The 55,002-nt window shown below is 71.6% G+C and carries 54 protein-coding genes and 1 riboswitch (2 of these 55 only partly in view); of the genes, 22 read left to right on the top strand and 32 right to left on the bottom strand.

Annotation, left to right across the window (positions count from 1 at the left end):
* A protein-coding gene (locus tag LUZ64_RS15460) for a hypothetical protein (protein ID WP_095582372.1) crosses the window boundary here: on the top strand, positions 1-328 show its 3' portion. 320 nt of this gene lie to the left of the window's left edge; only the last 328 of its 648 coding nucleotides appear in the window; the start codon falls outside the window, past its left edge; the stop codon is at positions 326-328.
* A 67-nt stretch (positions 329-395) separates the two neighbouring features.
* Here LUZ64_RS15460 and LUZ64_RS15455 read toward each other — a convergent pair whose 3' ends face one another.
* The 7 genes from LUZ64_RS15455 to LUZ64_RS15430 form a co-directional block, all read right to left on the bottom strand.
* Positions 396-1,412, bottom strand: coding sequence for a ribonucleotide-diphosphate reductase subunit beta (locus tag LUZ64_RS15455; RefSeq protein WP_095582373.1), 1,017 nt, complete (start codon positions 1,410-1,412; stop codon positions 396-398).
* Entirely contained in the window at positions 1,413-3,791 is a 2,379-nt protein-coding gene (locus LUZ64_RS15450; RefSeq protein WP_095582374.1) for a ribonucleoside-diphosphate reductase subunit alpha, read from the bottom strand.
* Between the two features lie 168 nt (positions 3,792-3,959).
* A riboswitch (adenosylcobalamin-variant (AdoCbl-variant) riboswitch) is annotated at positions 3,960-4,058 on the bottom strand.
* Positions 4,059-4,283: 225 nt separating this feature from the next.
* Positions 4,284-5,909: a monocarboxylate uptake permease MctP gene (gene mctP / locus LUZ64_RS15445; protein ID WP_095582375.1), complete on the bottom strand. Its 1,626-nt coding sequence runs from the start codon at positions 5,907-5,909 to the stop codon at positions 4,284-4,286.
* Positions 5,906-6,223 carry a DUF3311 domain-containing protein gene (locus LUZ64_RS15440; RefSeq protein WP_095582376.1) on the bottom strand — a complete coding sequence of 106 codons (318 nt, stop codon included), beginning with the start codon at positions 6,221-6,223 and terminating at the stop codon, positions 5,906-5,908. The genes mctP and LUZ64_RS15440 overlap by 4 nt, the downstream gene beginning before the upstream one ends.
* 153 nt (positions 6,224-6,376) lie before the next feature.
* Positions 6,377-7,363 carry a hypothetical protein gene (locus LUZ64_RS15435; protein WP_232390244.1) on the bottom strand — a complete coding sequence of 329 codons (987 nt, stop codon included), beginning with the start codon at positions 7,361-7,363 and terminating at the stop codon, positions 6,377-6,379.
* Between the two features lie 879 nt (positions 7,364-8,242).
* Positions 8,243-8,377 (bottom strand): hypothetical protein, encoded by a 135-nt coding sequence (locus LUZ64_RS37150; protein ID WP_267897152.1) that lies wholly within the window; start codon positions 8,375-8,377, stop codon positions 8,243-8,245.
* 382 nt (positions 8,378-8,759) lie between these two features.
* Positions 8,760-9,074 (bottom strand): hypothetical protein, encoded by a 315-nt coding sequence (locus tag LUZ64_RS15430; RefSeq protein WP_143593001.1) that lies wholly within the window; start codon positions 9,072-9,074, stop codon positions 8,760-8,762.
* Positions 9,075-9,288: 214 nt separating this feature from the next.
* Here LUZ64_RS15430 and LUZ64_RS15425 point away from each other — a divergent pair, with 214 nt between their 5' ends.
* Together LUZ64_RS15425 and LUZ64_RS15420 are read left to right on the top strand one after the other, a co-directional pair.
* Positions 9,289-10,644 carry an NsdA family TPR-like regulatory protein gene (locus tag LUZ64_RS15425; protein WP_095578675.1) on the top strand — a complete coding sequence of 452 codons (1,356 nt, stop codon included), beginning with the start codon at positions 9,289-9,291 and terminating at the stop codon, positions 10,642-10,644.
* Positions 10,645-10,770: 126 nt separating this feature from the next.
* Positions 10,771-11,367, top strand: coding sequence for an HD domain-containing protein (locus tag LUZ64_RS15420; protein ID WP_095578674.1), 597 nt, complete (start codon positions 10,771-10,773; stop codon positions 11,365-11,367).
* Positions 11,368-11,636: 269 nt separating this feature from the next.
* Here the strand turns inward: LUZ64_RS15420 and LUZ64_RS15415 are convergent, their stop codons facing one another.
* Positions 11,637-12,146 (bottom strand): PH domain-containing protein, encoded by a 510-nt coding sequence (locus LUZ64_RS15415; RefSeq protein ID WP_232390265.1) that lies wholly within the window; start codon positions 12,144-12,146, stop codon positions 11,637-11,639.
* Between the two features lie 253 nt (positions 12,147-12,399).
* Between LUZ64_RS15415 and LUZ64_RS15410 the strand changes: the two genes are divergently transcribed.
* Positions 12,400-13,551: a serine hydrolase domain-containing protein gene (locus LUZ64_RS15410; protein WP_095578672.1), complete on the top strand. Its 1,152-nt coding sequence runs from the start codon at positions 12,400-12,402 to the stop codon at positions 13,549-13,551.
* Between the two features lie 137 nt (positions 13,552-13,688).
* Positions 13,689-14,123, top strand: coding sequence for a hypothetical protein (locus LUZ64_RS15405; protein ID WP_143593000.1), 435 nt, complete (start codon positions 13,689-13,691; stop codon positions 14,121-14,123).
* A 19-nt stretch (positions 14,124-14,142) separates the two neighbouring features.
* Here LUZ64_RS15405 and LUZ64_RS15400 read toward each other — a convergent pair whose 3' ends face one another.
* Positions 14,143-14,718, bottom strand: a complete 576-nt coding sequence (locus LUZ64_RS15400; RefSeq protein WP_372472007.1) for a GNAT family N-acetyltransferase — start codon at positions 14,716-14,718, stop codon at positions 14,143-14,145.
* A 102-nt stretch (positions 14,719-14,820) separates the two neighbouring features.
* Positions 14,821-15,588, bottom strand: a complete 768-nt coding sequence (locus tag LUZ64_RS15395; RefSeq protein ID WP_087926329.1) for a GntR family transcriptional regulator — start codon at positions 15,586-15,588, stop codon at positions 14,821-14,823.
* A 241-nt stretch (positions 15,589-15,829) separates the two neighbouring features.
* Between LUZ64_RS15395 and LUZ64_RS15390 the strand changes: the two genes are divergently transcribed.
* From LUZ64_RS15390 to LUZ64_RS15375, 4 genes are all read left to right on the top strand, one after another.
* Positions 15,830-17,101, top strand: a complete 1,272-nt coding sequence (locus tag LUZ64_RS15390; RefSeq protein ID WP_095578670.1) for an extracellular solute-binding protein — start codon at positions 15,830-15,832, stop codon at positions 17,099-17,101.
* A gap of 139 nt (positions 17,102-17,240) precedes the next feature.
* Positions 17,241-18,218: a carbohydrate ABC transporter permease gene (locus tag LUZ64_RS15385; protein WP_095578669.1), complete on the top strand. Its 978-nt coding sequence runs from the start codon at positions 17,241-17,243 to the stop codon at positions 18,216-18,218.
* Entirely contained in the window at positions 18,215-19,045 is an 831-nt protein-coding gene (locus LUZ64_RS15380; protein ID WP_095578668.1) for a carbohydrate ABC transporter permease, read from the top strand. The genes LUZ64_RS15385 and LUZ64_RS15380 overlap by 4 nt, the downstream gene beginning before the upstream one ends.
* A gap of 6 nt (positions 19,046-19,051) precedes the next feature.
* Positions 19,052-20,536, top strand: coding sequence for a glycoside hydrolase family 3 protein (locus tag LUZ64_RS15375; protein WP_095578667.1), 1,485 nt, complete (start codon positions 19,052-19,054; stop codon positions 20,534-20,536).
* A 126-nt stretch (positions 20,537-20,662) separates the two neighbouring features.
* Here the strand turns inward: LUZ64_RS15375 and nagB are convergent, their stop codons facing one another.
* Positions 20,663-21,448, bottom strand: coding sequence for a glucosamine-6-phosphate deaminase (gene nagB / locus LUZ64_RS15370; protein ID WP_087926324.1), 786 nt, complete (start codon positions 21,446-21,448; stop codon positions 20,663-20,665).
* 201 nt (positions 21,449-21,649) lie between these two features.
* Here nagB and LUZ64_RS15365 point away from each other — a divergent pair, with 201 nt between their 5' ends.
* A complete protein-coding gene (locus tag LUZ64_RS15365; protein WP_095578666.1) occupies positions 21,650-22,699 on the top strand; it encodes an SIS domain-containing protein in 1,050 nt (349 codons plus the stop codon).
* 610 nt (positions 22,700-23,309) lie between these two features.
* Complete coding sequence (locus LUZ64_RS15360; RefSeq protein WP_095578665.1) at positions 23,310-24,779, top strand: sensor histidine kinase; 1,470 nt, start codon at positions 23,310-23,312, stop codon at positions 24,777-24,779.
* A 349-nt stretch (positions 24,780-25,128) separates the two neighbouring features.
* On the opposite strand, the gene LUZ64_RS15355 is transcribed toward LUZ64_RS15360, so the two are convergent.
* Together LUZ64_RS15355 and LUZ64_RS15350 are read right to left on the bottom strand one after the other, a co-directional pair.
* Positions 25,129-25,386, bottom strand: a complete 258-nt coding sequence (locus LUZ64_RS15355) for a WhiB family transcriptional regulator (RefSeq protein WP_003953983.1) — start codon at positions 25,384-25,386, stop codon at positions 25,129-25,131.
* 321 nt (positions 25,387-25,707) lie between these two features.
* On the bottom strand, positions 25,708-26,676 hold the full coding sequence (locus LUZ64_RS15350; RefSeq protein ID WP_095579467.1) for a diacylglycerol/lipid kinase family protein: 969 nt from the start codon (positions 26,674-26,676) through the stop codon (positions 25,708-25,710).
* 137 nt (positions 26,677-26,813) lie between these two features.
* Between LUZ64_RS15350 and LUZ64_RS15345 the strand changes: the two genes are divergently transcribed.
* The gene (locus tag LUZ64_RS15345; protein ID WP_095579468.1) at positions 26,814-27,329 is read left to right on the top strand and encodes a hypothetical protein; all 516 of its coding nucleotides are present in this window, start codon (positions 26,814-26,816) and stop codon (positions 27,327-27,329) included.
* A gap of 261 nt (positions 27,330-27,590) precedes the next feature.
* Here LUZ64_RS15345 and LUZ64_RS15340 read toward each other — a convergent pair whose 3' ends face one another.
* The 4 genes from LUZ64_RS15340 to LUZ64_RS15325 all read right to left on the bottom strand — a co-directional run bounded on the left by LUZ64_RS15340 (position 27,591) and on the right by LUZ64_RS15325 (position 30,040).
* On the bottom strand, positions 27,591-28,499 hold the full coding sequence (locus LUZ64_RS15340) for an RNA polymerase sigma factor SigF (RefSeq protein ID WP_095579469.1): 909 nt from the start codon (positions 28,497-28,499) through the stop codon (positions 27,591-27,593).
* Positions 28,500-28,539: 40 nt separating this feature from the next.
* Positions 28,540-28,953, bottom strand: a complete 414-nt coding sequence (locus tag LUZ64_RS15335) for an ATP-binding protein (protein WP_030366270.1) — start codon at positions 28,951-28,953, stop codon at positions 28,540-28,542.
* 208 nt (positions 28,954-29,161) lie between these two features.
* Complete coding sequence (locus LUZ64_RS15330; protein WP_095579470.1) at positions 29,162-29,707, bottom strand: GNAT family N-acetyltransferase; 546 nt, start codon at positions 29,705-29,707, stop codon at positions 29,162-29,164.
* Positions 29,708-29,779: 72 nt separating this feature from the next.
* Complete coding sequence (locus LUZ64_RS15325) at positions 29,780-30,040, bottom strand: UBP-type zinc finger domain-containing protein (RefSeq protein ID WP_095579471.1); 261 nt, start codon at positions 30,038-30,040, stop codon at positions 29,780-29,782.
* A 40-nt stretch (positions 30,041-30,080) separates the two neighbouring features.
* Between LUZ64_RS15325 and LUZ64_RS15320 the strand changes: the two genes are divergently transcribed.
* Complete coding sequence (locus tag LUZ64_RS15320) at positions 30,081-31,679, top strand: Na+/H+ antiporter (protein ID WP_095579472.1); 1,599 nt, start codon at positions 30,081-30,083, stop codon at positions 31,677-31,679.
* Between the two features lie 446 nt (positions 31,680-32,125).
* Here LUZ64_RS15320 and LUZ64_RS15315 read toward each other — a convergent pair whose 3' ends face one another.
* On the bottom strand, positions 32,126-33,091 hold the full coding sequence (locus LUZ64_RS15315) for a 1-aminocyclopropane-1-carboxylate deaminase/D-cysteine desulfhydrase (protein ID WP_095582577.1): 966 nt from the start codon (positions 33,089-33,091) through the stop codon (positions 32,126-32,128).
* A gap of 22 nt (positions 33,092-33,113) precedes the next feature.
* Complete coding sequence (locus LUZ64_RS15310) at positions 33,114-33,704, bottom strand: N-acetylmuramoyl-L-alanine amidase (RefSeq protein ID WP_095582576.1); 591 nt, start codon at positions 33,702-33,704, stop codon at positions 33,114-33,116.
* Between the two features lie 164 nt (positions 33,705-33,868).
* Between LUZ64_RS15310 and LUZ64_RS15305 the strand changes: the two genes are divergently transcribed.
* Positions 33,869-34,780 (top strand): glutaminase, encoded by a 912-nt coding sequence (locus LUZ64_RS15305; protein WP_095582575.1) that lies wholly within the window; start codon positions 33,869-33,871, stop codon positions 34,778-34,780.
* Positions 34,781-34,841: 61 nt separating this feature from the next.
* Complete coding sequence (locus tag LUZ64_RS15300) at positions 34,842-35,063, top strand: hypothetical protein (protein ID WP_095582574.1); 222 nt, start codon at positions 34,842-34,844, stop codon at positions 35,061-35,063.
* A gap of 101 nt (positions 35,064-35,164) precedes the next feature.
* Here the strand turns inward: LUZ64_RS15300 and LUZ64_RS15295 are convergent, their stop codons facing one another.
* The 3 genes from LUZ64_RS15295 to tatA form a co-directional block, all read right to left on the bottom strand.
* On the bottom strand, positions 35,165-36,103 hold the full coding sequence (locus LUZ64_RS15295; protein WP_095582573.1) for a beta-ketoacyl-ACP synthase III: 939 nt from the start codon (positions 36,101-36,103) through the stop codon (positions 35,165-35,167).
* A 214-nt stretch (positions 36,104-36,317) separates the two neighbouring features.
* Entirely contained in the window at positions 36,318-37,697 is a 1,380-nt protein-coding gene (locus tag LUZ64_RS15290; RefSeq protein WP_095582572.1) for an alkaline phosphatase, read from the bottom strand.
* A gap of 94 nt (positions 37,698-37,791) precedes the next feature.
* The gene (tatA, locus tag LUZ64_RS15285) at positions 37,792-38,052 is read right to left on the bottom strand and encodes a Sec-independent protein translocase subunit TatA (protein WP_232390242.1); all 261 of its coding nucleotides are present in this window, start codon (positions 38,050-38,052) and stop codon (positions 37,792-37,794) included.
* A gap of 191 nt (positions 38,053-38,243) precedes the next feature.
* Here tatA and LUZ64_RS15280 point away from each other — a divergent pair, with 191 nt between their 5' ends.
* Positions 38,244-39,812, top strand: coding sequence for an LCP family protein (locus tag LUZ64_RS15280; RefSeq protein WP_095581124.1), 1,569 nt, complete (start codon positions 38,244-38,246; stop codon positions 39,810-39,812).
* Between the two features lie 177 nt (positions 39,813-39,989).
* A complete protein-coding gene (locus LUZ64_RS15275; RefSeq protein WP_232390241.1) occupies positions 39,990-41,351 on the top strand; it encodes a hypothetical protein in 1,362 nt (453 codons plus the stop codon).
* A gap of 661 nt (positions 41,352-42,012) precedes the next feature.
* On the opposite strand, the gene LUZ64_RS15270 is transcribed toward LUZ64_RS15275, so the two are convergent.
* Together LUZ64_RS15270 and LUZ64_RS15265 are read right to left on the bottom strand one after the other, a co-directional pair.
* Positions 42,013-45,123, bottom strand: coding sequence for an HAD-IC family P-type ATPase (locus LUZ64_RS15270; protein WP_232390240.1), 3,111 nt, complete (start codon positions 45,121-45,123; stop codon positions 42,013-42,015).
* Entirely contained in the window at positions 45,107-45,514 is a 408-nt protein-coding gene (locus LUZ64_RS15265) for an ArsR/SmtB family transcription factor (RefSeq protein ID WP_372472006.1), read from the bottom strand. Before LUZ64_RS15265 ends, LUZ64_RS15270 begins: the two co-directional genes overlap by 17 nt.
* 172 nt (positions 45,515-45,686) lie before the next feature.
* Here LUZ64_RS15265 and LUZ64_RS15260 point away from each other — a divergent pair, with 172 nt between their 5' ends.
* On the top strand, positions 45,687-45,956 hold the full coding sequence (locus LUZ64_RS15260) for a GlsB/YeaQ/YmgE family stress response membrane protein (RefSeq protein WP_095583433.1): 270 nt from the start codon (positions 45,687-45,689) through the stop codon (positions 45,954-45,956).
* A gap of 138 nt (positions 45,957-46,094) precedes the next feature.
* Here the strand turns inward: LUZ64_RS15260 and LUZ64_RS15255 are convergent, their stop codons facing one another.
* Entirely contained in the window at positions 46,095-46,760 is a 666-nt protein-coding gene (locus tag LUZ64_RS15255; protein ID WP_095583434.1) for an HAD family acid phosphatase, read from the bottom strand.
* A gap of 185 nt (positions 46,761-46,945) precedes the next feature.
* Here LUZ64_RS15255 and LUZ64_RS15250 point away from each other — a divergent pair, with 185 nt between their 5' ends.
* A complete protein-coding gene (locus LUZ64_RS15250) occupies positions 46,946-47,818 on the top strand; it encodes an RNA polymerase sigma factor SigF (protein WP_232390263.1) in 873 nt (290 codons plus the stop codon).
* A gap of 316 nt (positions 47,819-48,134) precedes the next feature.
* Here the strand turns inward: LUZ64_RS15250 and LUZ64_RS15245 are convergent, their stop codons facing one another.
* Positions 48,135-48,518 (bottom strand): ATP-binding protein, encoded by a 384-nt coding sequence (locus LUZ64_RS15245; RefSeq protein ID WP_232390239.1) that lies wholly within the window; start codon positions 48,516-48,518, stop codon positions 48,135-48,137.
* Positions 48,519-48,707: 189 nt separating this feature from the next.
* Positions 48,708-49,901, bottom strand: coding sequence for an MFS transporter (locus LUZ64_RS15240; RefSeq protein WP_232390238.1), 1,194 nt, complete (start codon positions 49,899-49,901; stop codon positions 48,708-48,710).
* A 125-nt stretch (positions 49,902-50,026) separates the two neighbouring features.
* On the opposite strand from LUZ64_RS15240, the gene LUZ64_RS15235 reads away from it, so the two are divergent.
* Positions 50,027-50,908, top strand: coding sequence for a LysR family transcriptional regulator (locus LUZ64_RS15235; protein WP_211305109.1), 882 nt, complete (start codon positions 50,027-50,029; stop codon positions 50,906-50,908).
* Here LUZ64_RS15235 and LUZ64_RS15230 read toward each other — a convergent pair.
* Both LUZ64_RS15230 and sodN read right to left on the bottom strand, forming a co-directional pair.
* Complete coding sequence (locus tag LUZ64_RS15230; RefSeq protein WP_170116857.1) at positions 50,901-51,050, bottom strand: hypothetical protein; 150 nt, start codon at positions 51,048-51,050, stop codon at positions 50,901-50,903. The genes LUZ64_RS15235 and LUZ64_RS15230 overlap by 8 nt on opposite strands.
* Before the next feature lie 136 nt (positions 51,051-51,186).
* Entirely contained in the window at positions 51,187-51,582 is a 396-nt protein-coding gene (gene sodN, locus LUZ64_RS15225; RefSeq protein WP_095583269.1) for a superoxide dismutase, Ni, read from the bottom strand.
* 166 nt (positions 51,583-51,748) lie between these two features.
* Between sodN and sodX the strand changes: the two genes are divergently transcribed.
* Complete coding sequence (gene sodX, locus LUZ64_RS15220; RefSeq protein ID WP_211305108.1) at positions 51,749-52,216, top strand: nickel-type superoxide dismutase maturation protease; 468 nt, start codon at positions 51,749-51,751, stop codon at positions 52,214-52,216.
* Here sodX and LUZ64_RS15215 read toward each other — a convergent pair.
* The 3 genes from LUZ64_RS15215 to LUZ64_RS15205 all read right to left on the bottom strand — a co-directional run bounded on the left by LUZ64_RS15215 (position 52,105) and on the right by LUZ64_RS15205 (position 54,761).
* On the bottom strand, positions 52,105-52,749 hold the full coding sequence (locus LUZ64_RS15215; RefSeq protein ID WP_095583268.1) for a CGNR zinc finger domain-containing protein: 645 nt from the start codon (positions 52,747-52,749) through the stop codon (positions 52,105-52,107). The two genes, sodX and LUZ64_RS15215, sit on opposite strands and share 112 nt — an antisense overlap.
* A 303-nt stretch (positions 52,750-53,052) precedes the next feature.
* Positions 53,053-53,814 carry an amino acid ABC transporter ATP-binding protein gene (locus LUZ64_RS15210; RefSeq protein WP_095581434.1) on the bottom strand — a complete coding sequence of 254 codons (762 nt, stop codon included), beginning with the start codon at positions 53,812-53,814 and terminating at the stop codon, positions 53,053-53,055.
* A complete protein-coding gene (locus LUZ64_RS15205; RefSeq protein WP_095581433.1) occupies positions 53,811-54,761 on the bottom strand; it encodes an amino acid ABC transporter permease in 951 nt (316 codons plus the stop codon). Before LUZ64_RS15205 ends, LUZ64_RS15210 begins: the two co-directional genes overlap by 4 nt.
* Positions 54,762-54,899: 138 nt before the next feature.
* Here LUZ64_RS15205 and LUZ64_RS15200 point away from each other — a divergent pair, with 138 nt between their 5' ends.
* Positions 54,900-55,002 carry the beginning of an RNA-guided endonuclease InsQ/TnpB family protein gene (locus LUZ64_RS15200; RefSeq protein WP_095581432.1) on the top strand. It continues 1,055 nt past the right edge of the window, so only the first 103 of its 1,158 coding nucleotides appear in the window; the start codon lies at positions 54,900-54,902; its stop codon lies beyond the right edge, outside the window.

Here is a 55,002-nt window from a genome sequence, read left to right as displayed (position 1 = left end):
CGCCGCCGACGCCGCCCGGGCCGCCGCCCTGGCGCGGGCGGTGGAGCGGTCGGTCCGGCACTGCGCCGAGCGGATCGTGGCGGAGGACCCGGGGGCCGAGGCGGAGTCGCGCGACCTCGGCGCGGTGAACGCCGGGAACGGCGCGCACGTCTACGGGGTGCGGTCCGCGCATCCGCAGTCGTCCCGGGACGTCAACCTGTTCGCCGTGGGCCGGTCGGGCGCGAAGGTCACCGTCGTCCAGTGGGGGCGGATGGGCGGCTGGGCCGACGCCCCGGTGCCCGCCTTCAAGAGGACGACGGCCACGGCGGTGACCAAGCTCGGCCGCTGACGCGGAAAACGGGACCAGGCCCGCCCCCGGGCGGGGGACGGGCCTGGACGGCGGATGCCGCGAGGTCCTAGAACTCCTCGTCGAAGCCCACCGAACCCTCGACCGCCACCTGGTACGCGGACGAGCGGCGCTCGAAGAAGTTGGTCAGCTCCTGGACGTTCTGGAGCTCCATGAAGGAGAAAGGGTTCTCCGAGCCGAACACCGGGGCGATGCCCAGGCGCTGCAGACGCTGGTCGGCGACGCACTGGAGGTACTCGCGCATGGACTCGGTGTTCATGCCCGGCAGGCCGTCACCGCACAGGTCGCGGGCGAACTGCAGCTCGCACTCGACGGCCTCCTTGAGCATGTCGGTGACCTGCTGCCGGAGCTCGTCGTCGAACAGGTCCGGCTCCTCCTCGCGGACGGTGTCCACGACGGAGAACGCGAAGTCCATGTGCATGGACTCGTCACGGAAGACCCAGTTGGTGCCGGTCGCCAGGCCGTGCAGCAGGCCGCGGCTGCGGAACCAGTACACGTAGGCGAAGGCGCCGTAGAAGAACAGGCCCTCGATGCAGGCCGCGAAGCAGATCAGGTTGAGCAGGAAGCGACGGCGGTCGGCCTTCGTCTCCAGGCGCTCCAGCTTCTCGACCTCGTTGATCCACTTGAAGCAGAACTGCGCCTTCTCGCGGATCGAGGGGATGTTCTCCACCGCGTCGAACGCGGCGGCGCGGTCCTCCGGGTCGGGGAGGTAGGTGTCGAGCAGCGTCAGATAGAACTGGACGTGCACGGCCTCCTCGAACAGCTGCCGCGACAGGTACAGCCGCGCCTCGGGGGAGTTGATGTGCTTGTACAGCGTCAGCACGAGGTTGTTCGACACGATCGAGTCGCCGGTCGCGAAGAACGCGACGAGGCGGCCGATCATGTGCTGCTCACCCGGGGACAGCTTGGCGAGGTCGGCGACGTCCGAGTGGAGGTCGACCTCCTCGACGGTCCAGGTGTTCTTGATCGCGTCGCGGTAGCGGTCGTAGAAGTCCGGGTACCGCATGGGGCGCAGCGTCAGCTCGAAGCCGGGGTCGAGCAGATTCTTCTGGCGTTCGGTGGACATTTACTGGCACGCCTCGCAGGACTCGGGGTTCTCAAGGGAGCAGGCGACGGCGTCGGCGTCCGGGGTGGCCTGCTGGACGGGGATGGTGGCGGCGGCGGAGGCCGAGCGGGCGATCCGGGTCGCCGGGCGCGAGCGCAGGTAGTACGTCGTCTTGATGCCCTGCTTCCAGGCGTACGCGTACATCGAGCTGAGCTTGCCGATGGTGGGCGAGGCCATGAAGAGGTTCAGCGACTGGCTCTGGTCCAGGTACGGCGTACGGGCCGCGGCCATGTCGATCAGGGCGCGCTGCGGGATCTCCCAGGCGGTGCGGTAGAGGTCGCGCACCTCCTGCGGGATCCAGTTCATGTCCTGGATCGAGCCGTTGGCGTCGGTCATCGCGTCCCGCGTGGTGCGGTCCCAGACGCCGAGCTTCTTCAGGTCCTCCACCAGGTAGGTGTTGACCTGGAGGAACTCACCGCTGAGGGTCTCGCGCTTGAAGAGGTTGGAGACCTGCGGCTCGATGCACTCGTACACGCCCGCGATCGAGGCGATGGTGGCCGTCGGCGCGATGGCCAGCAGCAGCGAGTTGCGCATGCCGACCTGGGCGATGCGGGCGCGCAGGGCGTCCCAGCGGTCGGCCCAGCGCTGCTCGGCGTTCGGGTAGTGGTCCGGGTGCAGCACGCCGCGCGCGGTGCGGGTCGCGGACCAGGCCGGGTGCGGGCCGTGCCGCTCGGCGAGGTCGGCGGACGCCTCGTACGCCGCGAGCATGATGCGCTCGGAGATCCGGGTGGACAGCTCCTTCGCCTGCGGCGAGTCGAAGGGCATCCGCAGCCGGAAGAAGACGTCCTGGAGACCCATGAGGCCCAGGCCCACCGGGCGCCAGCGGCTGTTGGAGTTGCCGGCCTGCTCGGTCGGGTAGAAGTTGATGTCCACGACGCGGTCGAGGAACGTCACGGCCGTACGGACCGTACGGTCGAGCTTCTCCCAGTCCATCTCGCCGTCGGTGCCCAGGTGGGCGGCGAGGTTGACCGAGCCGAGGTTGCAGACGGCCGTCTCGCCGTCGTCGGTGACCTCGAGGATCTCGGTGCAGAGGTTCGAGGAGTGGACGACCTTGCCGGGCTCGGCGGTCTGGTTCGCGGTGCGGTTGGACGCGTCCTTGAAGGTCATCCAGCCGTTGCCGGTCTGCGCGAGGGTGCGCATCATCCGGGAGTACAGCACGCGGGCCGGGATGGTCTTGACGGCCTTGCCGTCGGCCTCGGCCTTGCGGTAGGCGGCGTCGAACTCGTCGCCCCACAGGTCGACCAGCTCGGGCGTGTCGGCCGGGGAGAACAGCGACCAGTCGGCGTCGGCCTCGACGCGGCGCATGAACTCGTCCGGGATCCAGTGCGCGGTGTTGAGGTTGTGCGTGCGGCGGGCCTCCTCACCGGTGTTGTCGCGGAGCTCCAGGAACTCCTCGATGTCCGCGTGCCAGGTCTCCAGATAGACGCAGGCCGCGCCCTTGCGCCGGCCGCCCTGGTTGACGGCGGCGACGGAGGCGTCGAGCGTGCGCAGGAACGGCACGATGCCGTTGGAGTGGCCGTTGGTGCCGCGGATCAGCGAGCCGCGGGAGCGGATGCGCGAGTACGACAGGCCGATGCCGCCGGCGTGCTTCGACAGCCGGGCCACCTGGTGGTAGCGGTCGTAGATCGAGTCCAGCTCGTCCAGCGGGGAGTCCAGCAGGTAGCAGGACGACATCTGCGGGTGGCGGGTGCCGGAGTTGAAGAGCGTGGGCGAGGAGGGGAGGTACGAGAGGGTGCTGGTCAGCCCGTACAGCTCGGCCACGTCGTCCAGGGCGCGCTCCGAGTGGTCCTCGGCCAGGCCGCAGGCCACGCGCAGCAGGAAGTGCTGCGGGGTCTCGACGACCTGCCGGGTGATCGGGTGGCGCAGCAGGTAGCGGCTGTGCAGGGTGCGCAGGCCGAAGTAGCCGAAGCGGTCGTCCGCGCCGTCGGTCAGCGCCCGCTCGACGAGGGCGTCCAGGCGCGCGGCGTGGGCGCGCACGAAGGCGGCCGTCTCGTCGGCGATCAGGCCCTCGCGGTGGCCCACCTCGACGGAGGCGGAGAAGGAGGTCGCGCCCTGCCCGGCCGCCTCGTCGGCGATCGCGCGGGTCAGCAGCCGGGCGGCGAGCCGGGAGTACTGGGGCTCCTCGGAGATCAGGCCGGCCGCGGCCTCGGTGGCCAGGGACCGCAGCTCGGCCTCGTCCGAACCCGGGTGGCGGCCGCGCAGCGCGGCGGCGGCGACCTTTCCGGGGTCGGTGGCGGGCAGATCGGCGGTGAGGTCGGTCAGGGTGCGCAGCAGCGCGGTCCCGGGGCCGCCGGTCGCTTCCGCGGACGCTGAGACCGGATCGGCGGGCGCGATGGTCACTGAGGCTCTCCCTCGCTCGGCAGGGGGCCGGGCGGGTGGCGCGCGACGGGCGCGTACGGGCATGCCTGACAGCACCAGGGCATGCTCGTAGCGTCCATCGACCCAACCCGCGAGGCCCGGACGAATGCAAAACGCCCGGTGACGAGCGGGGGCTCGGCGGTGGGCGTGCTGTCGGCAGGTACTCGGACTCCTGCATGCGTCATTACGGCATACATGCACCGTTGCGGGACAGTTCCGGATTTCCACCGGATTCCCCTGCGACGACAGCGAGGACGAGCATACATCTAGTGCTGGCTCCCGCACGCACCACCACATGTTGTGTCACGCGGTAATCGCGCGGGTCGGAATGTGCTAACAGGGCCCGGGATTCCGGGCCTTGGCGCCGGGCGCGAGAGAGGGCCGCCGCGCCCCTGCGAGGGGGTGCGACGGCCCTGTGGGGCCCTGTCGGGGCCCGCCGGACCGGCCGGGTCCGGCGGGGTCCTCCGGGGGCTCCTAGTGGCCGCCCGGGGCGCCTGCGGTGGCCGGCGGGAGCTCCTGCCGGACCCCCGGGTCGCCGGCGTCCGCGGTGTAGTCCGCGGCGCTGGTCTCGTCCACGCCGTCGGGGGCGCGGAGGGCCTTGAGGGCGAAGGTCAGGACGATGACCACGATCACATTGAGCGCGAAGGCGGTCAGCCCGATATAGCCCTTTTCGCCGATAAGGGGGATCAGATTGGTATTCCCGAAATGATCCTGGGTGGCGCTCGGCGTGTCGTACGCCCGCCAGGTGCCGTACGCCATGCCGGCCACCCAGCCGCCGAGCAGTGCCCAGCGGTGGAACCAGCGGGTGAAGAGGCCGCCCACGAGGGCGGGCACGGTCTGGAGGATCCAGATGCCACCCAGCAGCTGGAAATTGATCGCGACCGTCTTGTCCATGGTCAGGACGAACACCAGCGCGCCGACCTTCACCAGGAGCGAGGCGAGCTTGGAGACCTTCGCCTCGTGCTCGGGCGAGGCGTCCGGCTTGATGAAGTCCTTGTAGATGTTGCGGGTGAAAAGGTTCGCGGCGGCGATGGACATGATCGCGGCCGGCACCAGGGCGCCGATGCCGATGGCGGCGAAGGCCACGCCCGTGAACCAGTCCGGGAACATGTTCTCGAACAGCTGAGGGATGGCGAGCTGCCCGTTCCTGACCTTGATCCCGGCGGCGATCGCCATGAAGCCGAGCATCGCCAGCAGCCCGAGCATCAGCGAGTACAGCGGCAGGATGGTGGTGTTCCGGCGGATGACGTTGCGGCCTTTGCTGGAGAGAACCGCCGTCACCGAGTGGGGGTAGAGGAAGAGCGCCATCGCGGAACCCAGCGCGAGCGTCGCGTACGCCCACTGCGCGTCCGGTCCGCTCACCAGGGAGCCGCGCGGCTTGCCCGTCTCCGGGTTCTGCACGGCGAAGGCGTCGCCCGCCGCGCTGAAGATGTGGTCGAAGCCGCCCAGCCGGATCGGGATGTAGATGATCGCGACGATGATCACGATGTAGATCAGGGCGTCCTTGACGAACGCGATCAGCGCCGGGGCCCGCAGCCCGGAGGAGTAGGTGTACGCCGCGAGCACACCGAACGCGATCAGCAGCGGCAGGTCCTTCATAAACCAGTTCGAGCCGCCGCCCACGCCGAGGACGTCCAGCACCGCCTGGATGCCGACGAGCTGGAGGGCTATGTAGGGCATCGTCGCGAGGATGCCGGTGAGCGCGAGCGCCAGCGACAGGCCCTTGGACCCGAACCGGCCGCGGACGAAGTCCGAGGAGGTCACGTAGCCGTGCTTGTGCGAGACCGACCAGAGCCGGGGCAGGAAGGTGAAGACGAGCGGGTAACAGAGGATCGTGTACGGCACCGCGAAGAAGCCGGCGGCGCCGCCCGCGTAGATGGCCGCCGGGACGGCCACGAACGTATACGCGGTGTAGAGGTCCCCGCCCAGCAGGAACCACGTCACCCACGTCCCGAAGGACCGGCCGCCGAGGCCCCACTCGTCGAGGCTGTCCGCGTTCTCGGCGCGCCGCCACTTCGAGGCGACGAAGCCCATGACGGTGACGACGAGGAAGAAGAAGATGAAGACGGCGAGTGCCACGCCGTTCACGCCGTCCTTCATGCCCGCTCACCCGCCTCGCGCGCCCGCGCCGACCGCTGGAGGCGCTCGTGGCGCCGGACGATCGTGTACGCGACGACCGTGAGCAGGGTGGAGATCAGCACCCACAGCATCTGGTACCAGTAGAAGAACGGGATGCCGATGAAGGCGGGCGTGAGCCGGGAGTAGGAGTCGACCCACAGCATCGCGACGAAGGGTATGGCCAGGCATATGCCCGCCACGATCATCGGGACGGTCACGGTGCCGGTGCCGGTGCCGGTGGCCTTCGTGGCCGTCCGGCCGGCGTCCTCCGGTGTCCCTGTCGGTGGTTCCGTCATGCTGGTGACTCCCCCCTTTGTGATCACTGCGTGATGCGCAGGAAATCTAGGCGACGTCCCGGTGGGAGTCACCCCCTGTCCGTATATCGGTATGGCAATGTCATCCGGCCGGGAAGTGCCGTGTACGGACGGTGAGTTCGAGGGTGGGGGTTTTCAGTAACCGGCGGTTACCGTTCCGGATGGTGGCCGGGACGGGAGGGGGTGGCGGCCGCCCCGCAAGGATTCCCGTACGGCCGCGACGCCGCGCAGGGTGGCGGCGACGGCGCCGTCGGTCGTGGCGTGGCCCGCGTCGGACGCGCCGGCCGCGTTCAGGCGGCAGTCCCGGCAGCGGGTCTCGTCGGAGACGGGCCGCATCATCCGGCCGCACCCGCCGGTGCAGAGCCGCAGGGGCTGGGGCCTGGGCGCGGGTACGGCGGTGGGCACGGGGTCGGGCATCTTCCGCAGCAGCCGGTCGCGGGTGATCCCGGCGGGGGAGTGGACCCGCTCGGGCAGCCCATGGGTGAGCGCCTCCCGGAGATCGGCCGACGTGGCGCCGCGCAGCAACCACTCCGCCGCCAGCGGCGCGAGCCGCGCGACGTCCCGCCCGGAGAGCCGCAGCCGCCGCTCGGCGTGCGACACGGCGGCGAGGGCTCGGGCACCGCGCTCGGCGAGCGGGTGGGGAGGGTGGGAGGTGTTCTCCTCCGTCTTCTTATGGGGACGACCGACGGGCCGGGGGGCCGGCTCACCGGCGGCCGGTTTCCGGGGAGTCGGTGAGGGGCGGGCGGGGCCGGGGCGTGGGCCCGGGCGCTCGGGGGCCGGGTCCACCGGCTGTCCGCCGTCCCGCACGCGTAACGCGTCCTCGGCGGTCAGCGGCACGTTCGAGACGAGCTGCCGGGTGGCCCAGCGGCCGCCCTCGCCCTGCGACCGCCACTTGTGCAGATAACCCTCGGCGGCGAGCTCCCGCTTGGCGCGGGTGAAGGCGGCGTTCCTGATACCGGCCCGTTCGCCGGTGACGGAGAGCGGCTGCGAGGCCGCGCCGTCGGGCAGCGAGAGCTGCCAGATGAGGAGCCGGACGGCGTTGGCGGACAACCGGGGGTGGCGGACGAGGTCGTTGGGAACCTGCGAGAAGAAGCGCGCAGGAGCGATAACATGCCGGAGCATCCTAGGGAGGTCTCTTCTCCTGGTGGGTGTAGACCCCCTTCGCCGGTTGCCGTCCGGCGTGGGGGGTCGCCGCGTTGGGGCGCGCGAGGCGTGCCGAAGCAGCGGAATCCCGGCCACGGTACCGCGAACCGCCCGTACGAGCTGTCACCCTCATGGGCGAATCGCGCCTCGAATCAGCGGAGTTGAAGCCTCCCTCATCACCTACCGGTCGAGACACTCCGCGAGGAACCGCGCCCCCCGGGTACTCGCGGCCCTCCTCGACCGTAAGAAGGGCCGCGTTCCGGTGCCGCTCCAGGTCGCCGCATCGTTGTGCTCCTGCCTTGAGCGGCCCGTGGCCGACTACCCCACCGGGACCGTCTGAAGAGTCGGCATCCGACTGTCCAGGACTTTTCGGGCTTGGTCCATGAGGTCCGGGGAATCCAGCGAGAAACGACCCGTAAAGAGCTGGTTGTGGCCGTACAAGGTGTCTTTGGGGGCCCCTCGCCCGTCGACTTCCAGTGCCCATGCCGCCTCGGGCAGGTCAAGCGTCCCCGGTTTTGGTACGGAGCGGGCACTCCACCCCGTGCACAGGACCCAATCGACGCTTGCGGTGGCCGAGCTTCCTACGGCATGCCTAGCCGCAGCATCCATAAGGTAAACGTCCGGAACTTCGGGAATGGGGATGTATCCGACGATAGCTGTGTCGCCGAAGTTTCCTGTTGTCGCGTATGCCACTACTCCGTACGTGTCGGGCCACAGGTGCAGCAGGGGGAACACGGTGACGCGCCCAACTCCGGTCATGGCTTTGGCCATTGCTTCTCCCTCATTACGCAGAACGGCCCCGCTCCAGTCTGGCAGAGCGGGGCCGTTCGGTTGCTCATTGTGCTCAGCCGGCGGCGGTTAGCCCTGGCTGTTGTCGCCGCAGCCCTGCGAGTCGTTGCCTTCCGCGCCGTCCGAGCCGTCGCCGGTCTCGCCCTGGCTGTTCTCCTCGTTACCGTCGGCGAACGCCGTCAGTGCCAGCTTTTCCGGGTCCATTGCCTGATCCCTTCGTGAGCCGTGCCGACACGGGGGCCGTCCCCGCGCCGTCGTGCACTTGCTGACCCACCCGGCCGCCGACCGTCGTGCAGGCGATCGGGCGGGGTCTGGGGGCTAGCCGCAGGCCCGAACGGGCGGCTCAACCGACTCCTCGTCGACCGCGCGGCTCCGGGATTTGATCACCCGATCGGCGGGGCGCTTCTCACCCATCGGGATGCGCCTCCCTCTCGTGTTGGGCCAAGAGGGGCGTCCTGCGACTCCGTCGGGTACGCCGCGTAGCGCACAGCCGTCCAGTACTGGCAGCCCTCACACTTGCTTACGACCTTGCCGACCATGGCGGCGCCGGGCCGGGACGAGTGGGGCAGCGAGATCACGCCCGGTATCAGTCCACCCTCCTGGGGCCCAGGCCGAGCTTCGCGCGTTCCTGCTCGGTGGCGAGCCGCAGGCCGGCTGTTCCCTGGACCGTCCAGGGCTCCCCGCCGTCCAGCGGCATGACGCGGATGCCGTCCGTCGTCCTGGGCTGGGTGACGCCCATGAGGCCGGTGGCTCGTTCCACCACCAGCACGCCGGAGCGATATCCCGTTCCAGCCCCGTGCGTCGGGTGCCCCGTCGCGCCCACCTTGTTCGTGCGCCGCCCCATGCCGCCGTCACGGGTGTCCACCACCCGCATGGGGGGTTCCTGTGCTGCGTTCGTCATCTGTTCGAGCCTCCGTGTATCCCGCGCCGGACGGTCGCGTACCGCCTCACCCGTCCCGGTGCGTCAGCCATCCGCACCGTTCCCGGCGGGCTGCTTCCGTGGGGTGTTTGACCTGCGTACTACGCAACCGCACAGCTACGTACGGCGGTACTGTGAGGAGGAGGTCAGAGCATGAAAGCCATGAACGCAAGGCACTCTGCGGGGAGTTGGAGGCATGGCGAACCACGCGCGTACCCCCAATGAGGGGCTGGAGCGGCTGCTGGCGCAGGCTGAATGGTCCCGCTCGCAGTTCGCACTCGTCATCAACCGCATGGGCACTGAGGTGGGGTTGACGCTGCACTACGATCAATCGGCCGTTTCGCACTGGGTTGGAGGAACTGTCCCCAAGCCCTCGGTCAGGCGCCTGATCGTTGAAGCGCTCTCCCGCAAGCTGCGTCGTACTGTGACTCACGCGGAGGCTGGGCTACCGCGCGCCGCTGAGGACAATATCCCGGCGGATCTTGGCACTGTGGAAGAAATCGTTGACCTCGGGAGGGCCGACATGGATCCATCCCGCCGGGGCCTCGTCGTTGCAGCCGGCTTGTTCTCCGCGACTTTAGCGGTGCCTTCGTTCGCGGATCCTGCACGTGCTGCGGATGCCCACCCTGTGACCCCTGGGAAACGGACTGTGAGGATTGGCGCTGGGCAGGTCGCGGCTGTTCGGAAGATGACTGACAAGATCGCGGATATTTTGGATGAGCTCGGTGGGGCGCACGCAAGGCCAATGGCGGCGGCGTTCCTCGTCAACACGGTGGTTCCTTGGCTTCGAGCGGACGCCACCGATGCAGTGCGGAAGGATATCTGGGCAGCAGCCTCGGACCTGGTCTATCTGACTGGCTGGATGGCCATGTACGAGCGGGATCACGGCACTGCTCAGAGCTACTACGTCAAGGCACTGAAGCTGGCCAGCAGGGCAGAGGATCACGTGACGTATTGCCGCACCCTACGTGGTATGAGCCTTCAGGCATCCAACCTTGGTTACGGGTCTCTGGCCCTAAAGTTTGCTGATTCAGCAGCTGAAGCCGCCCCGAAAACCGGCCCGCGGCTTCAGGCGTTCCTCACAGGGCAGCAGGCGCATGCCACTGCGATGGTAGGCGACCATCGCCGCGCGCGACGCCTGCTGGCTGCCACAGAAGCCGCCCTGATGAAGGCCGACAATCGGCGCGAGTCAATCGGCGGCTACGACCAGTCCTCTTATGCCTTTCACGTCTCCCATGTGCTATACGAGAGCAGGGACCTGCCCGGCTCGATCAAAGCGCTGCAACAGGCTCTGAAGGTACAGCCCCCAAACGAGCGGCAAGGGCGGGTTCACTTCTACGGCGTGCTCGCGCAACGCCAGCTCGAGTACGGTCACCTCGAAGCAGCCTGCGAATCGTGGACGCGCTTCCTGGAGGACTATGAACACGTTTCTTCTGCCAGGGGAGACGAGCACTTTGACGTGATGCGGCTCCGCCTGAAGCCATTCAGGAATTCCCAGGCTGTACGAGGAATGTCTACACGCATTACCAAAATCGCCATGCTCAAGGCGTGAATCGAGGCCGCTGGTCTTCCGCGGCGGGACTTCTCCCCGCCGGGGCAGGGGCACCTGACGAAACCGGGGTTCCGTCCACCGGGCCCCGCTCCGGAGCTTCTGGGGGCGTGGGTGAGAATCACCCGCATGAAGATCGACGACCTTGTGATCCCCGAGACCGCCGCCTGCGTCGCCGCGCGCGAAGTGGCCACCGCCTACTGCTCGCCCGCGCTGCTGAACCATTCGGTCCGGTCCTACCTGTGGGCCGCCGCGCACGCGAAAGAGGCCGGCATCGCCTTCGACGCGGAACTCCTCTACGTCGCCGCCCTGTTGCACGACATAGGTCTGACGAAGGAGTTCGACAGCCACACCGTGTCGTTCGACGAGGCGGGCGGGCATGTGGCCTGGGTGTTCGCGGCGGGGGCCGGGTGGCCGGTTGCGCGGCGGGTGCGGGTGGGCGAGGTGATCGTCCGGCACATGTGGAGCCGGGTGGACGTCGAGGAGGACCCGGAGGGGCACCTGCTGGAGTTCGCCACGTCGGTGGACATCTCCGGGCGGGGCGTCGACGCCTTCCCCGCCGGCCTCCGGGCCGAGGTGCTCGACCGCTATCCGCGCCTCGGCCTCAAGGACGAGTTCGTCGCGTGCTTCGAGAGCCAGGCCGAGCGGAAGCCGGACAGCTCCGCCGCGGCCGCCGTGCGGAACGGGATCGCCGCGCGCGTCGCCGCCAACCCCCTGGACGCCTAAGGCGTTTCCGGCCGGACGGGGCGTCGTTGATCCGGTCACCAGGCCGCAATGATGAGCGGCCCATATGACAGGAGTGCAGCCGCGATGCTCTTGCCCATGATCACTCCGGCCCTGGGCTGGACCCTGGCCGTGCTCAACCAGGTGGCCCGCCTGCTCTGAGAGCAGTGCACTTCCCGTGACGTCGGGCCGGGGGGCCTTGGGGGTCGCCCTCGGCCCGGCGCCGTCGGCCGCGCACACCCTTGGCCGGGCGGCCGCCCCGCTCCGTCGCGTCAGCTCGCGGACTCGGACCGATCGGCCCAGGCCTTCCGGCGGCGCATGATCGCGGACTTGGCCGCCTCCATGGCGGAGTCGAACTCCTGGGCCATCGGCGCGGGCAGGCAGAGGCTCTTGCCGTTCACCAGGTCCAGCCGGATCCGGTACATGGGGCCCGTCTTGCGGCCGAGGAACTCGTCGATCCCCCTGTCCATGTCGACGTACTTGACGTCGCCCCAGGGGATGAACCGCCGCCTCAGCGGGGTCCTGGTGCGTATGCCGTCGGCCCCGACGAACGTACGCCCGGAGAAGTGGTGGCACCCGGCGAGGGAGAGGGCCGCGATCACGAAGTCGCCGGTGGCCCAGAAGCCCATTCCCCTGCCGCGCGGTGATTCCTGGTAGCGGCGGCCGAACTCGTCCCAGCCCATGCCGAAGGTGATGACGCACGGGAAGAGCACGCCGGTGAGGAGAAACACGGCGACGGCCGACCACTGCCACCAACGGGGCGCTGCACGGAATTCGATCATTTGCACGTACATATCCTACGTTTCGGTCGCTTTGCGGCAGTGCGCCGGGACTCGTGGGATGTCACCCGGGGCGGCCGCGGTGAAGCGGCCCCCCCGGGTGACCGCGCGACCGCGCCCCCGCGCCGTCGGGATCGGTCCGCCGTCAACTCGACGTCAACTCCACGTCAATCCCTGGCGTTCGGGGTACCTGGGTCCGCGTCCCCATGCCTACCATGCGGGTCATTTGACTTGCTTGATCGTCTTGGGGGTAGTCATGGCACGGAAGTTCGGCCGGATAGGCCGGGTAAGACTGGTGGCCGCACTCGGCGCGGCGTGCGCGGCACTGGCCGTGCTCCCTTCGGCGGCGCAGGCCGCGCCCGCGGCCGCCGACCCTCACGCCGGCACGCTGGCCGCCTTGAAGGCGTTCCAGTCGGCCGCGGGCCCGGGCGCCGGTGTCCACGCGGGTGACGCGGCGAACTCCTGGAGCCTCTCCGCCGGTACCGGCACCATCAACACCAACGCCCCGATCCAGCCGGACGAGCACTTCCGGGCCGGCAGCCAGACCAAGACCTTCACCGCGGCCACGGTCATGCAGCTCGTCGACGAGGGCAAGGTCTCGCTGGACACCCCGATCGAGAAGTACCTGCCCGGCGTCGTCAAGGGCAACGGCTACGACGGCAACGCCGTCACGGTGCGGCAACTGCTCCACCACACCAGCGGCGTCGCGGCCTACGAGCCGCTCCTCTCGCGGCCCGCCGCCAACCCGGACGGTTCGTACTCCCTCGACGCGCTGGTCCGGGAAGGGCTGAAGCGCGCCCCGGCCTCCGCGCCCGGCACCGCCTACCTCTACTCCAACACCAACTACATGATCCTCGGCATGCTGGTGGAGAAGACCACCGGGATGCCGGTGCACCAGGCCGTCACAAACCGGATCATCACGCCGCTCGGCCTGTCCCGGACCGTCTTCCCGGCCCCCGGCGACCACTCGCTGCCCACGCCGGCCGTGCGCGGGTACCACGGCGCGCGGTTCGCCGGGCTCTACTTCTGGACGCCGGTCCTCGACTACGACCCGTCCGCCTTCAGCAGCGCCGGAGCGTTGATCTCGACGGAACAGGACCTCACGAAGTTCTATCAGGCGCTGATCGGTGGCAAGGTCGTCTCTCAGGCCGCCCTGGCCGAGATGCAGAACGCCACGGGTGCCGACTTCGAGGAAGGTGGCTACGGGCTCGGGCTGATCAGGCGCGACCTGCCCTGCGGCGGCTCGGCCTGGGGCCACAACGGCATGGTGCCCGGCTACTACACCCAGACGATGGTCACCGCGGACGGCCGCCACGTGTCCGTGGTGACCAACGCCCATCTGACGACCAACGTCCCCCTCGCGCAGATGGACAAGGTCGTGACGACGGCCCTGTGCGAGGGCCGCTAGGCGGTTCCGCCGGGGTGACCCGGCGCTCGGTCCGGTCCTCACCACACACCACGTGGCGTGAATCGAGGGGGACGCGGCGGTGCGCGCGGGTGTAGACGGAAGCCCGACGCATCCATTCCACCCGTACCGAGGTGAAGATGAAGACCACGGCATCGCTCGTCGTCCCCCTCGCCGCCGGACTGGCGCTGACGGCCGCCGCCGTCGCCCCCGCCTCGGCGGCCGGCGCACCCCGTACGCACCAGCGGAGCGCCGTCGCCGCCGAGGTCGTACTGGGTAACGAGGACAAGAACCGCACGGTCGTCGTGCGGAGCGGGGACGTGATCCAGGTCGAGCTGAAGGGTTCCCGGTCGGCCGGGGGCGTCTGGGCGTGGGACTACCCGACGTCCTCCGACTTCCAGGTCCTCAGACACATCGGCCGCGGCATGGACGGGAACGGCAACGCCTCGGGCACCTTCCGTGCCCAGGACAGGGGGACCGCCGAGATCAACTCCACCCAGGAGTGCTACCCGGCACCGGACTGGTTCTGCCCCGCCGTCATCATTCCCTGGAAGGTGACCGTCGTCGTCCAGTGAGCCCGGTGACCGGCCCGCGTCACGCCGCCCCCGCCGCGTAGCAGTGGACCGTCACCGTCCGGTCCGGGCTCCAGCGCTGCTCGGCAGTGGTGAGACGGGTCCAGCCCTCGCGTTCGTACAGCGCCGTCGCCGCCGTGTCGGACGCGACGACGTCGAGGACCGGGTGCAGGACCCGCCGCCGGGCCTCCGCCGTGGCCGCGGCCAGGAGGAGGGCGCCCGCGCCGTGGCCCCGGGCCGCCGGGGCCACGAACAGGCGGCCGACGACCGCCGTCGCGCCGAGGCCCACGCCCCGGCGCGCGCTCCACACCGCGGCGGCGGTGTCCCCGGCCCCGGCGCGGCACAGGCCGATGTGCCCGGCGACCCGCCCGTCCAGCTCCGCCACCCAGGCCGCGAGCAGCGACGGAGGGGACAGCCAGGCGGCCGGGTCGGCCGGCCAGTCCAGGGGGTAGGCGTCCCGCGCGTGGACCCGGGCGAGCGCGTCCACGCAGCCGCCGAGATCGGAGGCGCCGCGGGGGCGGATACGCACGCGGGCGTTCTCATCGGTCAGGACGCGGGCGTTCTCTTCGGCCCGGGCACCGGCACTCTCATCGGTCACCCGAGGATGGAAGCACGCCCTTCGAGGTCAGGGGCGACCGGCCGCGCCCCGCGTCCGCCCGGACCGGCGCTTCCCGCCGCGCTCGGCCGCCGCCCGCCGGCGTCACTCCGCCGGCCGCCTCAGCCGTGCCACGAACTTGTACCGGTCACCCCGGTACACCGACCGCACCCATTCCACCGGCTCCCCCTGCGCGTCCAGGGAGTGCCGCGAGAGCATCAGCATCGGCAGGCCCACGTCCGTGCCCAGGAGGCCGGCTTCGCGGGGGGTGGCCAGGGACGTCTCGATGGTCTCCTCGGCCTCCGCCAGGCGGACGTCGTAGACCTCGGCCAGGGCGGTGTAGAGCGAGGTGTACTTGACCAGGCTCCGGCGCAGGGCCGGGAAGCGCTTCGCCGACAGGTGGGTCGTCTCGATCGCCATCGGCTCGCCGCTGGCCAGCCGGAGGCGTTCGATGCGCAGGACCCGGCCGCCCGCCGCGATGTCGAGGAGCGAGGAGAGCCGGTCGTCGGCGGTGACGTAGCCGATGTCGAGGAGCTGGGAGGTCGGTTCGAGGCCCTGGGCCCGCATGTCCTCCGTGTAGGAGGTCAGTTGCAGCGCCTGCGAGACCTTGGGTTTCGCGACGAATGTCCCCTTGCCCTGGATACGTTCCAGGCGTCCCTCGACCACCAGCTCCTGGAGGGCCTGGCGAACGGTCGTGCGAGAGGTGTCGAACTCCGCGGCGAGGGTCCGCTCCGGTGGCACGGGGGTGCCGGGGGGCATGGTTTCGGTCATGTCCAGCAAGTGACGTTTGAGGCGGTAGTACTTGGGAACGCGCGCGGTCCGCGCGCCGCCCGACGCGCTGCCGCTCTCCGCCGTACCGCCCTCGGTCACCATGGTGTGCCTTCCCGACTCCGATCCTGCTGCTGTCACCGGCTCCTCCGTCTGTCGCGGTCACATGGTGGCACGGGCAGAGCCCGAGGGGCCCGGAGATGCCCAGGTCGAGCTTGAGGTGTCGGTCCGGTAACGGAGCCGACAGCGACTCTTATACACCCTTGACACCCCAAAAGGTCTAGGCCAAGCTGCGGGCACTGGTCTAAACCATTAAAGACCACATTCGGTCCTTGAGGAGAGTGCTGTGAAGCGAGGGCTCATAGCGGCGACTGGTGTCGCGGCCATGTTGGTGAGTGTTGCTGCCTGTGGGTCCAGCGACGGTGACAAGGGATCGGGCGACTCCGGCGACAAGGCCAAGAGCCTCACCGTCTGGTTCATGGACGGCTCGAACCCCGCCGGCTGGACGAAATCGGTCCAGGCCGAGTTCGAACAGAAGACCGGCGCGAAGCTGAATATCCAGGTCCAGAAATGGGACGGAATTCAGCAGAAGCTCACCACCGCGCTTTCCGAGTCCAGCCCGCCCGACGTCGTCGAGGTCGGCAACACCCAGACCCCCTCGTACGCCCAGACCGGTGGCCTCGCCGACCTCGGCGACCTGAAGAAGGAGATCGGCGGGGACTGGACCGAATCCCTCAACAAGCCGGCCGTCTTCGAGGGCAAGCAGTACGCCGCACCCTGGTACGCCGCCAGCCGCGTCGTCATCTACAACAAGAAGGTCTGGGCGGACGCGGGCGTCAAGGAGACGCCCAAGACCCGCGCCGAATTCTTCAAGGCCCTTGAGGCCATTCAGAAGAAGGGCGAAGCCGAGCCGCTCTACCTGCCCGGCCAGAACTGGTACTTCTTCGACGGCCTCACCATCGGCACCGGCGCCGACCTGGTGAAGAAGGACGGCAAGAAGTACGTCTCCAACCTCGCCGACCCCAAGGTCGCCAAGGCGATGGACATCTACAAGCAGTACCAGGCGTTCAGCAAGGCGCCCAAGGACAAGGACGAGGCCACCCCGCAGCAGGCCGACGTCTTCGCCAAGGGCAAGACCGGCGCCTTCATCGGCATGGGCTGGGAAGCCGCCACCGCGATCAAGGCCAACCCGGCCATCGAGAAGGAGATCGGCTACTTCACCATCCCCGGTGAGACCGCCGACAAGCCCGAGGGCGTCTTCCTCGGCGGCTCCAACCTCGCCGTCGCGACGGGCAGCAAGAAGCAGGAACTCGCCAAGGAGTTCCTGAAGATCGCGCTGTCCGACAAGAACGAGAGCGCGCTGGCCAAGGAGGTCGGCTCGCTGCCCAACAAGGACTCCCTGCTGGGCAGCGTCAAGGGCAACCCGGCCGCCGAGGCCGCGGCCCCGGCCGCCAAGGGCGGCGGCACCACGCCGCTGATCCCCGAGTGGGCCCCGGTCGAGAACGCGCCGAACCCGATCAAGGCGTACATGACGGCCGTCCTCAACGGGAAGTCCCCGGAGGAAGCCGCCAAGCAGGTCGAGGGCGACATGAACAAGCGCCTCAGCCAGAAGCAGTGACCCACGGGTGACAGCCCGCCGGTGACCCACCGGTGACCGACGGGGCCGGTGCCACCCGGCCCCGTCGCTCACCGCGCGCGCCACCGCGTACCACGCGTACCACAGCAATACCGTTCGACAGGGGAGAAGGCGGACGACGATGTCAGCGCAGATCGAAGAGGCGGCGGCGGACGCCGCCCCCGGGATCGGCAAAGGCGGGGCCCCGCCGCCCCGCGGCGGCAAGGGGCGGGTCTCCCAGGGCGTCCCGTACCTCCTGATCCTCCCCGCCGCCGCGGCCACGGTGCTGCTGCTCGGCTGGACGCTGGTGAAGAACGGCATGCTGTCGTTCCAGAACCTCAACCCGCGCCAGCTGATCCAGCACGTCACCGAGTGGAACGGCGTCGACAACTACACCGAGGCGCTCGGCAGTTCCGACTTCTGGAGCGTCACCGGCCGGTCGGTCGTCTTCACCGCCGCCAACGTCGTCCTGATCATGGTGGTCGGCTGTCTGATCGGCCTGCTGCTCGCCCGCCTCGGCAACAAGATGCGGCTGCTGCTCCTGCTGGGCATCGTGCTCGCCTGGGCCATGCCCGTCGTCGCGGCGACCACCGTCTTCCAGTGGCTCTTCGCCCAGCGGTTCGGCGTCGTCAACTACCTGCTGGACACGCTCGGCTGGCACTCGATGGCCGACTACAACTGGACCAGCGGGCAGTTCTCCACCTTCTTCGTGATCACCGTGCTGATCGTGTGGCAGTCGGTCCCCTTCGTGGCGATCAACCTCTACGCGGCCACGACCACGATCCCCAAGGAGCTCTACGAGGCCGCCTCGCTGGACGGCGCCGGCCCCTGGAAGCAGTTCACCTCGGTGACCTTCCCCTTCCTCAAGCCGTTCTTCCTCGCCACGACGTTCCTCGAAGTCATCTGGGTCTTCAAGTCGTTCACCCAGGTCTTCGCGATCAACGAGGGCGGGCCCGACCGGCTCACCGAGACCCTGCCGGTCTACGCGTTCGTCGAGGGCATGGGCAACCAGCACTTCGGCATGGGCGCCGCGATCTCCATCCTCACCATCGTCATCCTGCTGGCCCTGACGGCGTACTACCTGCGCCTTGTCCTCAAGCAAGAGGAGGACGAGCTGTGAAGCGCTCCTTCCTCGGCCGCGCCTGGCCCGGAGCCGCCGCGGTCGTTCTCTTCGTCGTCTTCGCCTTCCCCGTCTACTGGATGTTCGCCACGGCCTTCAAGGCCAACAAGGACATCGTCAGCGACACCCCCACCTGGTTCCCCACGAGCCCCACCCTTGAGCACTTCTCCAAGGCCGTGGACGCCGACGGCTTCTGGACCCTGGTGGGCAACTCCCTGACCGTCACCCTGGTCGCGGTCGCCCTGTCGCTCGTCATCGCGCTGCTCGCGTCGTTCGCCGTCGCCCGCATGCGCTTCAAGGGCCGCAAGAGCTTCATCCTCGTGATGATGATGGCCCAGATGGCGCCCTGGGAGGTCATGGTCATCGCGTACTACATGATCGTGCGCGACGCCGAGATGCTGAACAGCCTCCCGCCGCTCATCGCCATCTACACCGTGATGGTGCTGCCCTTCACCGTCCTGACGCTGCGCGGCTACGTCGCCGCCGTGCCGAAGGAACTGGAGGAGTCCGCGATGGTCGACGGGTGCACCCGCACCCAGGCGTTCATCAAGGTGATCTTCCCGCTGCTGGCGCCCGGCCTGATGGCCACCTCGCTCTTCGGCTTCATCACCGTCTGGAACGAGTTCCCGATGGTCCTGATCCTCAACAAGGACCCCGCCTCGCAGACGCTCCCGCTCTGGCTCACCAGCTTCCGCACCACCTTCGGCGACGACTGGGGCGCCACGATGGCCGCCTCCTCGCTCTTCGCCGTGCCCATCCTGATCCTCTTCGTCATCCTCCAGCGCAAGGCGGTCGGCGGTCTCACGTCCGGCGCGGTGAAGGGCTAATACTCCATGGACACGCTCACCCGGGACGCCCTGACGGTCCTCCAGCCCGGCTTCGAGGGCACCGACGCCCCCGACTGGCTGCTGCGCAGGGTCGGCGAAGGGCTCGCCTCCGTCGGCCTCTTCGGCCGGAACATCGCCTCGCCCGAGCAGCTCGCCGCGCTCACGGCGCGGCTGCGCGCCGAGCGGCCGGACGTCCTCGTGGCGATCGACGAGGAGGGCGGTGACGTCACCCGCCTGGAGGTCCGCACCGGCTCCTCCTTCCCCGGCAACCTCGCCCTCGGCACGGTCGACGACACCGAGCTGACCCGCGCCCTCGCCCGGGAGCTCGGCCGCCGCCTCGCCGCCTGCGGCGTCAACCTCAACTGGGCGCCCTCCGCGGACGTCAACTCCGACCCGGACAACCCGGTCATCGGCGTACGGTCCTTCGGCGCCGACCCGCGCCTGGTCGCCCGGCACACCGCCGCCTACGTCGAGGGCCTCCAGTCCGCCGGCGTCGCCGCCTGCACCAAGCACTTCCCCGGGCACGGCGACACCGCCGTCGACTCCCACCACGACATGCCGCGCATCGACGCGGACCTCGCCACGCTCCACGCCCGCGAGCTGGTGCCCTTCCGCGCGGCCGTCACGGCCGGCACCCGGGCCGTGATGAGCGCGCACATCCTGCTGCCCGCCCTGGACCCCGCGCTGCCCGCGACCCTCAGCCCGACCGCCCTGCACGGTCTGCTGCGCGCCCCCGTCACCGAGGGCGGCCTCGGCTTCGACGGCCTCATCGTCACCGACGGCATGGAGATGCGGGCCATCGCGGGTACGTACGGGATCGAGCGCGGCAGCGTCATGGCCCTGGCCGCGGGCGCCGACGCGATCTGCGTCGGCGGCGGCCTGGCCGACGCGGAGACCGTGCTGCGGCTGCGGGACGCACTGATCTCCGCCGTCCGCGCGGGCGAGCTCGCCGAGGAGCGGCTCGCCGACGCGGCCGAGCGGGTGCGCGCCCTGGCGCGCTGGACCTCGGAGGCGGGCGCGGCGCAGGAGGGGACCGCGCCCGCCCCCGAGGTGGGCCTGATCGCGGCCCGCCGCGCCCTGCGGATCACGGCCGCCGTGCCCTACGAGCCGCAGGCCCACCCCGTGCACGTGGCCGCCTTCACGCCCGTCGCCAACATCGCCGTCGGCGACGAGACGCCGTGGGGCGTCGGGGCCGAGCTGGCCCGGCTGCTGCCGGGCACCACGACCGGTACGTACGGCAGCGACGAGGCCGGCGCCGAACGGGTGCTCCGGGACGCGGCGGACCGCCGCGTCGTCGCGGTCGTCCGCGACGCGCACCGCCACCCGTGGATGGCCAAGACGCTCGACGCGCTGCTGGCCGTCCGGCCGGACACGGTGGTGGTCGAGATGGGCCTGAACGAGGCGGCACCGGTGGGGGCGCTGCACGTGGCGACGCACGGGGCGGCGCGGGTGTGCGGCGTGGCGGCGGCGGAGGTCATCGCGGGGGCGTAGCTCCCCCTCGGGTACGAACGCGAACGCCGGACGGGCTGGATTTGCTGACTACGGTCCGCAAATCCAGCCCGTCCGGCGTTTGAGGACGCGCCCGGAGGGCGCTCCCGCCGTTCCTGGCCGGGGCGCCTACAGCCCCTGCCAGGCCGGCTTGTTCGCGTAGGTGTGGCGGAAGTAGTCCGCCAGCTTCAGCTTGGACGCCGCCGCCTCGTCCACCACGACCGTCGCGTGCGGGTGGAGCTGGAGCGCCGACGCGGGCACCAGCGCGGAGACCGGGCCCTCGACCGTCTGCGCCACGGCGTCGGCCTTGCCCTCGCCGGTGGCCAGCAGCACCAGGTGGCGGGCCTCCAGGATGGTGCCGATGCCCTGGGTGATGACGTGGTGCGGCACCTGGTCGATGTCGCCCTCGAAGAAGCGGGCGTTGTCGACGCGGGTCTGCTCGGTCAGCGTCTTGATCCGGGTGCGGGAGGCGAGCGAGGAGCACGGCTCGTTGAAGCCGATGTGCCCGTCGGTGCCGATGCCCAGCAGCTGGAGGTCCACGCCGCCGGCCTCCGGCAGCGCGCGGTCGTACGCCTCGCACGCGGCCTGGACGTCCTCGGCGGTGCCGTCCGGGCCCATGAAGGAGGACTCGGTCAGACCGAGCGGCTCGACGACCTCGCGCAGCACCACCGAACGGTAGGACTCCGGGTGGTCGGCGGGCAGGCCGACGTACTCGTCGAGCTGGCAGATCCGGGCGCGCGAGGCGTCCACGGCACCCGCGCGGACCTTGGCGGTCAGCGCCTCGTAGATGGGCAGCGGGGTGGAGCCGGTGGCCACGCCCAGCAGGGCGTCGGGCTTACGGCGCAGCAAGGCGGCCATGGCCTCCGCGATGAGCTCGCCGCCTGCCTTGGCGTCCGGGACGATGACAACTTCCACGACGGGCCTGCCGATCTGGAGAGTGGAGGAAACTCTTATGGGTGGTATAGACCAATCTAGCAGAGGGGGCGCCCCGGGCACGGTCGGCCGCCGGCTGGCGGGTCCGCCGTGACCCGTGGTCGACTGAAAGGGCTCCACGCGGCCGGGGACGGGCGCCACCCGGCCCGTTCCGCGCGACCGCGCCGGCGGGAGGCATGCGGTATGACTCGCGAGAAGCCGGGCCGGATGATGTCCGGCGAGATGGCCGAGCAGCCCGCCGTGCTGCGCCGGATCCTCGACGAAGGGGCCCCGGCGGTCCGCCGTACCGCCGAGCGGATCGCCGCGCGGCACCCCCGCTTCGTCCTGCTGACCGCCCGGGGCACCTCGGACAACGCCGCCCTCTATGCCAAATACCTCCTGGAAGTGCGGCTCGGCAAGCCCTGCGGCATGGTCTCCATGTCCACCATCACCGCCTACGGGGCCCGGCCCGACCTCACCGACGTGCTGGCCGTCACCGTCAGCCAGTCCGGCGGCTCGCCCGACCTGGTCGCCTCCACCCGGGCCGCCCGGGAGGCCGGGGCGATCACCGTCGCGGTCACCAACAACGCGGACTCGCCGCTCGCGGCGGTCGCCGAGTACCACGTCGACATGCTGGCCGGCCCGGAGCAGGCGCTCCCGGCGACCAAGACGTACACCGCCTCGCTGCTGACCCTGTACCTCTTCGTCGCCGGACTGGCCGGGGGAGACGGCACCGAGGCGCGGGAACTGCCCGGTCTCGCCGAGCGGATCCTGGCCCGGGGCGCCGAGGTCGGGCGGCTCGCCGCGCGCTACCGCTTCGCCGAGCGCATGGTCATCACCTCCCGGGGCTACGGCTACCCGACGGCCAAGGAGGCGGCGCTGAAGCTGATGGAGACGAGCTACATCCCCGCCCTGTCCTACTCCGGCGCGGACCTGCTGCACGGGCCGCTCGCCATGGTCGACAACATCTCGCCCGTGATCGCGATCGTCCCCGAGGGGCGTGGCGGGGAGGCGCTCCAGCCGGTGCTGGAACGTCTGCGCGGCCGGGGCGCGGACCTCTTCGTGGTGGGGAGCGAGGGGGAGGTGGCGTCGGCGTCGGCGGGGTTCGCGCTGCCGGCGGCGGGGGTGCCGGAGGATCTCCAGCCGGTGCTGGAGATCCTGCCGCTGCAGATGCTGGCGTACGAGGTGGCCATCGCGCGGGGGCAGGATCCGGATGCGCCGCGGGCGCTGGCGAAGGTGACGGAGACGCGGTGACGGTGCCGGGGGCTTTTCCCCTACCCGCCCCTTCCCGCCGCATCCGATGTGCGGCTCCGCCGCGTGGCGGGGGCAAGCTCCCGGGCCCCCTTTTCCGCGCTCCGCGCGGTGGCCTCAAACGCCGGCCGGGCTTGATTTCGCACCTGCCCGAGGTCGGCTTTCGCTGCACTAGGGGCGGGCTGTCCTGCCCGGTTCCGGGCAGTAACTCAGCCCGTCCTGCGGCACCTCGCCGCGGCAGCCCGGGGCGGAGCCCCGTTCGGGGAGCGGGGGCGCCTCGAAGCCGGCCCGAAGTGCGCGGCCACTTCGGGCCGCGGCGCCTGATCCGGGACCCTCGACCCGGTTCGGCACCGCAGCCCGGAGCCGTCGTCGGCCTGCCGGGACCGTGGGGTGTGCGGACCCCGCGGCCGGAGAGGCCGACCTGGGGCCGGGCGCGATCAGGGCAGAGAGCGCCGGGCCCCGCTCCGCCCTCCTGTGCGGGGAAGGCGGGCGCTTTGCTCTTTCATTGTGGACTAGACCATTTGGCTCTGTCCATGCCCGTGCGGCCGGCAGGTGGACGAAACGCCGCCGCCGCCCGTGTGTCGGCCACGGGTAGGCTCACAGCGTGCCCTCCATGAACGACCTCGTACGCCAGCACACCGCCCTGGGCGACTCCGACCTGGAGTGGCTGCACCTGCTGGTCTCGGAGTGGCAGCTGCTCTCCGACCTGTCCTTCGCCGACCTCGTCCTGTGGGTGCCCACCCTCGACGGCACCCGCTATGTCTCGGTCGCCCAGATGCGTCCGAACACGGGCCCGACGTCCTACCAGGACGACATGGTCGGCCACCTCGTGCCGCGCGGCCGCCGGCCGATGCTCGACGCCGCCCTCGACGAGGGCCGGATCGTCCGGGAGGGCGACCCCGAGTGGCGGGAGGAGGTCCCGGTCAGGGTGGAGTCGATCCCCGTGCGCCGCGAGGGCCGGGTGCTCGGCGTGATCGCCCGCAACACCAATCTGCTGACCGTCCGGACACCGAGCCGGCTGGAGCTCACCTACCTGCAGAGCGCCTCCGACCTCGCCCAGATGATCGCCAACGGCGCCTTCCCGTTCCCCGGTCAACAAGTCGACATGGACGCGTCGCCGCGCGCCGGCGACGGTCTGATCAGGCTCGACGCGGACGGCATCGTCCAGTACGCCAGCCCCAACGCCCTCTCCGCCTATCACCGCCTCGGGCTCGCCGCCGACCTCGTCGGGCATCATCTGGGCGAGACCACCGCTCAGTTGGCGCCCTCGCGCGGCCCCGTGGACGAGTCGCTGGCCAAGCTCGCCAGCGGCTGGGCGCCCCGGGAGTTCGAGGTCGAGGCCAGTGACGGGGTGATCCAGCTCCGGGCGATTCCCCTCAAACCCAAGGGAAACCACATCGGTTCGCTCGTACTGCTGCGCGACGTCACCGAACTGCGCCGTCGAGAGCGAGAGTTGATCACCAAGGACGCCACGATCAGGGAGATTCACCACAGGGTGAAGAACAACCTCCAGACAGTAGCCGCCCTGCTGCGCCTCCAGGCCCGCAGGATCGGTTCGGCCGAGGGCCGGGAGGCACTGGAGGAGGCGGTCCGCCGGGTGGGCTCGATCGCGATCGTCCATGAGACGCTCTCGCAGAATCTGGACGAGAGGGTCGAATTCGACGAGATCGCCGACCGGGTGCTCGCCATGGTCGCCGAGATCTCACCCGGCCGGGTGGTCGGCCGGCGCACGGGCCGCTTCGGCATTCTGGACGCCGAGGTGGCGACGCCGCTGTCGATGGTCCTGACCGAGCTGCTCCAGAACGCCATGGAGCACGGCTTCGGCCCGGGGGAGCAGGGCACGGTCGAGGTCACCGCCATGCGCAGCGGCACCCGGGCCGACTCCCGGCTGCTGATCTCCGTGCAGGACGACGGGCGCGGTCTGCCGGAGGGGTTCGATCCGCAGCGGGCGGGCAATCTGGGGCTTCAGATCGTCCGGACGCTGGTGGAGGGGGAGATGGGCGGGTCGTTCGACATGGTGCCGGCGGTCGGCCGGGGGACCCGGGTGGTGCTGGACATCCCGGTGCGGGCGGAGAAGGGGTGAGGTTCGGGCGGGGGCGGGGTGCCGCTGCGCGGGGCTTTTCCCCACCCCGCCCCTTCCCGAACCGGGGCTCCGCCCCGGACCCCGGTCCTCAAGCGCCGGGCAACCATTCAGCCCGCCCGGCGCTTGAGGGCACCGCGCGGTAGCGCGGAAAGGGGGCCCGGGGGCTTGCCCCCCCGGTTCGGGAAGGGGCGGGGCTGGGGAACAAGCCCGCCGCAGGCGCACCCGAACGCACTGAGCCCCGGACCCATGCGGATCCGGGGCTCAAAGCATGTATGGGGCACAACCCAGTGTGACCTGGGAGCGCGTCCGGGGTACTGCGCGCTGCGGCTCGGGGGCCGAGGGGCGTCGATCAGGCGCTGGCGTTGCGCGCCCGGTTGCGAGCGGCGCGGCGCTTCATGGCGCGGCGCTCGTCCTCGCTGAGGCCACCCCAGACGCCGGAGTCCTGGCCGGACTCGAGCGCCCACTGCAGGCACTGCTCCATCACGGGGCAGCGACGGCAGACGGCCTTGGCTTCCTCGATCTGCAGCAGCGCAGGACCGGTGTTGCCGATGGGGAAGAAGAGCTCGGGGTCTTCCTCGCGGCAAACGGCGTTGTGACGCCAGTCCATGGCTGCTCCATCTCCTCGTTATTGCGGCTACGTTGCTTGTGAATGTGAACGCTTTCACGAATCCCCCCGCAAGGGAAGGGCCGACGCCCAGTCAGAAAACTGGTGTGGTCCAAGAAAAAGGGAGGGGGTTCGGGCTGAGTCGGTGGGCCGGATAGGCGGCCGTCCCGATCGCCATGAAGAGACTCGCAAACCTCGGCTGCGGATACAACCCCTTCTGGAAAGTTTTTTTTGATTCCTCGGTGTCGGCTAGGTCACAGCCGTACTTCCAGGGGGTGCAACCCAGTCTAAACGTTCGAGTGGAAGGACTTTAGGCCCTACCACTCACACAATCACACGCAGTGCACGGCGTACGCCTGTGAACGTCACGCTCGTACGCAGTCCGAGGTGGTCGCCGTCCATCTGGAAGGGCAAAGGAACCTGCGAATGCAAGGTGAAGGCAGTCTGGTCGTGGAGCGACACCACATGCTTTCCACGGGGTCCGCGCTCGGGGGTCGACGTCAACAGCTGGGTGACGTGCCGGCTCGCCGTCGCCGTGGACAGCTTGGTGAATCCCAGCACGTCAAGGGCGGTGTCGAAGGACGCCTGCGGCGAGGCGTAGACCGGGCGGTTGCCCAGGTACGTCCACGGCGCGGTGTTGCAGATTATCGACATGACGAGATTCTCGAGTGGCTCGTCGCCCGGTCGTTCGAGCGTGATCGGGCCGTTACGGCGGTGCGATTCCTTGAAGAATTGGCGCATCACCTGTCGCACATACAGAGCGTGCGTCGAACGCTTGCCGCGCTCCCGCTGCTGCTCCACCCGGCCGATCACGCTCGCGTCGAATCCGAAGCCCGCGCAGAACGTGAACCAGCGGGACGGAACGCCCTCGTCCTCCGTGCCGGGCGTACCGGCGGCGAGCCCGAGGCCGACCGTGCGCTCGGTGCCGTCGCGCAGCGCGTCGAGCAGCGCGCCCGTGGCCTCCACCACATCGTTGGGCAGCCCCAGGGCGCGGGCGAAGACATTGGTGGAACCGCCGGGAACCACGGCCAGCCGGGGCAGGCCCTCCGGATCGGGGCCGGCGTGCAGCAGGCCGTTGACGACCTCGTTGACGGTGCCGTCCCCGCCGAGCGCGACCACGAGCTCGGTGTTGCCGTCCTCCGCCGCCCGCCGGGCGATGTCCCGGGCATGGCCCCGGTACTCGGTGGTGGCGACCTCCAGCTTCAGGTCGCTGGCGAGGGCGTGCGCCAGGACATCACGGGTACGGGCACTGGTGGTGGTGGCCGAAGGATTGACCACGAGAAGCGCACGCATGCGCGCCAGCCTACCTACCTGTCGGTACACGACCCATCCCAGGCCCGCCTTCCCGCCGCCGTCCCCGGGCCCCGCCGATGCCCTCCGGGCCCCGCGCGCCCGGTCCCCGGCGTTCCCCCTGCGGCTACCCTGCTGGGGTGAGCAGCAAGCAGTCCGCGTCGAAGACCCCCCGTAAGAGCGCCGCCCGGAAGGGTGCCGGCGCAGGCACCGGCCGCCCCGCGGGCCAGGGCGCGCGTGCCCCGCAGGCCGGGCCGGAAGGCCCGCGCCCCACCCGGCTCACGGCCGCGGCGGCGCTTTCCGGCCTGGAAGGTGTGGCGCTGGTCGCATCCGGCATCTATCTGCTGGTGATGGGGCTGCTGGGGAAGCCGGACAGCCCGCAGCAGGCCGAGATGGGCGGCCTGACCGTGCTGGCCCTGGCCGTGCTGCCGCTGGTGGCGGCGCGCGGGCTGTGGCTGCGGCGGCGCTGGAGCCGCGGACCCGCGATGGTCACCCAGATCATGGCGCTGCCGGTCGCCTGGACGCTGGCCAACGCCGGCGGCGCGCTGATGATCACGGCGGGCGTGGCGCTCGCGCTGGTGGCCATGGGCACCCTGGCGCTGGTGGTGAACCCGACGGCCACGGAGGCGCTCGGCATCACCGCGCGCGACGTCTGACCCGCGGGACACCCGCCGGGGGCGGGTCCGTGCGACCCGAGCCCGGTGACGGGCGGGCTCAGGGGAAACCCGCCCCGGCGTAGGCGCGCCCGTGAGCACGCGTCCATGACGGGCCGGTCCGCGGCACATGTCGTGCGAGCCCCCGCGGCACACGCCGTGCGAGCCGGGGCCGTGCGCGGAGCCGACCCGCGACGCGTGGCGTCGCGGGACGCTCCGGCGCCGAGAGGCCGGGGACGCGGCCCGCGGGAGGCACCCCCGCGGTCACTCCTCGATGAGCAGCCGGTCCCGCAGCTGGGCGAGGGTGCGGGCGAGCAGCCGGGAGACGTGCATCTGGGAGATGCCGACCTCCTGGGCGATCTGCGACTGGGTCATATTGCCGAAGAAGCGGAGCAGCAGGATCTTCTTCTCGCGCGGCGGGAGGTCCTCCAGCAGGGGCTTGAGGGACTCGCGGTACTCCACGCCCTCCAGCGCCTCGTCCTCGGCGCCGAGGGTGTCGGCGACGGCGGGGGACTCGTCGTCCGTGTCCGGGACGTCCAGGGACAGGGTGCTGTAGGCGTTGGCGGACTCCAGGCCCTCCAGGACCTCCTCCTCCGAGATCCCCAGCTGTTCGGCCAGCTCGTGGACGGTGGGCGCCCGGCCGTGCCGCTGGGAGAGCTCGGCGGTGGCGGTGGTGAGCGCCAGCCGCAGCTCCTGGAGGCGGCGCGGCACCCGCACCGCCCAGCCCTTGTCGCGGAAGTGCCGCTTGATCTCGCCGACCACCGTCGGCGTGGCGTAGGTGGAGAATTCCACGCCGCGGTCCGGGTCGAACCGGTCCACCGATTTGATCAGGCCGATGGTGGCGACCTGGGTGAGGTCGTCCAGCGGCTCGCCGCGGTTGCGGAAGCGGCGCGCGAGGTGCTCCACCAGGGGCAGGTGCATCCGCACCAGGTGGTTGCGCAGCTCGGCGCGCTCGGGCGAGCCGTCCGGAAGCGTCCGCAGCTCGATGAACAGGGCCCGGGCACCACTGCGGTCGTTCGCATGGGGGTGCTGGTGCCACTGTTGTTGGTGCTGATCCATGTGGTCCGCCCGCTCTGGTGGGTCGCTCGCCTCGCCCGGCTCCGGGTTCACCGGATCACCCGGATCCTCCGGGCGCGGCCGGGCAGGCTGCTGCGGGATGGCCGGGGTACGCACTCCCCGCGACGATGCAGTACTCACGGAGCCCCCTCTTCCGTCACGGCTGTCCGGGGCCGGCGCCGCGCTTCTTGTGCAGGCTGATGCTGACCGTGCGGTCGTCCGCGACGGTCGAGTCGACCTCACCGGCCAGGGCGGAGAGCACCGTCCAGGCGAAGGTGTCGCGCTCGGGTGCGCGGCCGTCCGTGGTGGGTGCCGAGACGGTCACCCGGAGCGCGTCGCCCACCAGGCGGAAGACGCAGCTGAGTACGGAGCCGGGCACGGCCTGTTGCAGAAGGATCGCGCACGCCTCGTCCACGGCGATGCGCAAGTCCTCGATCTCGTCGAGGGTGAAGTCCAAGCGGGCCGCGAGGCCGGCAGTCGCCGTCCGCAGCACCGACAGGTAGGCACCCGCAGCGGGCAGCCGGACTTCCACGAAGTCCTGGGTCCCGGGCTCGCCTGCGATTGGGGACACCCTCACCTCCAAGGTGGCACAAGCTTCTTGAGCTGTTACGAGCACCGGCACCGTGCTTCTGGGTGCCCTCCGGCGGAGGGCGGCGCGGTCCGGTGCGGCACATGGTTCGGCTGCGACGCTATCGCGATCCGAGGTTCCGTGGAGCAGCACCGCCACTGTCACTCATGGTAAACCCATGAGCACGGACAGTGCCTAGGGGCTTGCGGTCTCAATTCGAAAGAGCGGTCGCCCTGTTGGGATTTTCGTCACTCTGCGCGAGCGCCGCAAGAGTGCGGAGCGGTTCTCCGGACATCCGTTGCACCGTCCATTCGTTCATCGGCTCGGCGCCGAGCGACTTGTAGAACGCGATCGAGGGGGCGTTCCAGTCCAGCACTGACCATTCGAAACGCCGGTAGCCCCGGTCGACGCAGATCTTGGCGAGCTCGGCGAGGAGCGCCTTGCCGAGCCCCGTGCCGCGGGCCCGCGGCCGGACGTAGAGGTCTTCCAGATAGATACCGTGCGTACCCGTCCAGGTGGAGAAGTTGCGGAACCAGAGCGCGAAGCCGAGCGGTTCGCCCGCCGCCGCACCGCCGTCACCGGCGGATCCGTCACTCTCCGCTATCAGGGCGAAGATCGCCGGGTGCTCGCCGAACAGTGCTTCGCGCAGCTGCTCCTCGGTCGTCCGCACGTCTTCCAGCGCCCGTTCGTAGTCCGCCAGTTCGCGGATCATCGTATGGATCTCGGGGACGTCGTCGGGCGTGGCGGGTCGGATCATGTCTGCATGCTAGCGGTCACCGGTGACAGTACCCCGGCGGCCGAGGGGCCACCCCCGCCGCCGGGCGGCCGGTCAGACGATGCGCCGGTCCACGTAGCACCAGCGCCAGCTCTGCCCCGGCTCGTAGCTGCGCATCACCGCGTGCCCCGACTCCTCGAAGTGCCCCGTGGCGTGCCGGAAGGGCGAGGAGTCGCAGCACCCGACGTGCCCGCACTCCAGGCACAGCCGCAGCTGGACCGGGTGGCTGCCCGCCGCCTCGCACTCGGGGCAGGTGGCGTGCAGCGCCACCGGCTCGGGGCGCGGCAGCTCGGGAACGTGGGGGCATTCGCTCATGATTGCCAGATTAGAACTGAACCGAGACCGGCGGGGACCCATGGACGTAATGCCACTGCTGATGCTGGTCGCGGCCAGTGCGGCGATCGCCGGCGCGGCGCGGCGCACCCCCGTGCCCGCGCCCCTGATGCTGGTCGCCGCCGGGCTCGTCGCCTCCTATGTGCCGGGCGTGCCGGACTACACCCTCGACCCGGGCATCGTGCTCCCGCTGCTGCTGCCGCCCCTGCTGCACACCGCCGCGCTCGACAGCTCGTACCTCGACCTCCGGGCCAACCTCCGGCCCGTCGCCCTGCTCTCCGTCGGCTACGTCCTCTTCGCGACGCTCGCCGTCGGCTATGTCGCCTATCTGGTGGTGCCCGGCCTGCCGCTGACCGCCGCGCTCGTGCTCGGCGCCGTCGTCGCCCCGCCGGACGCGGTCGCCGCCACGGCCATCGCGCGCCGCCTCGGGCTGCCCTCCCGGATCACCACGATCCTCCAGGGCGAGTCGCTGGTGAACGACGCGACCGCCATCACCGCCTTCAAGGTCGCGCTCGCCGCGGCCGTGGGCGAGGGCGCGACCTGGGGCGAGGGCCTGCGGGAGTTCGCGGTCGCCTCGGTCGGCGGGATCGCCGTCGGACTGATCCTCATGGTGCCCATCCACTGGCTGCGCAAGCGGCTGCGCGAGCCGCTCCTCCAGAACACCCTCTCGCTCCTCATCCCCTTCCTCGCCTACGCCGCCGCCGAGGAGGTCGAGGCGTCCGGCGTGCTCGCCGTCGTGGTCGTCGGCCTCTTCCTCGGGCACCACGCCTGGCAGGTCGACTTCGCCACCCGGCTCCAGGAGGCGGCCGTGTGGCGGATGGTGGCCTTCGTCCTGGAATCCGCAGTCTTCGCGCTCATCGGCCTGCAACTGCCCGTGGTGCTGCGGGGCCTGGGCCAGTACGGGCTGGGGGAGACCGCCCTCTGGTACGCCACCGCGATCTTCGCCGCCGTCGTGGCCGCCCGCTTCGTCTGGGTCTATCCCGCGACTTTCCTGCCGCGCGCCCTCTCGCCGCGAATCCGGGAGCGGGAGACCGACACGACGTGGCAGGGCGTGTTCGTCGTCGGCTGGGCCGGCATGCGCGGTGTCGTCTCGCTCGCCATCGCCTTCTCCATCCCCGTCACCACGCACAGCGGCGAGCCGTTCCCCTCGCGCAACCTGGTCCTCTTCCTCACCTTCAGCACCGTGATCGGCACGCTGGTCGTCCAGGGGCTCACTCTGCCGCCGCTGATCCGCCGGCTGCGGCTGCCCGCCCGTGACCGGGGTGCCGAGACCCTCGCCGAGGCGCAGGCCCAGAGCGAGGCGTCCGTCGCGGCCGAGCGCCGCCTCGACGAACTCCTCGCCGACGGGAGCGCCTCCCTCCCGGAGCCCCTCGCCGACCGCCTCCGCGCGGTCATGGAACGGCGCCGCAACGCGGTGTGGGAGCGGCTCGGAGCGGTCGACGAGACGACGGGGGAGTCCGCGGACGACACGTACCGGCGGCTGGCGAGGGAGATGATCGGGGCGGAGCGGGAGGTGTTCGTGTCGCTGCGGGATGCCCGGCGGATCGATGACGAGATGTTGCGGACGTTGTTGCGGCGGCTGGATCTGGAGGAGGCGGCGGCGTATCGGGAGGAGGAGTGAGGGGGCGGGTGCCGGTGCGGGTGCCTGTGCCTGTGCGGGTGGGATGCGGGTGCGGGTGCCGCTGCGCGGGGCTTTGTCCCCTACCCGCCCCTTCCCGAACCGGGGCTCCGCCCCGGACCCCGGTCCTCAAACTCCCCCAGCTACCGCTGGGAGGTGCCCCCGGACGGGCTGAATGGTTGCCCGGAACCGGGCAGGAAGACCACCTCTGATCCGGGTGAGCAGCCTCTGGCACACGGGAAAGCCGCCCTCGGGCAGGAGCGAAATCCAGCCCGTCCGGCGTTTGAGGACACCGCGCGTCAGCGCGGAAGGGGGCCCGGGGGCTTGCCCCCGCCACGCGGCGGAGCCGCACATCGGACGCAGCGGGAAGGGGAGGGGTGGGGGCAGAGCCTGCCGCAGGCGTCCGCCCCGCTGTCTATGCCGCCCCGCTGTCTATGCCGCCGCGCGGTCTATGCCGTCTCCGCCGTCTCCGCCGTCTCCGCCGGATCCGCCGCCCCCGTCACCACCGCCGCCACGGTCGTCCCCCGCGCGAACTCCCCCGCCTCCGCCAGCGTCGTCAGGCCGTGCAGCGCCTTCGCCACGTACAGCCGTTCCAGCGGCAACCCGTGCCGGGCCGTGAAGTCGTCCGCGAAGGCGTCCAGCTCGGGGGTGGTCCGGGCGTAGCCGCCGGCGTGGAAGCGCTCGTCCAGCCGCCAGTCGCCGCGCCGGCCGCCGAACGCCTCGGTCTGGAGGCGTTCGATCTCCCGGCCCAGGAAGCCGCCCTTGAGGACGGGGAAGCCGATCGCCCGCTGGCCCTCGCCGAGGCCGGCCGCGAGTCCGGCGAGCGTGCCGCCGGTGCCGCAGGCCACCCCCACCACGTCCGCCATCCCGCGCAGTTCGAGGCCGAGCTCCGCGCAGCCCCGCGCGGCGGCGGCGTTGGACCCGCCCTCGGGCACGACGTAGCAGGGCCCGCCGGCCTCCGCGAGCAGGGCGGCCAGCACCTCCGGCTCCGTCTTGCGCCGGTAGGCCGCGCGGCTGACGAAGAGCAGCCGCATGCCGTCCGCCGCGCAGCGCGCCAGCGAGGGGTTGAGCGGCCGGTCCGCCAGCTCGTCGCCACGGACGACGCCGACCGTCGCGAAGCCGAGCAGCCGGCCCGCGGCGGCGGTGGCCCGCAGGTGGTTGGAGTACGCGCCGCCGAAGGTCAGCAGCGTGCTGTGGCCGGACGCGGCGGCGGCCCGCAGGTTCGGCGCCAGCTTGCGCCATTTGTTGCCCGGCAGGTCCGGGTGTATCAGGTCGTCCCGCTTGAGCAGCAGCCGTACGCCGCGCCGTGCGAAGCGCTCGTCCGGCAGCTCCACGAGCGGGGACGGCAGCCGCGGCCGCAGCGCGGCGAGCCCGGCGGCGCCGGGCTCGCGCTCGGCGGGGAGGTCGCTGGTCATCCGCCCATTGTCACTTGAGATGTCACTTGAGACGCTCGCGGATCCGCTCACGCAGCCGTTCCATGGAGAAGCCGACCGGGTCGCTCTTCCCCGGCCGCCATTCGAGATGGCCGATCACGGACCGTTCGGTCCAGCCGTGGAAGCGGCAGATCGCGGCCGCGACCTGCTCGGCGGCCAGCAGCTGTTCGGCCGGCCACGGGTCCTCGCCGTTGCCGAGGTTGACGCACTCGAAGCCGTAGAAGTGGACGTTGCCGTCGGTGTCCGCCCAGCGGACCGGTGGCAGCCGCTTCTCGGCGATCACCGCCCGGAGGACGTCGCCGTCGCCCGCGCCCGCGTGGTTGGTCCGCCCGCAGCCCACGAGGTGGATCCTGCCGTCCTTGGCGATCACCCCGTGGCAGAGCGGGCCGGGCAGCCGGTCGTAGCCGTTCCAGCAGAGGCGGACGCTGCTGTCGGTGCCCGAGGAGGCCGTGTGGTGGATCATGACGCCGTTCACCGGGCCCCAGGCGCCGTGGCCCGCCCGGTTGTGGCGACGCCATCCGTCGACCTCGACGACGGTGGCGCCCTCGCGTCTGAGCGCGGCGAGGAACTCGTTCGCGGACATGGGTGGGGCCATGCCGCCCTCCTTGCAATGCGTATGACGTACGCCGGACGCGTAAGCCGAATGACCCCCTTCTACCCAAAAGTTCGCAGGTGGGCCGGGCGTTCGGATATCGTGCGAGCCGATCCGGCCTCCGGCCGAAAATCCCATCGTCGACACGGAAGCGCGAGACTCGGACAGTGGACTACCAGGCCGTTCTCGAAGAGGTCGCCGCGTTCGCGCGCCCGCTGGTGGGCCGTGGCCAGGTGGCCGATTACATCCCCGCCCTGGCCGGGGTGGACACGGGCCGCTTCGGGATGGCCGTCGTCGACATCGACGGCGGGGTGTACGGCGTGGGCGACTGGGAACACCCGTTCTCCGTGCAGTCGATCTCCAAGGCGTTCAGCCTCGCGCTCGTCCTCGCGGAAGGGGGCGGGAGGATCTGGGAGCGGGTCGGGACAGAACCGTCCGGAAATCCCTTCAACTCCCTGGTGCAACTCGAATACGAGAACGGCATCCCCCGCAACCCCTTCATCAACGCGGGCGCCCTCGTCGTCACCGACCGGCTCCAGACCCTGACCGGCGACGCCAGCACCACCATGCTGGAGTTCCTGCGCGCGGAGAGCGGCAACCCGGACGTCTCCTTCGACCCGGCCGTCGCGGCCTCCGAGACCGAGCACGGCGACCGCAACGCCGCCCTGGCCCACTTCATGGCCAGCTACGGCAATCTCGACAACCCCGTCCCCACGGTCCTGGAGCACTACTTCTGGCAGTGCTCCATCGAGATGAGCTGCCGCGACCTGGCCCTGGCCGGCGGCTTCCTGGCCCGCCACGGCCTGCGCGCCGACGGCACCCGCCTGCTCCCGCGCCGCGAGGCCAAGCAGATCAACGCGGTCATGCTCACCTGCGGTACGTACGACGCCGCCGGCGACTTCGCCTACCGGGTCGGCCTGCCGGGCAAGAGCGGTGTGGGCGGCGGCATCGTCGCCGTCATACCGGGCCGCTGCACGCTGTGCGTGTGGAGCCCCGGCCTGGACACCCGGGGGAACTCGGTGGCGGGCGTGGCCGCCCTGGACCACTTCACGACGCTGACGGGCTGGTCGGTGTTCTGACCGCTCCCCGTGCGGTGGCGCGGTACCGCGCCGTCCCCCATCGTGGACGAGGAGGTGCCTCATGGAGCACGAGCTTCGCGCGGAGTACGCGGACGGGTTCTCGCCGGAGGACGCGGACGCGGTCGTCAAGACGTGGCACGTCGTCCGAGAGGCCGGGACGACCGGGATGTGCGGGCGGGAGCTTTCGCCCGCGGCGGCGACGCGCTCCGCGGACGACTGGGGGAAGGGCGGGGTGCCGATCTGTCACTCGTGCGGGGCGTTGTACCTGCGGGAGTCGCCGTAGGCGGGTTTCCCCGGCCCCGCCCCTTCCCGCTGTATCCGATGTGCGGCTCCGCCGCGTGGCGGGGCTGGCCCCCCTCGTACCTCCGGGCACCCGTCGGCCCCCTACGGGCAGCGGATGACCTGGCCCGCGTACGACAGGTTGCCACCGAAGCCGAACAGCAGCACCGGCGCGCCGTGCGGGACCTCCCCGCGGGCGACCAGCTTCGACAGCGCCAGCGGGATGCTCGCCGCCGACGTGTTGCCCGACTCCGTCACGTCCGTCGCGACGATCGCGTTGACCGCCCCCAGCTTGCGCGCCACCGGCTCGATGATCCGCAGGTTCGCCTGGTGCAGGACGACCGCCGCCAGCTCCTCCGGCTCGACCCCGGCCCGCTCGCAGACCTGGCGGGCGATCGGCGGGAGCTGGGTCGTGGCCCAGCGGTAGACGGACTGGCCCTCCTGGGCGAAGCGGGACGGGCTGCCCTCGATCCGGACGGCGTGGCCCATACCGGGCACCGAGCCCCACACGACCGGGCCGATGCCCGGCTCGTCCGAGGCCGTGACCACGGCGGCGCCCGCGCCGTCGCCCACCAGGACACAGGTGGTGCGGTCGGTCCAGTCGGCGACCGAGGTGAACTTCTCCACGCCGATGACCAGCGCGTTCCTCGCGGCACCGGCCCGGATGGCGTGGTCGGCGGAGGCCAGCGCGTGGGTGAAGCCGGAGCAGACGACGTTGACGTCCATCGTGGCGGGCGCGCCCAGCCCCAGCGCGGCGGCGACCCGCGCGGCCGTGTTCGGGCTGCGGTCGTCGGCCGTGCAGGTGGCGACGAGGACGAGGTCGATGGCGTCCGCCGCGAGGCCGCTGTTGGCGAGGGCCTTGCCGGCGGCCTCGGCGGCCATCGAGGCGACCGTCTCGTCCGGCTCGGCGATACGGCGCGTGCGGATGCCGACGCGGGAGCGGATCCACTCGTCGCTGGTGTCCACCATGGCGGCCAGCTCGTCGTTGGTCAGCACTCTGGCGGGCTGGTAATGGCCGAGGGCGAGTACGCGGGACCCGGTCATCGGCGGTTCCTCCTGCGCGGGCGGGCAAGCTGGTACGGGAACCAACAGTCTCGACGGTACTCGGTTCGTACGGGGTATGTGATCCGCCAATGTTCAGGCCCGATAACTGGCACAAACCTCAGGGCCCGGCCGTCCTGCGCGGCCGGGCCCCTCCTTCTCAGCTCCTCCCGCGGCCCCCCCTCGGGCCGTGGTCCGGGACGCTCCCGGCCCGGACTCAGCGCAGGGTGAGCGCCGAGCGGATGGTGGTGAAGAGCTGCGTCTGGTCGGTGACGCCGAGGACCCGCTCCGCCTGCGGGCCCTGCGCCGCGATGCGCACCTGGGTGCCGGTGTGCTCCTGCGCCTTGCCCGGGGTGTTGGTGGAGTAGTTCACCTTCAGCCGCCCGCCCTCGTTCGTCACAAGGGTCGAGGACAGACCGGGCGGGGTCGCCTCCAGCGGGACGATCTGGCTGGTGTGGGCGTGGTCGGCGGTGGTGATCACGAGCGTGTCGGGGTGGGCGGCGGCGTACGCGCGGGCCACCTTCACCGCCCGGTCCAGGGCCGCGGTCTCGCCGATCTGACCGCAGGGGTCGGCGGCGTGGTCGCGCTTGTCGATCGAGGCGCCCTCGACCTGGAGGAAGAATCCCTTTCCGGACCCCTTCTGCTTGGCCTCCAGCAGCTGGAGGGCCTTGCGGGTCTGGTCGTCCAGGCTCGGCGTGCCCGCCTTGCGCTCCGGGTTGCTCGTCACACAGCGCTGCGGTTCGGTGCCGCCCTGCGCGGCGGCCTTGCCCGTCCACTCGACGGGGACGTTGCCGTCGGCGAAGAGGCCGAGGACGGGCTTGCCGGGCCGGGCGTTCTTCAGGCCCTTGTCATCGGTCACCACCTGGTAGCCGAGCTTCTCGGCCTGCTGGGTGACGGTGCCGCCCTTGAACCGGCCCTCGGTGATCTTCTGGTCGAAGCGCGCCTTGCCGCCGCCCAGCAGGACGTCGACCTTGTGGTTCACGCTCTGCTCGGCGATCGAGCCCGGGCCGCCCTTGGCGACCGTGTCGGACGGGCACGCCTTCATGTCGGCCGGGCCCGCGCAGCTGCGGTCGGTGGCGTGCGAGGCGAGCACGGCCGGGGTGGCGTCGGTGAGCTCGGCGGTGGTGACGCTGCCGGTCGCCAGGCCGTTGCGCTGGGCCAGCTCCAGGATCGTCGTCATCGGCTTGTCGGTGCCCGGCGTCTTGGATATCCGGCCGTTGACGGTCTTCTGCCCGGTCGCCCAGCCGGTGCCGCTGGCGGCGGAGTCGGTCACGTAGTCCGGCTTGCCGTTCTTGTCGACGGAGTACGTGGTGTACGAGCCGGTGAGCGGGAACTTGTCCATGTTCAGGCGGCCCGCCGCGCCCACGGTGTAGTCACGGGCCAGGGTGATCTCCGAGTCGCCCATGCCGTCACCGATGAGCAGGATGACGTTCTTGGCCTTCTTGGCGCCGTGGCCCGCGCTCAGCGCGGCGGGCGCCCCCTGGCCGGACGCGTCGCCCGAGTCCGACGCGGCGTACGCGGCCGGTACCGCGACCCCGGCGGCGAGCAGCGCGGCGGCACCCCAGGCGAGACGGCGCCGGTACGGACGAGAACCCATGGTGTTTCCTCCTCAGAGCCCGGGCGGGATGCCCGGCCGCACGAAGCTCACCAGGGGAGGGTGTACCGCGGGGGACGTCCAGGTGACGCTGAGGTCACCGCGGGCTGTCGGCGGGGGGCGCGGGAGAGGGCGCGGGAGAGGGCGCGGCGGGGGTCGTGGCGGGGGCCGCGGTCGCCGGGGTGGTGACCGTCGCCGTGGCGTCGTCCGTCTTCAGCGCCTTGGCCTCGCTCTTGAGGATGCGCATCGACTTGCCCAGCGACCGGGCGGTGTCCGGCAGTTTCTTGGACCCGAACAGGACGACCAGGACGAGTACGACCACGAGGATGTGCCAGGGCTCCAGGGCGTTGCGCAGCATGGGGGCCGCACCTCTCTTCGGTTCAGCGGTGCCGGGTGGTGACGCCGGACGGTGGCGGGGTACCCGTTCACCATACTTGCCAGATTGCGCAACTGGACAACCAAAGTGGCCTCCCGGCCGTCTATCCGGACGACAGGGCACGTGCCGGGGGAGCGCCGGGTAGCACCGGGGGAGTGGATGAGGGCTCGTAGATGACTGGCACCCGAGGGAAGCGCGGATCCGGGCGGATGCGGATCCCGGCCGTCGTCGTGCTGGCGTTGCTGGTGCTGCTGACCACCGGGGCCGGCTGGGTCTACCTCAAGCTCAACGGCAACATCAGCACCTTTGACGCGGACGGCCTTTCCGACGACCGCCCCGGCGCCGGTGCCGCCGGGCAGAACGTCCTGGTCATCGGCTCGGACTCGCGCTCCGGCGGGAACAGCGGGCTGGGCGGCGGCGAGGGGGACGTGGGCCGCTCGGACACCGCGCTCCTGCTGCACGTCTACGGCGACCGCAAGCACGCCGTCGGCGTCTCCATCCCCCGCGACACCCTCGTGGACATCCCGCCCTGCCGGCTGCCCGACGGCACCTGGACGGCCCCGCGCACCCGGGCGATGTTCAATTCCGCCTTCTCCGTCGGGGAGTCGGCCAAGGGCAACCCGGCCTGCACCCAGAACACCGTCGAGAAGCTCACCGGGCTGCGGGTGGACCACACGGTCGTCGTCGACTTCGAGGGCTTCTCCGCGATGACCTCCGCCGTCGGCGGCGTCCAGGTGTGCGTGCCCAAGGACGTCTACGCGGGCGACCTCAACCCCCACCTCGGCGCCCGTGGCGACCTCCTCTTCCGCAAGGGGCAGCAGAACGTCTCGGGCCAGAAGGCGCTGGACTATGTGCGTGTGCGCCACGGCATCGGCGACGGCTCCGACATCGGCCGCATCCGGCGGCAGCAGGCGTTCGTCGCCAGCATGATCAAGAAGGTGCGGTCGCAGGGCTTCAACCCGACGACCCTGCTGCCGCTGGCCGACGCGGCCACCAAGTCGATGACGGTCGACCCCGGCCTCGGCACGGCCGACAAGCTGCTCTCCTTCGCGATGTCCCTCAAACACATCGATCTGCACGACATCAAGTTCATCACCGTCCCCTGGCGTTACGCCGGGGACCGCGTCGACATCGTCCAGCCCGACGCCGACGCGCTGTGGGCCTCCCTCAAGGCCGACCGCACCATCGACGGCCAGGACGCGACAGGGAAGGGGAGCGGCTCCGGTGGTGGTACGGGCGGGGCCGGTGGCGGCACCGGTGGCGGGGCCGCCCAGGCGGACGCCGCCGCGCCGGTCAAGGGCGACGGGACGCGGATCTCCGTCGCCAACGGCACCACCGTCACCGGCCTCGCCGCCCGCGCCGCCGCGGCCCTCCAGGAGCGCGGCTTCACCGTGACGGGCACCAGCACGGCGACCGATCGCGACCAGGCGACCACCGTGATCACCTTCGGCCCCGGCCAGGCGGGCCGCGCCCGGGCCCTCACCCGGATGTTCCCGGGCGCGTACGTCCGGGGCGACGCGGCGGACGGCATCTCCGTCACCCTCGGGCGGGACTACGCCGCCGCGTCCTCCTCCTCGTCGTCCGGCCCTGATGCCGGCCCGGGTGCCGGCCCGGGGGCCGCTCCAGGGTCCGCTCCGGGCGCGGAGTCCTCCGCCGCCCCGTCCGGCGCCTCCTCCCCGGAGCCGAAGGAACAGGCCCGGTCGGCGGACGACGACCCCTGCGCCGACCTCTCGTACGGCTGAGCGCGTGCCGCCGTACGGCCGGGGGACATGGGCACGCCCCGGCCGGGCAGGGGAACACCGTGCCTGATTGATCCGTTTTCGTGGTAAGCGCAGAGTGAGAGTCCGTTGATCCGTTCGTCGAGCAGCCGTCTGCCGCGCGGCCCCGTGCCGCGCAGTCCCTTTCCGAGGAGCGACGCCATGTCCGCCACCCACCGGGCGCTGCCCAGGCCGCTGCTGGTCCTGATCGCCGCCCTGATCGCGTTGGCCGGCGCGGCGTTCACCGCCCCCGCCGCACACGCCGACCCCAGCACCACCGCCACCGGCCTCGACGCCGCGGCCGAAGTGCTCAAGAAGGGACCCGTCTACGTCGACCCCCGGGCCGCCGCCCAGCTTCCGGCCGCCGACGCCGAGGCGTTGGCGAAGAAGATCAGGGACGCCGGGAAGCCGGTCTTCGTGGCCGTCCTGCCCGCCACCGACGACTACCCCAAGGCGACGGTCTTCCAGGACCTGCGTACCAAGGTCGGGATCGCCGGTGTTTACGTCATCCACCGCGGCACCGAGTTCAACGCCCACGCCGACCGCAAGGTGATGCCGGTGGCCGCCGTGCGGAACCTCACCGGCTCCGTGCAGCGGTCCGGCGGCGACGCGAAGACGCAGCTCAACAGCTTCGTCGAGCAGGCCGACCGGCAGGCCAAGGGCCGTGAGCCCAGCTCCTGGGGCGACTCGGACTCCGGGGTCTCGGCGACCGGCCTGATCACCGGTGGCGCGATCGTCGTCGCGGGCGGCGCGGGCGCGTACGCCCTCTACCGGCGCAACCGCAAGCGCCGGGAGGAGCGCGAGCGCGCCGAGCTCGACGCCCTCCGCGTCGTCGTCGACGAGGACATCACCGCCTTCGGCGAGGAGCTCGACCGGCTCGACTTCTCCCCCTCCGAGGCCGGCGCCGACGACGTCATGCGGAAGGACTACGAGACGGCGCTCGACGCCTATGAGGAGGCCAAGGCCAAGATGGCCGCGGCGAAGGTGCCGGCCGATGTGACGGCCGTGACCGAAACGCTCGACAAGGGCCGTTTCGCCCTGGCCACCCTCGCCGCCCGCCGCACCGGGGCCCCGCTGCCCGAGCGCCGCGTGCCGTGCTTCTTCGACCCGCGGCACGGCCCGTCCGTCCGGGACGTGGAATGGGCGCCCCCGGGCGCGGCGGTCCGGACCGTACCGGCGTGCGCGGCCGACGCCGCCAAGGTGGCCGCCGGCGAGGAGCCGGCGTCCCGCACGGTGACGACCCCGGACGGCCCGCAGCCGTACTGGAACGCCGGGCCCGCCTACGCCCCCTGGGCCGGCGGCTACTTCGGCGGCGGGCTGCTGCCCGGCCTGCTCGTGGGCACGATGCTGGGCGGCATGCTCACCGGCCCGGCCTACGCGGCCTCGCCCGAGGCGGGCGGCCCGGAGGGCGGGGACTACACGGGGTCGGACTTCAACACGGACGACTTCGGCGGGGGCGGCTGGGGAGACGGCGGAGGGTTCGGCGACGGCGGGGGCGGAGGGTTCGGAGGCGGCGACTGGTGAGGGCGGGGGGGGGCTTCCTCCCTTCGGATTTCCGATCCCGATCCCGATCCCGATCCCGATCCTGATGACGACCGCGACGCCGGCCGGGCTGATCTTCAGCCTGGTCGGCGTTCGTGTTCGCGGTCCGGGGCAGGGGCAGGGGCAGGGGCAGGGTGGCCGGGGCCGGCCCGGGGTCGGGGCAGGGGGCGAACGCGGGTCCGGGGGGCGCGGGGCCGGGGCCGAGCCCCGAGCCCGAGCCGGGGCCGAGCCCGGGGCCGGGGCAGGGCCGAATTCGGAACCGGAGACAGGAGCGGGTCCGAGCCGGAGGCCGAGCCCGGAGCCCGAGGGCCGGGCCGACCCAGGGACCGGAGACAGGAGCGAGCCCGAGCCTGAGTCCGAGCCTGAGCCCGAGTCTGGGCCCGAGCCTGAGTCCGAGCCTGAGTCCGAGCCTGAGTCCGAGTCCGAGCCCGAGTCCGAGCCCGAGTCCGAGCCCGAGCCCGAGCCCGAGCCTGAGCCCGAGCCTGAGCCCGAGTCTGGGCCCGAGCTCGAGTCTGGGCCCAAGCCCAGGGCCGGGCCGAACCAGGGACCGGAGACAGGAGTGAGCCCGAGCCCGAGCTCGAGTCTGGGGCCGGGGCACAGACGGGGGCGGTGCCGGGGCCAGAGGCCGGCGGTCGGTGCTGGGTCAGAGCTCGGCGGGCGGCGCCGCGAAGCGCTTCCGCGCCGCCGCGAGCCCCACCCCGTACAGCGCGAGCACGACCGCCATCAGCCCGTAGTACAGCGGCGGCAGCGCCGACATGCCCAGGACCGGGCCCAGCGGGGACAGCGGCAGCAGCAGGCCCACCACCGCCAGCGCCGACGTCGCGATCCGGATCGGGCCGGGCACCCGGCCCTCCGCGGCGCGCCGCCCCGACCGCAGCAGCAGCATCACCAGCGCCTGCGTCAGCAGGTTCTCCGTGAACCACCCGGCGTGGAACGCCGCCTGCCCCTCCTCCTCGCCCATCGACCGCAGGGCCAGCGCCAGCACCCCGAACGTGGCGAGGTCCGCGACGGCGTTGAGCAGCCCGAAGCCGGTCATGAAGCGCAGCAGGGCGCGGGGCCGCAGCACCGCCGGCCGCCGGTGGGCGTCCGGCCCCGGGCGGTCGAAGGCGAGGGCGAGCTGGGCGGCGTCGAAGCACAGGTTCTGCACGAGCACCTGTGCGGGCAGCATCGGCAGGAACGGCAGCATCAGCCCGGCCGCCAGCATCGCGATGACGTTGCCGAGGTTGGACGAGAGCGTGATCCGCAGGTAGGCGGCGATGTTGCCGGTGCTGCGCCGGCCGGTGACGATCGCCCGGTCCAGAGCGGTCAGGTCCTTCGACGCGAGCACCACGTCGGCGGCCTCCCGCGCCACGTCCACGCCGTCGCGGGGACAGATCCCGACATCGGCGGAGCGCAGCGCGGCCAGGTCGTTGACCCCGTCGCCGAGGAACCCCGTGGTGTGCCCCGCCGCCCGCAGGGCCTCGACGATCCGCGCCTTGTGCTCGGGCGCGCAGCGCGCGAAGACCGTGCTCCGGGAGGCCAGGCCGGCCAGCTCCGGCCCGGTCAGGGCGTCGATCCGGTCGCCGGTGACGACTTCGCCGGGCTTCAGCCCCAGCTCCCGGCAGGCGCGGGCGGCCGTGCCCGGGTGGTCGCCGGTGAGGACCTTGACGGTGACGCCGCGCCGGGAGAGCGCCGTGAGCGCGTCGGCGGCGGTGGGCGCGAGGGCGTCGCGCAGCCCGACGAAGCCGAGGAGCGTCAGGCCGCGCTCGTCGGCCGGGGTGTACGGGCGGGCCCGAGCGGGCCGCTCGGCGACGGCCACGGCCAGCACCCGCAGCCCGTCCGCCGCCAGCCCGTCCGCGCGGCGGGCGAGCCGGGCGCGATCCTCGTCGTCGAGGGCGCAACGCTCCAGTACGTCCTCGGGGGCGCCCTTGACGACGAGGGTGTGGACGCGCCCTCCGGCCACGACCGCGGTGGCGACGCGGCGGCCGGGGCCGTAGGGGAGGGCGGCGACGCCTTCGAGTTCGTCGAAAGGGGAGGCCGGGGAGGCCGGGGAGGAGGGGACGGCGCGGAGGTGCCGGGCGGGGGTGTCCGACGGGTCGGGCGGCGCGGTGGCGCCACCGGCGCGGGTGGACTCGTAGGTGGTCTCGTCGGCGGTCCCGTCGGTGGTTCCGGCGGTCGGGGACGTGGCGTGCCCCGGGGCGTCGGCGGCGCGGGCGCGGTTCCACGCGGTGGCGCCTCCGGCGGGGGCGGTCCCGTCGGCGGTCCCGTCGGTGGTTCCGCTGGTCGGGGACGCGGTGAGCCCCGGGAGGCCGGCGGGGCGGGCGCCGTTCCGCTCGTACGCCTCCGTCCCGCCGTCCGGCATCGTCCCGGAGCCCGGCTCCGTCCCGCCGTCCGGTCCGGTCTCTTCGTCCAGTTCCGTCCCGTACGCCCCCGAGGCCGCAGCCGCCTCGTCGGCGTCGAGGATCGCCTCGTCCAGGGCGTCCGGCGCGGGCAGCTCCGCGAGGTGGAGCGTCCACAGGGCGTTCACGGCGGCCCAGCGCAGTACGGCAGGGTCGTCCCGGCCGTCGGTGTCGACGGAGCGGGCCACGACGGGGCGGTCCTGGGTGAGCGTGCCCGTCTTGTCCACGCACAGTACGTCGACGGCGCCGAGGTCGTGCAGCGCGGGGAGGCGCCGGACGACGACCTCGCCGCCGCGCGCGAGCAGCGCGGCGCCGCGCGCCAGCGCGGTGGTGACCACGACCGGCAGCATCTCGGGCGTCAGCCCGACCGCCACCGCGACGGCGAACGGCAGGGTCTCCATCCCGCGCCCGCGCAGCAGCGCACCCGCGATCAGCACGACCGGGGCGGTGAGCAGCATGAACCGTACGAGCGTCCAGGCGATGCCGTTCACCGACCGGTCGAACGGACGGATCGGGCGCGGCCGCCGTTCCGGGCCGCGCGGCAGCGCCCCGGAGAGCACGGTGTCCGCGCCGGTGGCGATCACGACCCCGACGCCGCTGCCGGAGACGACGCTGCTGCCTTGGAGGCAGAGGTCGGGGCGGGTGAGGGGGGTGCGGGCGGCGGGAGCGCCGGGCCGGTCGGGGGTGGCCGCCGGCCGCGGGCCGGGGTGGTGCGCCGCGCCGGGTGACCGTTCCTGGTCGGCCGGAAGACGCGGCGGGGCCGCGACCACGGCGGGGCGGCCCGGCGCGTGCGCGACCGCTCCGCCCGCCGCGGGCACCCGCTTCTCCACCGGTGCCGATTCGCCCGTCAGAGCGGCTTCGTGCAGGGTCAGGCCCGTCGCGCGGAGCAGTCGCAGGTCCGCCGGGACGACGTCGCCGGGGGCGAGGAGGACCACGTCACCCGGTACGAGCTGGTCCACCGGCAGTTCGCGGGCGCGCGGCGGCGAGGCCGCGGTCGCGCGCCTGCGGACCGTGGCCGTGGCGGCGATCAGGTCGCGCAGCGTGGCCGCGGCGTGGTCGGCGCGGTGTTCGCCGGTGGCGCGCAGGACGCAGCTGACCGCGACGAGCACCGCGATCACACAGGCCGTGCCCCACGACGCCACCGCCGCCGAGACCAGGCCCAGGCCGAGCAGGACGGCGGTGAAGGGGTCGCGGAGGCTACGGGCGAGCCGGCGCGGCCAGGACGCGGGGCGGCGGCCGGGGAAGACGTTCTCGCCGTGCGCGGCGAGCCGCTCCTCGGCCTGCTGTTCGACGAGCCCGCGCGGTCCGCTGCCCAGCGCGCGCAGGGCCTCCAGGGTGGTGCCGGCCGCGCCCGCGCCGTCAGGCGCCCAGCCCACGGAGGCGCCCGGCGTGGGTGCCGGCGACGGCACCGGCACCGGCCTTGCGGTCGGCGAGCTGGCCGACCATCAGCCGGACGATCGTGACGACGTCGGGGTCGTCGACGAGATAGACCACGCGGCGCCCCTCGCGCCGCGACCGCACCAGCCCGGCCAGCTTCAGCTTCGCCAGGTGCTGGCTGATCGCGGGCAGGGCACCGCCCACCCGCTCGGCCAGCCCGCTGACATCGCTCTCGCCCTGGGCCAGCGCCCAGACCAGGTGCAGCCGGGCCGAGGAGGCGAGCAGTCCGAACGCGGCGGCGGCCTCGGAGAGCACCTCGGCCGAGGGATCGTCGCATTCCCCGCCCACGCCCCCTGGGAAGCCCTCGACGCTCCCGACACCTGCGGCCACTGTCGCTCTCCCGTCCCTGTCGGGCGTCCTGTGCCCGGCACGACCAGTCTAGGCACGGCGCGGGGCGACGGCCGCGAGCGCCGGAAGCCAGACATGCGCCGCCCGTCGGCTGGGCAGATGTCACCAGAGGAAACGGGCCGGATGGGCCGGAAAGGGCTCGATAGGGGGCGTCGTGGAAATCTCGGGAATTTTCAGTGCGATAGTCATCGGCCTGATCATCGGCGTGCTGGGGCGCCTGGTGGTGCCGGGGCGCCAGCACATCGGTGTGCTGCTGACGATCGGGGTGGGCATCGTCGCCGCCCTCGTGGGCGCGCTCCTCGCCCACGCGCTGGGCGTGGGCGACACCAAGGGGATCGACTGGATCAAGTGGCTGATCCAGATCGGTCTGGCGGCCCTGGGTGTGGCCTGGCTCGATCGCGCGAAGTCGAGGCGGGGCCGCTGAGAGAGGCGGGGCGCGGCCCGGGTCGTGGCCGGACCGAAGGCAGACCGAAGTCGGACCGAAGTCGGGCCGAAGGCAGACCCAAGGCAGACCGGGGTCAGGCCTCGGTCAGGCCTCGGCTAGGCCTCGGCCAGGCCTCGATCAGGAGAGCTTGCCGTCGTAGTCCGGCAGCTTGAAGGTCCGCTCGGCGTGCCCGCCGGCCAGATCCGTGGTGTTGTTGCCGATATTGGCGATGATCTTGTAGCCCTGGGCCTCGATCTCCGCCCGCTTGGCGGTCTTGTACGTGCTCACGTCCCGGAAGAGGTCGGGGAGGTGACGTACGTACAGGCCGCTGACCGGATAGCCGACCCGCCGGAGGTTGTACTCGGTCGGCGCCTCGAGCAGGCCCGGCCGCGCGGTGACGAAGAAGACGGCGGCGCCCCGGGCGTGCGCGTACCGCGTCAGCTCCAGGACCGGTTCGATCGCCGGGGTCGGGTACGACCAGTGGAAATCCGTCTCCAGGGAGCTGTTGTCGATGTCGAGGACGACGGCTTGCTTCTCCCGCCGCGCGTTCGCGGTGCGCTCCGTGACGTACGGCCGTGCCCCGTCGATGACGGACTTCACCTCACGCTGCCAGGCCGCGTAGTCGACACCCTTCAGCCCGGCGGTTCCGGATGTCCGTGCGGCGCTCTCGGCCGATGCGGGCGCCGGGGTGCCGACCGCGTTCGCGGTGCTCGCGCCGAGGGTGGTCGCACCCATCGCCAGAGCGGTCGTGGCCAGGGCCGCAGCGGTGCGGCGGGCGGTGGTTCGGGAGATCGTCGCGGTCATGAATGGCATGCTCACGCCCGTCGATGACCGGCTCGGAAAGTCCTGGTGACCGGTCGGCGACGGCTGTCACGCGCTTCCGTTTCCGCGTGCCTTCCCCGTGCGCGGCGAAAACCGCAGGCATGCCCGCCAGGTCACCGGGTAGGCGGCCGGACGTCACCAACGGATCTGGGGAGGACGACGTGACCATCACGGCATCCACGGTTGCGACGGAGCGTCAGACGGCTGCCTCGCAGCGGTTCGAGGCATCGGTCGGGGGGCTGCCGTACATCGAGGACGCGACCACGGTGGCGCCACGGGACGCCCGCGAACTGTCGCGGCTCTTCTTCGACCGGCTCACCGAGCTGGAGGAGGGGACCCACGCCTACCAGTACGCCCGCAACACCCTGATCGAGATCAACCTCTCGCTGGTGCGCTTCGCCGCCTCCCGCTTCCGCAGCCGGGGCGACCAGATGGAGGACATCATCCAGGTCGGCACGATCGGCCTGATCAAGGCGATCGACCGCTTCGACCTCTCGCGGGAGGTGGAGTTCACCACCTTCGCCGTGCCGTACATCGTCGGTGAGATCAAGCGGCACTTCCGTGACACGAGCTGGTCCGTGCACGTGCCCCGGCGCCTCCAGGAGCTCCGCGTCGAGCTGGCCAAGGCCACCGGAGAGCTCTCCCAGGAACTGGACCACTCGCCGACCCCGGACGAGCTCGCCGCGCACCTCGGGCTGAGCCGCGAGGAGGTCGTCGAGGGCATCGTGGCCAGCAACGGCTACACCGCCGGCTCGATCGACGTGCCCGTGGACGAGGGCTCCGACCAGGCCGGCAACAGCTTCGCCGACCGGCTCGGCGACGTCGACCCCGCCCTGGAGGGCGTGGAGAACCTGCACGCCCTCAAACCCCTGGTCGCCGAGCTCGACGACCGGGACCGGCAGATCCTGCGGATGCGGTTCGGCGGGGAGATGACGCAGTCGGAGATCGGCGCGGAGCTGGGCATCTCACAGATGCACGTGTCGCGGCTGCTGACGCGGATTCTGGGGCGGCTGCGGGTGGGGTTGCTGGGGATGCGGTAGCGCTGGCGCTGGGCTTGTGGGGGTGGGGCCGGGCGGGCGGCGGCGGTGAGGGTGCCGCTGCGCGGGGCTTTTCCCCAACCCCGCCCCTTCCCGGAACCGGGGGCAAGCCCCCGGACCCCCTTTTCCGCGCTCCGCGCGGTGGCCTCAAACGCCGGCCGGGCTGAATGCTGCCGGCGCGGGACGCTGAGGCCGAGCGGAGTCGGGGAGCGCTGAGCGAGGGGTCGCTGCCCGTCCCGGGGCAGCTGCGGAGCCCCCGAAGCGGGTCGGGCGAAGTGAAAGTGAAGTGGGGCGTGGGCGAGCGGGTCGCTGAGGCTGCTCAAACCGCGAGCGGCAGCGCCGGCCGTAGCCACGTCGCCCGGACCGTCTTGCCCTGGCCGTCGCCCTGCCGCACCACTTCCAGCTGTGTGGCCAGCTTCTCGACCATGTGCCAGCCCAGTCCGCCGCCCCCGGTCAGGTCCGGGACGCGCGGCGTCGGCGGCTCCGGGCTGGCGTCGGCGATCTCCACCACCAGACGGCCCTGGACGGCCCGTACGCACAGCCGCCACCAGCCACCGGTGTGCCGGATGGCGTTGGCGACCAGCTCCGACACGACCAGGACCACGGCATCGGGATCGGCCCAGGGGCAGTGGCGGGCCAGGAACTCCGCCGTCGCGTGGCGGGCACCGGCAGCGTCCCCGTCAGGGGATTCGATGACGACCATCGTGCGGCTCCTTCTCGTTCTCCACCGGCCGCATACCCAAGGATCGCCGTCCCATGTCCAGCCCGGCCGGCGTTTGAGGCCACCGCGCGGAGCGCGGAAAGGGGGCCCGGGGGCGGAGCCCCCGGTTCCGGGAAGGGGCGGGTAGGGGAAAAAGCCCCGCGCAGCGGCACCCCCACCGCACCCCCGTCACTACCGCCCCCTACCGGCGGCCCCCGGCCCCGCCCCGACGGCGCACACCGCCAGCAGTGCCAGCGCCCCGCCGGTCCACGCGGCCCCCGCCGGGGAGCTCGCGTCCACCACTCGTCCCCCCACCAGCGCCCCCAGCGCGATCGCCACGTTGAAGACCGACACGAACAGCGCCGAGACGCCTTCCCCCGTCCCCGGCGGGGCCGCCGCCATCAGGCGGTTCTGGGTGGCCACCGACACACCGCCGTAGGCCAGTCCCCACAGCATCACGAGCACCGTGGCGCCTACGGCCCCGCCGCCCGCGACCGCCAGCGCGGGCATCACGGCCGCCAGGGCGGCGGCGATCAGCAGGAGGGTGGTGCGCGGTCGGCGCGCCACCGTGTAGCCCGCGAGGAAGTTTCCGGCCACGCCCGCGACGCCGTACGCGACCAGGAGACCGCCGATCAGCCCGGCGTCCGTCCCCGGTACCCGTTCCAGGAGCGGGCGTACGAACGTGTAGCCCGCGAAGTGGCCCGTCACCAGCAGCAGGACCACCAGCAGCCCCACCCGTACCGGTGCGGCGCGCAGCGGGCCCAGGACGCTCCCCGAGCGGTCGGCCGCTTCCGGGGACGGCGGCGGCAGCGGCGGCAGCAGCGCCGCGAGGGCCGCCGTCACCGCCAGCGCCACCGCGCCCATCGACAGGAAGGCCGTCCGCCAGCCGCCCGCCGCGCCCGCCATCGTGCCCGCGGGTACCCCGAGCACCGAGGCCACGGCTATCCCGCTGAAGATCAGGGAGGTGGCCGGGCCCACCTGCCGCTCGGGGACGAGCCGGACGGCCAGCCCGGCCGCGATCGCCCAGACCCCACCGATGCACACCCCCACCAGGACCCGCAGCGCCACCAGCACCCCGATGCCCGTGGCGGCGGCCGACAGCAGGTTCGCCGCCGTCAGCAGCCCCATCAGCCCCACCAGCACCCAGCGCCGGTCCAGCCGTCCCGCGAGGCGCGTCACCACCGGGGCCGCCACCGCCGCCACCAGCCCGGGCACCGTCATCGTCAGCCCCGCCGTCCCGGCGGAGACCCCCAGGTCCTCCCCGATCGGCGTGAGCAGTCCCACCGGCAGCATCTCGGTCGTCACCACCGAGAACGTTCCGGCCGCCACCGCCACCACGGCGGGCCGGCCCCCCGCCACCCTTGTCTTCTGTCGCACGTTCACCATGCGCCCCAGCCTCCGGAGCCGCGCCCCCGGGAACAACGGCCGAACCCTCACCCTTCTATGAGGGAGATTCATCGATCGGGAACGACCACCGGGAACGGACAGGGGGAGGGGTGCCCTTGAGCGGCATGGACCTACGGGAGCTGGAATGCTTCCTCGTCCTCGCCGAGGAGCTGCACTTCGGCCGCGCGGGCGAGCGGCTGTACGTGTCGCAGAGCCGCGTCAGCCAGCTGCTGCGCTCCCTGGAGGGACGCATCGGGGCCCGCCTCGTCGAACGCACCAGCCGCCGGGTCGCCCTCACTCCGCTGGGCGAGAGCCTCCGGGCCGCCCTGCGTCCGGCCTACGACGGGCTCCGCGCCACGGTCGATGACGCCCGCGCCGCCGCCCGGGGCGTCGAAGGGGTCCTCCGGGTGGGGTTCCAGGGCATGGCGGACGGCGGGGTCATGGAGGCCGTCGCCGCCTTCCAGGACCGCTACCCGGCCTGTGCGGTGGAGCTCGTGGAGATCCCGTTCTCGGACCCGTTCGGCGCCGTGCGCCGCGGTGAGGTCGACACGGCCGTCGTCCTGCTGCCGGTGGCCGAGCCCGCGCTGGCCGTGGGACCGGTCTTCTCCCGGCAGCGGCAGGCGCTCGCCCTCTCCGTGCGCCACCCCCTGGCCGCCCGGGCCGAGCTCTCCGCGGAGGACCTCGCCGGCTGCCCGCTCGTCACCCCGGCCGGCCCCGCGCCCGCCTACTGGCGTGCGGCGCAGGCGCCGACGGTCACGCCGGGCGGCCTGCCGGTCCCGCCCGGCCCTGCCGTGACCACCCTCCAGGAGGGCCTCACCCTGACCGCGGCCAACCGCGCCGGGATGCTGCTCTGCGGCCCGACCGCCGAGTACCACGGCCGCCGTGACATCACCTTCGTCCCCGTCACGGGGCTGCCCGAGTCCGCCCTCGGCCTGATCCGGCTCCGGGACGGCGGGACGGAGCGGGTACGGGCCTTCGCCCGGGTCGTGGCCGCGACCGTCACATGACCGGTCGCCATGGCCGCCGTGCCCGGTCCGGCAGCAGCAGGGTCATGCCCACCCGCGTCCGGACGTCCCCCGGCGGCAGCGCGGTGGCCCGCTCCGGACGCCCCGCCGGGTAGCGGACGACGACGGAGTCCCCCTCGATCACCGTCGCGGAGCCGCCCGCCCCTTTTGAACGAATCTTCGAATTGAGCCCTCCGAGGGAGACTTTGACCCGAACGGATGTCGCAAAGAGGCCCGGCCGGAGAACCGGCCGGGCCTCTTCGGCGACTTCGCCGTGCGTGTCAGGCCTTCTTGGTCTCCCAGAAGATCTTGTCGATCTGGGCGATGAGCTCCAGCGCCTTCTCTCCCGTCTTCGGGTCGGTCGACGCCTTGGCCGTACTCAGGGCCTTGAGCGTGTCGTTGACCAGCTGGTGCAGTTCGGGGTACTTCTCGAAGTGCGGGGGCTTGAAGTAATCGCTCCACAGCACCGAGACATGATGCTTGGCCAGCTCCGCCCGCTGTTCCTTGATGACAAGGGCGCGGGTGCGGAAGTCCGGGTCCTGGTTGGCCTGGTACTTCTCCTGGACTGCCTTGACCGACTCGGCCTCGATACGGGCCTGGGCCGGGTCGTATACACCGCAGGGCAGGTCGCAGTGGGCGCTGACCTGGACTTTGGCGGCGAACAGGCGGGAAAGCATAGAGCTGTCCTTCCTCGTGATCGTCTTCTCAGGTGCGAGATTACTCGGTGTGGGAAGGCTTTTCCCGGGTGCGGGAAGGGGCCCGGGGCAAAAGTCCGGTACGGGTCCGGTGCCGTTCCGGCATCGGTGGGGACAGGCGGAGGAAGACGGACCGGGAGGTGCCGTGGTGCAGGAGCAAGTGGACGAGCGCGGGCAGGAGCTGGACCGCGAGCGTCGCGGACTGCTGCGGATCGGGCTCGCCGAAGTCCACAACCCGTCGATGGTGCCGACGCTCGACCCCGGCGACCAACTGGTCGTCCAGTACGGGGCCGTGGTCCGTCCGGGTGACGTCGTGGTGGTGCGCCACCCGTTCCGGCAGGACCTGCTCATCGTCAAGCGGGCCGTCGAGCGGCGTGAGGGGGGCTGGTGGGTGATGGGGGACAACCCCCTGGTGGAGAACGACAGCCGGGAGTTCGGCACGGTGCCCGACGAGCTGGTGGTGGCCCGCGCCTGGCTGCGGGTGCGCCGGCCGCCCGGCGCGGGTCAGCGCTCGGCGGGCGCGCTGCTGTCCTGGCTGGGCTCGGCGCTCAGGCCGGTGCGGGTCGTGCCGGCCGCCTCGGCGGCCCGGTTCTCCAGGCGCTTGCGGGCGCGGTAGGCGGCCACGTTCGCCCGGGTGGCGCAGCGGTCGGAGCAGTAGCGGCGGGAGCGGTTGGTCGAGGTGTCCAGATAGGCGTTGCGACAGGGGGCGGCCTGGCAGATGCCCAGGCGGTCGACGCCGTACTCCGTCAGGTGGACGGCCAGACCCATGCACGCCGTCGCGGTGTACGAGGCGCTGGCGCTCGCGGCGTGGTCGGCGATGTGCATGTGCCACTTGGGGCGGCCGTCGTCGTCGCGGAACTCGTGCCCGGAGATCTGCGGGCTGACGGGGAACTCCATCAGCAGCGCGTTCAGCAGGTCCACCGCGCGGACCTCGTCCTGCTCCGCCGCCGCCTCGAACACCCCGCGCAGCCGGGCCCGTACGGACCGCAGACGGGTGACGTCCGCGTCCGCGGCGCGCCGGGCGGCCTGCGCCCCCGCGCCGAAGAGCTCGCGGACGGCCTCCACGGACGTGAGCGTGTCGGCGCCGCGCAGCGGCTCCTCGCTGTTGACCAGGCGCACGGCGAAGTCCGAGTAGTAGGCCAGTTCCACTTGGGATCCTTACGCAGCGGTCAGGGGCGGGTGGCGTGCCGTGACGGCCAGGGTAATGGCCGATGAGGCATCGAGGGTATTACATATCGTGCCTTTGTGTGCCGGACCTTTGCGTACCGGGCCTGCGTGTGCCGGGCCTTTGCGTACCGGGCCTTCGTGCATCGAACCTTCGCGTATCGCGCCCGTACGTATCGCGCCCGTACGTATCGCGCTCGCGTTCGCGCGCGGCGGAGGGCGCGCGGCGGGGCGGCGGTACGGACCCACCCGTACCGCCGCCCCGCCGTGTCGTCCAATCCCCGCCCCCTACAGCACCTTCGACAGGAACGCCTTCGTCCGGTCGTGCTGCGGGTTGGTCAGCACGTCGCGCGGGTTCCCGGACTCGACCACGACGCCCTGGTCCATGAAGACCACGGAGTCGCCGACCTCCCGCGCGAAGCCCATCTCATGGGTGACGACGATCATCGTCATACCGTCCTCGGCCAGGCCCCGCATGACGTCGAGGACATCGCCCACCAGCTCGGGGTCGAGCGCCGACGTCGGCTCGTCGAAGAGCATCAGCTTCGGCTCCATGGCGAGCGCGCGGGCGATCGCGACGCGCTGCTGCTGGCCGCCGGAGAGCTGGGAGGGGTAGTTGCCCGCCTTGTCGGCGAGGCCCACCCGGTCCAGCAGCTTCATGGCCCGCTCCCGGGCGACAGCCTTGGTCTCGCCCTTGACCTGGATCGGCGCCTCCATGACGTTGGCCAGCGCCGTCATGTGCGGGAAGAGGTTGAAGCGCTGGAACACCATGCCGATGTCCCGGCGGTTCCGGGCCACTTCGCTGTCCTTGAGCTCGTACAGCCGGTCGCCCTTCTGGCGGTAGCCGACCAGCTCGCCGTCGACGTACAGCCGGCCGGCGTTGACCTTCTCCAGGTGGTTGATGCACCGCAGGAAGGTGGACTTACCGGACCCGGAGGGGCCGATGAGACAGAACACCTCGCGCGGGGCGACCTCCAGGTCGATGCCCTTGAGGACCTGGACGGCGCCGTAGGACTTGTGGACGCCCTCGGCCTTCACCATCGCGTTCATGCGCGGACACCTCCGGACTGGCGGTTGCTGAAGGAGGTCAGGTTCGCCTTGATCTTCTGCCACGGGGTGAGCGGCAGGGAGCGCAGCGAGCCACGGGCGTAGTGCCGCTCCAGGTAGAACTGACCGATGCTGAAGATGCTGGTGAGGATCAGGTACCAGGTGGCGGCGAGGAAGAGCATCTCGACCGTGGCACCGGTGGACTGACCGATGTCCGAGGTGGAGCGCAGCAGCTCCAGGTACTGACAGGCGGCGGCCGCCAGCGACGAGGTCTTCAGCATGTTGATGAACTCGTTGCCGGTGGGCGGCACGATCACCCGCATCGCCTGCGGCAGAACGATTCGCCGCAGCGTCCGGCCCTGGCTCATGCCCAGCGCGTGCGCGGCCTCGGTCTGGCCCTCGTCGACGGACTGGATGCCCGAGCGGACGATCTCCGACATGTACGCCGCCTCGTTGAGCCCGAGGCCCAGCAGCGCCGCCATGAACGGCGTCATGAAGTCGCTCATCTCGTCCCGGTAGATCGGGCCGAGGTTGATGTACGGGAAGATCAGCGCGAGGTTGAACCAGAGCAGCAGCTGGACGTAGACCGGGGTGCCGCGGAAGAACCAGATGTAGACCCAGGAGACCGCGGAGGTCACGGGGTTCTTCGACAGCCGCATCACGGCCAGGACCACGCCGAGCACCAGGCCGAGCGCCATCGCGAGCACCGAGATCAGCACGGTCTTGCCGAGGCCGGTGAGGACGTTGGAGTCGAACATGAAGTCCGGGATGGCGTGGTAATTGATCTTCGCGGTGGCGAACGCGTTGACCAGCAGTCCCAGCAGGGCGAGCACGACGACGGCGGCGACCCAGCGGCCGTAGTGCCGGACGGGGATAGCCTTGATCGCCTCCGGCTCGGGGCCGGGCGGAGGGGTGTCGGCGGGCCCCGACTTTTTGAGTGAAGCAGTCACGGGTAGTGCCTTTCAGCGCGATCTAGCGAGGAGCCTTGGGCGTTTGCGCCTGGGAGGAGTCGCTTCTCCGGATTGCTCTGACGTGCAGAGAAGCATGGATCTGACCCTGTTGTCAGTACCTCCTGTTAGCTTGCTGGTATGAAGCTCGTTGTGCAGGTCAAACTGATGCCGGATGCCGTACAGGCAACCGCACTTGGGGCGACCCTGCATGCGGTCAACGAGGCGGCGAATTGGGTATCCG

The sequence above is a fragment of the Streptomyces albireticuli genome, from assembly GCF_021228125.1.
In the GTDB taxonomy this organism is placed as follows: domain Bacteria; phylum Actinomycetota; class Actinomycetes; order Streptomycetales; family Streptomycetaceae; genus Streptomyces; species Streptomyces albireticuli.
The sequence above is the reverse complement of the archived record's forward strand: the minus strand, read 5'-3'. Positions and strand labels throughout refer to the sequence as shown.

Excerpts from the sequence above, each read along its gene's own strand:
- LUZ64_RS15420 (WP_095578674.1), top strand. The coding sequence starts at position 10,771 with ATGAAGATCGACGACCTTGTGATCCCCGAGACCGCCGCCTGCGTCGCC.
- LUZ64_RS15315 (WP_095582577.1), bottom strand. The coding sequence starts at position 33,091 with ATGACCAGCGACCTCCCCGCCGAGCGCGAGCCCGGCGCCGCCGGGCTC.
- LUZ64_RS15290 (WP_095582572.1), bottom strand. The coding sequence starts at position 37,697 with ATGGGTTCTCGTCCGTACCGGCGCCGTCTCGCCTGGGGTGCCGCCGCG.
- LUZ64_RS15240 (WP_232390238.1), bottom strand. The coding sequence starts at position 49,901 with ATGGTGAACGTGCGACAGAAGACAAGGGTGGCGGGGGGCCGGCCCGCC.
- LUZ64_RS15435 (WP_232390244.1), bottom strand. The coding sequence starts at position 7,363 with ATGCTCCGGCATGTTATCGCTCCTGCGCGCTTCTTCTCGCAGGTTCCC.
- LUZ64_RS15365 (WP_095578666.1), top strand. The coding sequence starts at position 21,650 with ATGACTCGCGAGAAGCCGGGCCGGATGATGTCCGGCGAGATGGCCGAG.
- mctP (WP_095582375.1), bottom strand. The coding sequence starts at position 5,909 with ATGAAGGACGGCGTGAACGGCGTGGCACTCGCCGTCTTCATCTTCTTC.
- LUZ64_RS15385 (WP_095578669.1), top strand. The coding sequence starts at position 17,241 with ATGTCAGCGCAGATCGAAGAGGCGGCGGCGGACGCCGCCCCCGGGATC.
- LUZ64_RS15245 (WP_232390239.1), bottom strand. The coding sequence starts at position 48,518 with ATGGTCGTCATCGAATCCCCTGACGGGGACGCTGCCGGTGCCCGCCAC.
- LUZ64_RS15375 (WP_095578667.1), top strand. The coding sequence starts at position 19,052 with ATGGACACGCTCACCCGGGACGCCCTGACGGTCCTCCAGCCCGGCTTC.
- LUZ64_RS15425 (WP_095578675.1), top strand. The coding sequence starts at position 9,289 with ATGGCGAACCACGCGCGTACCCCCAATGAGGGGCTGGAGCGGCTGCTG.
- LUZ64_RS15415 (WP_232390265.1), bottom strand. The coding sequence starts at position 12,146 with ATGATCGAATTCCGTGCAGCGCCCCGTTGGTGGCAGTGGTCGGCCGTC.
- LUZ64_RS15300 (WP_095582574.1), top strand. The coding sequence starts at position 34,842 with ATGGAGCACGAGCTTCGCGCGGAGTACGCGGACGGGTTCTCGCCGGAG.
- LUZ64_RS15325 (WP_095579471.1), bottom strand. The coding sequence starts at position 30,040 with ATGAGCGAATGCCCCCACGTTCCCGAGCTGCCGCGCCCCGAGCCGGTG.
- LUZ64_RS15235 (WP_211305109.1), top strand. The coding sequence starts at position 50,027 with ATGGACCTACGGGAGCTGGAATGCTTCCTCGTCCTCGCCGAGGAGCTG.
- LUZ64_RS15395 (WP_087926329.1), bottom strand. The coding sequence starts at position 15,588 with ATGGTGACCGAGGGCGGTACGGCGGAGAGCGGCAGCGCGTCGGGCGGC.
- LUZ64_RS15210 (WP_095581434.1), bottom strand. The coding sequence starts at position 53,814 with ATGAACGCGATGGTGAAGGCCGAGGGCGTCCACAAGTCCTACGGCGCC.
- LUZ64_RS15350 (WP_095579467.1), bottom strand. The coding sequence starts at position 26,676 with ATGCGTGCGCTTCTCGTGGTCAATCCTTCGGCCACCACCACCAGTGCC.
- sodN (WP_095583269.1), bottom strand. The coding sequence starts at position 51,582 with ATGCTTTCCCGCCTGTTCGCCGCCAAAGTCCAGGTCAGCGCCCACTGC.
- LUZ64_RS15255 (WP_095583434.1), bottom strand. The coding sequence starts at position 46,760 with ATGACCGCGACGATCTCCCGAACCACCGCCCGCCGCACCGCTGCGGCC.
- LUZ64_RS15280 (WP_095581124.1), top strand. The coding sequence starts at position 38,244 with ATGACTGGCACCCGAGGGAAGCGCGGATCCGGGCGGATGCGGATCCCG.
- LUZ64_RS15320 (WP_095579472.1), top strand. The coding sequence starts at position 30,081 with ATGGACGTAATGCCACTGCTGATGCTGGTCGCGGCCAGTGCGGCGATC.
- LUZ64_RS15440 (WP_095582376.1), bottom strand. The coding sequence starts at position 6,223 with ATGACGGAACCACCGACAGGGACACCGGAGGACGCCGGCCGGACGGCC.
- tatA (WP_232390242.1), bottom strand. The coding sequence starts at position 38,052 with ATGCTGCGCAACGCCCTGGAGCCCTGGCACATCCTCGTGGTCGTACTC.
- LUZ64_RS15410 (WP_095578672.1), top strand. The coding sequence starts at position 12,400 with ATGGCACGGAAGTTCGGCCGGATAGGCCGGGTAAGACTGGTGGCCGCA.
- LUZ64_RS15455 (WP_095582373.1), bottom strand. The coding sequence starts at position 1,412 with ATGTCCACCGAACGCCAGAAGAATCTGCTCGACCCCGGCTTCGAGCTG.
- LUZ64_RS15330 (WP_095579470.1), bottom strand. The coding sequence starts at position 29,707 with ATGATCCGACCCGCCACGCCCGACGACGTCCCCGAGATCCATACGATG.
- LUZ64_RS15360 (WP_095578665.1), top strand. The coding sequence starts at position 23,310 with ATGAACGACCTCGTACGCCAGCACACCGCCCTGGGCGACTCCGACCTG.
- LUZ64_RS15310 (WP_095582576.1), bottom strand. The coding sequence starts at position 33,704 with ATGGCCCCACCCATGTCCGCGAACGAGTTCCTCGCCGCGCTCAGACGC.
- LUZ64_RS15430 (WP_143593001.1), bottom strand. The coding sequence starts at position 9,074 with ATGACGAACGCAGCACAGGAACCCCCCATGCGGGTGGTGGACACCCGT.
- LUZ64_RS15295 (WP_095582573.1), bottom strand. The coding sequence starts at position 36,103 with ATGACCGGGTCCCGCGTACTCGCCCTCGGCCATTACCAGCCCGCCAGA.
- LUZ64_RS15405 (WP_143593000.1), top strand. The coding sequence starts at position 13,689 with ATGAAGACCACGGCATCGCTCGTCGTCCCCCTCGCCGCCGGACTGGCG.
- LUZ64_RS15355 (WP_003953983.1), bottom strand. The coding sequence starts at position 25,386 with ATGGACTGGCGTCACAACGCCGTTTGCCGCGAGGAAGACCCCGAGCTC.
- LUZ64_RS37150 (WP_267897152.1), bottom strand. The coding sequence starts at position 8,377 with ATGGACCCGGAAAAGCTGGCACTGACGGCGTTCGCCGACGGTAACGAG.
- LUZ64_RS15275 (WP_232390241.1), top strand. The coding sequence starts at position 39,990 with ATGTCCGCCACCCACCGGGCGCTGCCCAGGCCGCTGCTGGTCCTGATC.